Raw genomic sequence first — 56,789 nt, forward strand, 5'->3', positions numbered from 1 at the left:
CCGCTCGGATGGGCGCACATCCTCCTCACTGGTGAATACCTCTGGCCAAAGGATACCGCCGCTTAGGGTGTCATTTCGCCCTCAGCCGGAACCGACCCCTATCTGACCACGCAGGCAAGGACATTGCTGAGCGCGGCAAGCCCTGCATTCGCCGCCGGATCGCCGTTGTTCCTGTCCAAATATTTCTACGATCTCACGCCTGCCAATGACCAGACGACCAACACCGACACCTACCGAGCCGCCCTGTCGGCCCAGGGCGACTTCGATATCGCCAGCCGCAATTTCTACTGGTCGATCGGCGGCAGCTATGCCCGCGTCGAGGGGCAGCAGCGAAGCTGGCAGATCGTCAATGCAAAGTTCCAGAACGCGATCAACGCCGTGTCGAGCGGTGGGCAGATCGTCTGCGGCATCAACGCCGATGCGATCACCACCAACAACGATCCCGCCTGCGCGCCGATCAATCCGTTCGGTAACGGCAATGTCAGCGCAGCCGCCCGCGATTATGTGAGCACGCGCGCCGGGCTGGACTGGGTAAACGAGCAGGTCGATCTGCTGGCGACGCTTGGCGGTACGCTGGTCACGCTGCCGACCGGCAAGCTCGACTTCAGCCTCGCCTATGAGCACCGCGACGAGCAGGCCCGCTTCGATCCGCTCGCTGCCAACCGCCTGGGCCTGTTCGGAACCGGCGTACAGCAGGTCGCGCAATCCGGCGGCTACGACACCGATGAATTTTCGGCCGAAGTCATCATGCCGCTGATCGGCAGGGACTTCCAGCTGCCTCTGGTCAAGCTGCTGGAGGCCAAGGGCGCGTTCCGCTATGTCGACAATAGCTATGCCGGGCATCAGAACGTGTGGGATCTCGGCCTGCGCTGGGAGGTCCTGGACGGCATCACGCTGCGCGGCTCGCGCAGCCGCAACTTCCGCGCACCGACGCTTACCCAGTTGCTTGCCCCCTCGTCGAGCGGACTGGATTCGACGGGGTTCGACCCGTGCGACGCCGATCGCATCAACGGTGGCCCGAACCCCGCGACGCGCCGCGCCAATTGCCTGGCCGTGTTCACCGCCAATCCCGGCTACGGCGTGGACGCGGATGGAACCGGCGCGTCGTTGAGCGCGGCGGGCCGCCTCGCCCGCTTCCAGGATCCATCCGAGAATTTTGCCCGGGCGACCGTCACCAGCGGGGGCAACCCGGCATTGCGGAACGAAATCTCGAACACCTGGACCTACGGCATCCTGCTCCAGCCGCGCTTCGTGCCCGGCCTGACGATCAGTGCCGACCGGATCGAGATCGACCTGAAGAACGGTCTGTCGGCGTTCACCACCGCGGATTTCGCCGCCGCCTGCTACGATAACACGGCACCGGATCCGGCGGTATGCAATGCCTTTACCCGCCTTGCCGCCAGCGACGGGATCAGTCCGGGTGGCACGATCGCAACGGGCACGTCCACCACCTTCAACGCCGGCGTGGTCCGCTATCACGGCGAGAACTACATGGTGGATTACCAGTTCCGGGTTGGTGACCTGGTCAACGGCGGGGACCTTGGCCGGTTGCAGCTGACCGCGACCGCGACGCACAATACGCTGCTGACCACCTCCGTCACGGGGGCGACCTTCGTCCGCACCGACGACACCTATCTGTCGCCGGAATGGGTCGGCCGGTTCAATGTCGCGTATGCCAGGGGGCCGCTACGGTTGACCTACCAGCTGCAATATTACGGGCAGACCGATGCCGGGCCGAACGTCTCGATCGAAACCACCCCGAACCCGACCCTGGCGAAGAACATAGTTCACGACGTGTCCGCGCAGGTCGAACTGGCCAGGATTGCGCTGCGCTTCGGGATCGACAACCTGACCGACAAGAGCCCGTCCTATCCACAGATCGCCTATGGCGACATTCTTGGCCGGCGCTTCTACGTCGGCGCGAAGATCAAGTTCAGGTAATGGCCATGCCCGACGCTTTGCCGCCGGGCGGCCTCTCCCCATCGCCCCATGCGCCCCTGCAGGAAAAGACACCACCGATGAACCGGCCGGAGCTCTCCGACCTCGCCCTTTCGGTCGCTGAGGTCGAACGCGTCGACGATGCTCGACCGTTCTCGACGGCTTCGTATTCGCAATGGGTGCGAAAGGTGATCCGTACCGTGCGGTCGGAGCGAAACCTGCTGGTGAGCCTGTTCGACAGCTCGGTGCCGGAACCGATCGAACTGCTGCGGCAATTCGTGGTCGAAGGCTTTTCGGAAACGATCACCTCGCGCTACACCAGCGCCTTCGAGAACGGAAATCCGTACGTCGTCGAACAGCTCGCGCGGCGCTACGCCGTACCGCGCGATCAGGTGGTGTGCACGACCGGTGCCACCGGTGCGCTGTCGCTGATCTACCGCGCGCTGCTGAAACCCGGTGACCGGGTGCTCGTCGAAAAGCCCGGCTTCGACCTGTTTCACAAGATCGCCGAGACCTATGGTTTCGGGGTCGATCGTTTCGAACGGCGCGGCAATGATTTCGCGATTGATCCGGATGAGGTGGCGGCGGCAATGACCAGCGACACCCGACTGATCGTGCTCGCCAACCTGCACAATCCGTCCGGTATGGCGCTTCCGCCCGAAACGCTCGCGGCGATCGGCCGGATCGCGGAGGCCCGCGGCGTGCATGTCATCGTCGACGAGGTGTATGGCGACTATATCGATCCCGCACATCGTCCGCTGCCCGCGATGCAGGTGTCGCCGGCGCTCATCAGCGTGAACAGCCTCACCAAATCGCATGGGCTGAGCACCTTGCGGTGCGGATGGATCGTCGGCGCGCCCGAGCCGATCCGCCATATCCGCGCGCTGGCGCAGGAAATCGACTTCGGCATCTCCAACCTGTCGCACGCGATCGCCGCACTGGTGCTGGAGCGTCCGCAGCCGTTCGACGACTTTCGCAGCGATATCATGCGGCGCGCACGGCCCATCGTGGAATCCTATCATGCATATTGGCGCGAGGAAGGCCTGGTTTCGGGCGACCTGCCGCCGTTCGGCTGCATCGCCTTTCCCCGGCTGATCGGCATCGACGACACCGTGCGCTTTTCCGAATGGCTGGCGGACCGCTGTGGCGTGATCGTGGCGCCGGGCGAGTATTTCGGCGGCCCCGGTCATATCCGCATCGGGTTCGCGCGCGCGCCCGCCGACGTCGATTACGGCTTGCAGGCGCTGACCGACGGGCTGATCCGATATCGCGACCAGCAAGCGGGGGATCGCAGATGACCATGACACGAGGCCTGATCGCGGCGCTGCTGGCGATGTCGAGCTGGATGACCCCGGCGGATGCTCAGGACCGGCGGACCGCCGTCGAGGTCAGGGCGACGCGCGATCTGGTCACGACGATCCATGGGCGCACGCTTGCCTACACCGCCGAAGTCGGCCTGGTGCCGGTGTCGAGCCGGCCTGGCACCACCGACGCGACCGCCGGCTACATCTCGTACAGCGTCGCGGGCCCGACCGTGCGCCCGGTGATGTTCATCTTCAACGGCGGCCCCGGCGCTGCGTCCGCGTATCTGCAGATGGGAGCGCTCGGCCCCGCGCGCGCGCGCGTCCCCCAGGATCCGGCCGCCATGCTGCCGATGGCGGCTCCGGTCGATGCCAATCCGCAGGCCCCGCTGGACCTCGTCGATCTCGTCTTCCTCGATCCGCCGGGTACCGGCTTTTCGACGATAGATGCCAAGGCGGACCGCACCTTCTATCAATCGGTGACGGGCGATGCCGATGCCGTGTCGCAACTCGCACGCGCATGGCTCGCCGCTCATGGTCGCACCAACGCGCCGATCTACATCCTTGGCGAAAGCTATGGCACGATCCGCGCTGCGGCGATGGTCGATGCGTTGCGGGCGCAGGATCCGGCACTGAAACTGCGTGGTGTGGTGCTGCTCGGTCAGGCGCTCAACATGATCGAGACATCGCAGCGCCCCGACAATATTGTCACCTACCCGGTATCGCTGCCCACCCTTGCCGCGATCGCCTGCTACCACCGCAAGCGATCCACCCCTTGCGATCCGGCGGCGAGCGCACGCGAAGCCGCGGCCTACGGGCCGATCTATCTCGACGCCCTCTATCGGGGGCAAGCCCTGGACACCGCGATGCGCGATGCGGTGGCGACGAAACTGGAAACCCTCAGCGGCATCCCGAAGACCTATTACATCGCACATGACCTGCGCATCTCGAAGGAACAGTTCCGCGTCGAACTCCTGCGCGCCGAGGGCAAGGTGCTCGGCCGCTACGACGCGCGCTACACCGCACCGCGTGCTGCCGGCGCTGGCGACAGCGTCGGCCCGGATGCCTTCTCGCCCGTATCCGAACTCTACGGGAAAGCCATCATCGACCATCTGGCGACGATCGGCGTCAGCGATGCCGCCGCCTACAAGGTGATCGTCCGTGGGGAAGGCGATTGGCGATACGGCGCGGGCGACTCGCCGTTCAACGACTGGCCGTTCATGGCTCGCCTTGAAAAGGCGATGGCGGCAACGCCTGGACTTCGTCTTTTCGTCGGCACGGGATTGTTCGACCTTACCACGACCGTTGGAGCCGCCGACTATCTGTTCGCGCAATCGTCGCTCGCCCCCGCGCGATATCGCAACGAACGCTATCCCGCCGGGCACGTCTTTTATTCAGACGACGTCAGCTGGCGCAAACTGATGCGCGACCTCCGCGCGTTCGTTGCCGATGGAGCACCGCGTTGAGCGACGCCAACCTCGCCAAGGGCATTGACCTCTGGGGCGTCGTGGCACTCGGCCTGGGGACCGCGGTTGGCGTATCGATCTTCTCGGCGATCGCGCCCGCAGCGAAGATGGCCGGACCGGCGATGCTTTTGTCCGCGTTGCTCGCGGCGCTGCCGATGTACCTCATCGCGATCAGCTACGCGTTTCTCGGCTCGGCCTGCCCCGTATCGGGGGCGTCGTTCGTATGGCCGGCGCGGTTCCTGCACCCCGCCTGGGGCTTTTATATCGGCTGGGCGCGGATAGTCGCCAATGTCGGCGCGATCGTCGTGCTGGCGCTGGTGCTGGTCAGGTACGCAGCGATGCTGGTTCCTTTGCCGACGAAGCCGACCATGCTCGTGGTGCTGCTGCTCGCGCTGCTGGCCAACCTTTTCGGCATCGGCATTGCCGCGCGCGTACAGAAAATCCTTCTTGCGGGCATGCTGATACTGTTCGCGATCTTCGTCGTCTGGGGTGGGTCGACCGCAGTTGACGTGACCCGCTTGCAACCGTTGTTCCCCAACGGACTGCACGGGATGATCGCCGCGACGCCGCTGCTGATGGGGCTGTTTTTCGGAATTGAGGCCGCGACCGAGGCCGGCGCGGAGGTGACCGACAGCCGCCGCACCATCCCGCTGGGGATCGCGCTGTCGATCGGCTCGGCGACGCTGCTGTATCTGGCGGTCGGCTTCGTCGCGCTGGGCGTGCTTGGCGGCGATGCGCTCGGTGCCAGCGATGCGCCGATCCTAGACGCCGCCAGGCGCTTCATGGGCCCCGCCGCAACGCCGATCGTCGTGCTGGCCGCAGTCCTGTCGATCGGCAAGTCGCTCAACGCGCTGTTCGCGATGTTCAGCCGCAGCCTCTATGCGATGGGCCTCGCGGGTTCGCTGCCCGCCGCGCTTGGCAAGGTTCATCCGCGCTGGCAGACCCCGTATGTGGCGCTGATCGCGGTATTCGTGCTGGGCTGCATCGGACTGCTGCTGCCAATGGAACTCACCTTCCTGTTCCTAGCGGTAAACATCCCCAACCTCCTCAAATATGGCAGCATCTGCCTTGCCGCCGCGCGCGTCACGGAACGGCATCCCGAGTTGTACGAGGCGGCCGCGTTCAAGTTCGCCAAGCCCCGTATGCGCGCGCTTGGATATGCGGGTGCGTTTTGCGCCCTTGCGCTGATTTTCGTCGGGCTGGAGGCCGATTGGCGTCCCTACGCACTACTGGCGACGTGGATGATTGCCGGCATGCTGTATCGCAATTTCCCGCCCCAACGCCTGAGGGCGTGGCGATCGCGCTGATACGGCCACGCGGGCCGGCGCTACGACGACGCGGCCGGCGCGTTGCGGTTGACCGTCAGACCCGTGGCCTGGTCACCCGAGGAATGGCGGCCCGCCGGTTCGTCGTCAAAGGCAGAGGCGGTCGAGGGCTTCCCAATCCCGCGCCCCCGGACGCGCAGCGAAGCCTGCCCGGCATCCGCCGCACAGGCTGCTCCGCCTGAGGCCAGCGCGGCAAGGGTGGTGACGTCCACCTTTCCCTCAGGCCGCCGCGCGGCGGTTCCACGGCATCCTCCGCAACAGGCTTGCCATGCCACACGAGCCGGTCGTGCCCGAGAACACCAGCCCGGCACCGACGAACGCGGACAATCCGAAAAAGCCCGGTGCGACAAACACGCCCAGCACCACACCGGCCAGCACCAGCGACCCCGCGGTGATCTGGACCTGCCGCATGATCTCCAGCGGCTGCGAGCGATCCGCGATGGTGCCAAGCCCGGCGCTGCGCCATGCGTCGATCCCGCCGTCTAGGATAAAGGCCGGGGCACCGCCGGCGGCGGCCAGTTGCGCGGCATTGGCCCTGGTCCGCATGCCCGAACGGCAATGGAACACCACCGGCCGACCGTCGCGCGGCAGGTCGCCGATCCGCGCCAGCGGCAGGTTTGCCGCCCCGGCGATCCGCTCGCGCGCATGTTCGTCGGCGTCCCGGATGTCGACCAGCCGGGCACCCGCGGCGATCGCGGCGCGCGCATCGGTCGGCGTCATCGTTTCGATCGTCATCGTCTCAGTCCTTGCAATACAGGGTGTAGAGGGTGCCGAGGAGCGTCTCGACGCGGGAATCGGCGATGCGATACCAGAGTGTCTGGCTTTCGCGGCGGAAGGCGACGAGTCCCTCGTCGCGCATCCGGGCAAGATGCTGCGAGCACGCCGAGGGCGACAAGCCGACATCGCGCGCCAGATCGCCGACAGTCTGCTCGCCGTGTTCGACCAGCTTGCACAGCAGCATCAGCCGGCGGGCATTGCCGATCGCCTTGAGTATTTCGGCGACCTCGCCCGCCTTCGTCTCGAATGTCGCCAGATCCAGCGGCTTCATCATGGCCTTGCTCCATTAGGTATTGCTAATGTAGTTAGCGCTAATATATTGTCAATCCGAACGGAGGACGATCATGACGCAGCCATATTTCCAGGGCTTCTTCGACACCCCGACCAACACGATCAGCTATATCGTCGGCGATCCCGCGACGCGCATCGCGGCCGTGATCGACCCGGTCCTCGATTTCGATCTGGCGAGCGGCGTCGCCGATACCCGGTCGGCCGAACGGATCCTTGCCTTCGCCCGCGAGAATGACTGGCGCATCGCGATGGTGCTGGAAACGCATGCCCATGCCGACCATCTGTCGGCAGCCCCCTTCGTCAAGGCGCATACCGGGGCCTGGATCGGCATCGGCGAGCACATCCGCGACGTGCAGCGCATCTTTCGCCCGGTGTTCGCGATGACCGATCTGAAGACCGACGGCTCCGACTTCGACCGGCTGTTCGTCGATGGCGACCGGTTTGCGATCGGCACGCTCGACGTCGAGGTACTCCACGTCCCCGGACACACGCCGGCCGACGTCACCTACCGGATCGGCGACGCCGCGTTTGTCGGGGATACTCTGTTCATGCCCGACTATGGCACCGCCCGCGCCGACTTTCCCGGTGGCGATGCGCGCACGCTGTATCGCTCGATCCGCCGGCTGCTGGAGCTGCCGGCCGCGACGCGGCTGTTCCTGTGCCACGACTACAAGGCACCGGGACGCGACGACTATCGCTGGGAGACGAGCGTCGGCGAACAGCGCCGGTCCAGCGTCCACGTCCACGACGGCGTCACCGAGGATGATTTCGTCGCGATGCGCGAGGCGCGTGACGCCGGCTTGTCGGTGCCACGACTGCTGCTGCCGTCGATCCAGGTCAATATTCGCGCCGGGCACTTCCCGGAGGCCGAGGCCAATGGCGTCCGCTATCTGAAAATACCCGTAAAGACAGGAAACCCGACCCAAGGCTGACGCCGGCCCGTGAAAGGCCGGCCGCGATGGGTCGGTGGCGTTCCCCTACCGTATCCGCAATTCGAACGGCACGGCGGGCAGGTCGTCTGCGCTATACAGGTTCACATAAGGAGAATCGGCCCAGGCATAGCGAACGCGCGTGACGCCGGGCCGGTTCGCACCGCGCAGGATGACCCGCGTCCCGTCCGGCGTCCCGTCGACGAAACGGCAGGCCTGATCGTCGCATGCCTCGAATCCGATCGCCGTGGCGCTGCTGTAAGTGCGAAGGCCGCCCGTGGCATCGCGGAAATCGACGATCAGGTCCTCGCCCTGCCGTGTTGCCGCCACCGCCTCGGGGCCACCCGGTGCGATCGGTTCGCCATAGGCCACCGCCCGGGCCGCACGGGCCAGCCGCTCGCCGACGACGGTCTTCTGGGTCGGATGAATGTCGGTCCGGTCACCCACGTCGATCGACACGGCCAGTCCCGCATGGCCATCGGCCCGCGCGACCTTGGCCTGCACGTCGCGCAACGCCGCGGATGCCGAGTTTGCCGGCTGGGTCGCGACCGCACCGTAATTGGCCAGCTGGACGACCAGCATCGGCAGTGTCGGCTGGCCAAGGGTCCGCCGCCAGTCGGCCATCATCAGCGGCAGCAGCGTGGCATATTCATCCGCCGCACCGACATTCGATTCGCCCTGATACCAGGCCGCCAGCTTGAAGCCGTAACCCGCCAACGGTGCGATCATGCCGTTGTATAATGTGGTCAAGCTGACCGGCACGTCCCAGGGGGCTGCGGGGATCGACAGGCCCCTGGCCGCCATCCCGACCTGATACCGCCACGCCGCCGTCAGCGGAATGAAGGCACCCGACGCGGTCTTTATGCCGCGATTGGCCGGCTGCCCCGTCAGGCCGCCGCCTGCGCCGCCGCTCAGCACACGGACCGCAATCACGTTGCGCCCCGCACGAAACACGCCCGCCGGTACCGTATAGTCGCGCCAGACCCACGCCGTGCTGCCCCCACCGACGCGCACGCCATTGACCCAGGTCGTGTCGAAGGTGTCGACCGGCCCGAGTTGCAGCAGGTTGGCGTCCCTGGCCTGCGCCTCGGTCAGATCGACCGTGGTGCGGAACCAGCCGACGCCGTCGAACGCGGCAAAAGCCGGAATGCCGGCGTCCTTCCACGATCCGGTCGGCGTCATCACCGGCCAGCGCGAGTCGTCGAAATCGGGCCTGGCCCACGCGCGCTGCGTCGCCGCCGCCGGGTCATGCGCGTCCCACCATGCCTCCTGCCGGCGCTCCTCGGTGGCGCGGGCCGCGGCCGGGTCGGTCGCGAGCTGCTGGACCGCCGCCACGCCGGCCGCATAGGCGGGCACGGTCCTGAGCGACGGGGCACCGATCCAGCCCTGAATCGTGGTGCCGCCCCATGCCGCCGTCACGAAACCGACCGGCACCTTCAGATGCTGCTTCAGCGATCGGGCCATGTAATAGCAGACGGCAGACGCCTCGCCGACCGTGTCCGGCCCGATCGCCCGCCACATCGCCGGCTTGGCCAGATCGTCGAGCGGCGCAGGCTGCGTCTCCTTGGGAATGGTCACGAAGCGCAGGTCGGGGTCGATTGCCGACGCGACCCCGCCCCAGGCATTGGTCGACAACCGGGCGGGGAACTCCATGTTGGACTGGCCGCCGCACAGATACACGTCGCCCACCGCAATGTCGGCGAACGAGGTGGCGGCCGTTCCCGCCCTGACGGTGAGCGTATGGCCCGTGCCCGCCGGCATCGCCGGGAACGTGACGCGCCAGCGCCCCTGTCCACTGGTCCGCGCGGTCACCGACCGACCAGCGAGCGTCACCGTGACGGCGGTCCGAGGCGCCGCCCTGCCCCAGACCGCGATCGGCCGGTCGCGCTGCAGCACGGCATGGTCGGCAAAGATATGCGCGAAGGTCGGCGGGGCGGCCTGCGCCATCGCCGGCGCTGCGCCCGCCACCGTCAGCGTCGCCGCCGCGATTGCCACCATCGTCCCATATGCCATCGTCTTCTTCCCGTCCTGTCGTCGTGTCATTGAAAGTTCGTTGCTCACGCCCGGGCGACGGTGCGCAATCCGCCGATTCCCGCATCCGCCACCGGTGCGATCCGGTTACGTCCGTCCGCCTTGGCGACATAGGCCCAGCGGTCGGCGCGATCGAGCAGGGTCTCGACCGTATCACCTGGCTGGAGATCGGCGATGCCCCCGCTGACCGTGACCGCCGGCAGGGCGCCGCCCAGGTCGGGCAAGGTGCGGCGGATCGCCTGCGCCACCTGCCACGCACCGCGCAGCGTCGTGCGGTCGAGCATCACGACAAACTCCTCCCCGCCGATCCGGGCGATGACGGCCGATGGTGACACCGTCCGGCGCAGGGTGTCGGCAAAGGCGCGCAGCACCGCGTCACCGACCGCGTGGCCGAAGGTGTCGTTGATCCGTTTGAAATGATCGAGATCGAAAAAGATCAGCGCAAGCGGCATGTCCGTCCGGCGCATCTCGGCGATCATCCGCGCGGCCTGCCGCGCTAAACCGCGCCGGTTGGCGACCACCGTCAGCGGATCCGTTTCCGATTCGCTGATCGTCTGGCCCATCGCCGCCTGCACCACGACAAGCAGGACGAACAGTCCGGCCATCACGATCAGCACGCCGCCGGTCGCCTGCGAGAACAGCGCGTAGGCGCTGGTGCTGTAGGCCATGGCGGTCGTGCCGGACCCGAAGGCGTGCGCGAAGAACGGCTTGGTGACGAAATGGGCCAGCATGAAGCCAAAGGTGATCGCGACGGCCAGCCACAGCCGTTGCCCCGTCCGGCGCGCGGCACCGATGGCGATCGACATCGACAGGGCCGCGGTCGCCATGAACGGTGCCTGATACGCCAGTTCGTACCCCAGGTCGTTGCGCGGTCCGCCCCAGATCACGATCCGCGCCAGGATGCCGCCGGCCAGGATCGCGCCAACCAACCGCCAGGGCGCGGGTCGCCCAGCGGTCGCCGCCAGCCCGATCGACATGGCAAGACCGGACACCAGGAACGTGCCGTAGCTCGACGCGACGAAACTACTGTCCCAGGCCGTGAACCGCACGCCCAGTTCGCTCAGCGGCGTCAGCATGCCGATGAGATAGGCCGTGCCGTACCAGATGACCTGCCGCTGCCCGGGGTACGACAGGCGAATGACCGCAAAGGCGACGGCGAACAGCAGCGCCACCGACGCATTGACGATCAGAGCATACACCGCACCATCCACCTGGGGTCACCGTTCCTGTCGCATTGCCCTGTCCGACACCGCCATAAAACCGGCAGGCAACCATTGCGTTAATGCGCCGGCCTGTTTTCCACGGCGTACGCCATGATGTACTGCGGTCCTGTCTGACCGGATAAATACTTTACGCCGCATGGCCTTGTGCATATCCAGCAGCGACCGGCCGAATACCGCTACCATGGCCGGTCACTGGAGAGGTTGCAGCGCATGGATCATGTTACCCGCCGTTCGATGATGGTCGCCGGCGCTGCCCTGTTGGGGGCCTGCGCCGCCGGAAACCGGCCCGGCACCCGCCCGGTGCCGCCGGCCGGCAGCGACTTCGTCACTGTCGATGGCCTTGGCTTTCGTCGTCGTGGCGAACCCTATCGCTATGCCGGCGCGAACATCTGGTATGGCGCGTGGCTTGGTGCCGACACCGCCTATGGCGATCGCGCGCGACTGGGTCGCGAACTGGACCGGTTGAAGGCGCTTGGCATCCGCAACCTGCGGATCCTGGGTTCGGCCGAACTGTCCCCGCTGAAAAACTCGATCACGCCGGGCTTTCGCGACAAGAGCAGCACCTACAACGAGGATCTGCTGAAGGGGCTGGACTGGATGCTGGCCGAGATGGCCAAGCGTGACATGACTGCGGTGATTTATCTGACCAACTTCTGGGAATGGTCGGGCGGAATGATGACCTATCTGTCGTGGGTCAATGGCGGCCGCTTCATCAACATGAACGACCCCGCGCATCCCTGGCCCGAGTTTCCGAACTGGAACGCCGCCTTCTACGCCAACGGACAGGCGCAGGCGATGTACCGCGACTATATCCGCAGCGTCGTCACCCGGACCAATTCGGTCACCGGCGTCGTCTATGCCAGCGACCCGACGATCATGGCATGGCAGCTCGCCAACGAACCACGGCCCGGCGGATCGGATGCGATCGCCGCCGCCAACCTGCCCAATTTCTATCGCTGGATCGACGGGACCGCCCGCTACATCAAGACGCTGGATCGCAATCACCTCGTCTCGACGGGATCGGAGGGGTTGAAGGGGTCGATCGAGCGGGAGGATATCGTCCTCAACGCGCATCGCTCGCCGGCGATCGACTATCTGACCACGCATATCTGGCCGAACAACTGGAGCTGGATGGACGCCGGGCGGCTGGCGCAGACCTATGATGCCGGCGCGGCCAAGGTCGCGGACTACATCGCGGCCCATGTCCGCATGGCCAAGGCGCTCGGCAAGCCGCTGGTGATCGAGGAGTTTGGCTATCCGCGCGACGGTGCCGACGCCTATGATCCGTCGATCCCGACGACATTCAAGGACCGGTTCTACCGCCAGATCTATACCGCGATCGAGGCAAGCGCGAAGTCCGGCGGGCCGCTGGCCGGCTCGAACTTCTGGGCGTGGAATGGCGAGGCGCGGACCCCGCATGCCGACCACCGGTTCGTGCGCGGCGACCTTGGCTATATGGGCGATCCCCCGCACGAGCCACAGGGGTGGTACGGCGTATTCGACAGCGATGCGTCGACGCTGGACGTGATCCGTGCCCACGCCGATGCGCTGGCGAAGGTGTGACGATGCTGACCCGGCGCGATACGCTGGCGGCGACCGCCGCGCTCGGCCTGTCGACGGCGGCCCCGGCCTTCGCGGCGGCCCCGGCCTTCGCGGCGGGCGAGCCGGCGGCGGGCGTCCTCAGCAACCCGCGCGCGACCGCCGACGCACGGCGGCTCTACGCTTATCTCTGGAGCCAGTACGGCAAGGCGACGCTGACCGGCCAGCAGGAGCAGGGATCGGGTCCGCCAAACCCGAATGCGGAACTCGACTATCTTCGGCGTGAAACCGGCCGTCTGCCGGCCCTGCTTGGCCTCGATTACATCGACCCCCGGGACAATGACGCGGTCAACGACCGTGCCACGGCCTGGGCACGCTCCGGCGGGATCGTCACCCTGTGCTGGCACTGGGGCGCGCCGGACATCGGCACGGGGTATGAAAACTCGAAAAGGGATTTCGATGTCGCCGCCGCGCTGAAGACGGGCACGCCGCAGAACGTCGCCATGCTGCGCGACATGGATCATGTCGCCGGTCTTCTGGCCACCCTGCGCGACCGGGGCGTGACCGTGCTGTGGCGGCCATTCCACGAATTCAGCGGCGACTGGTTCTGGTGGGGCAAGCATGGCCCGGATGCGTTCAAGGCGCTCTGGCGACTGATGTACGACCGTTGCACCCGGATGCACCGGCTCGACCACCTGATCTGGGTGTGCGGCTGGGCCGGGCAGAATGTCGATCCCGCCTGGTATCCCGGCCGGGCGCAGGTCGATGTGGCGGGCGCGGACATCTATGCCGACGACCACGGCAATCTCGCGCCGATGTTCGCGCAGGTGAAACGAATCGTCGGCGATACCGTGCCGATCTGCCTTCACGAAAATGGTCCGGTCCCCGATTCCCGGCTTCTGGGACGCGATTCGGACTGGCTCTGGTTCATGACATGGCACTCCCGCTGGCTGACGGGCGCGGACCAGAACACGCCCGACCAGCTTCGCCGCGACTTCGCCTCGAAACGCTACATCACCAAGGATGAACTTCCCAAATGGCTGAAGGCACGCGCATGATCCTCGCCCGATACCTCCTGCTGGCGGCCGCCGCCTTTTCGGTGGCCGCCGCCGATGCGCCGGTCGGCGTCAGTCCGGCGCCTGCCGGCCGGGAACAGGGCCGTCCCCTGCCGCTGACGATCGGCGGGCGGGTGGACCGGCAGCCGGACGGGTATCACCGCCAGTGGCCGGGCACGTATTTCGATACCGCGTTCGACGGCGAATCGGTGCAGTTCGCGGTCGGGCCGGGCGACGTGGCGTTGAACGTCACCATCGACGGACAACAGGTCGCGCACCTCGTGAAGCCGCGCCCCGGACGCTATGCCGTAACGGGCCTGACGCCGGCCCGTCATACCATGCGGGTACAGGTCGCCAGCGAGAGCCAGGCCGGCCCGACCGTCTTCGGCGGCATCTATGCGACGGGCACCACCCGCCCCCTGCCCGCCCCGGCCCCGGTGCGACAGATCGAGTTCATCGGCGATTCGCATACCGTCGGCTATGGCAACACCTCGCCGACCCGCGACTGCACCGAAGCCGAGGTCTGGCAGACGACGGACACGTCGCGGGGCGTCGCGGTACAACTGTCTCAGCGTTACCGCGCGGCCTATCAGGTCAACGCGATTTCCGGGCGCGGGATCGTGCGCAACTATGACAACGCGCCCGGCGACACCGTGCCGACCGCCTACCCGTTCACGCTGTTCGACAAGGCGCGGGCCTACACCGATCCGGCATGGCACCCGCGCCTGATCGTCATCGCACTGGGCACCAACGATTTTTCCACGCCGTTGAAGCCCGGCGAGCCGTGGAAGACACGCGCCGACCTGCACGCCGATTACGAAACACGCTACGTCGATTTCGTCCGTCGCCTGCGCGCGCGCGACCCGCAGGCCCATGTTCTGCTCTGGGCGACCGATCTGGCGGACGGCGAGATCGCGTCCGAAGTCGGCAAGGTCAAGGCAAGGCTGGATGCGGCCGGCGTCCGCAATGTCGGCTTCGTCCCGGTCAAGGGACTGGCCTTTTCGGGATGCCATTTCCATCCCTCGGCCGCCGACGATCGCCGGATCGCCGACCAGCTGGCGACCTATGTCGATTCGCATCCGGAACTGTGGTCGAAACGGTAACCATCGACCACCGTTTGCGGTCGGCTTCACGCCATTCGTCGCGTCCGATGTCATGATCCCGTCACAACGCTTGTCAGCCGATATGCAGCAGCGCTATGTGACGACGCCATGACAATTCCCTCACCGGATGGATCGCGCGACCGCCGGATCGAGGATCCTACAAACCTCTGGCTCATTCACCCGACGGCGCGGGCGCTGTTGCCGCGCGCGCTCGCCATGGGGCTGTCCGCCAACATGGTGTCGGTCGTCGGCCTGCTGGTCGGGACGGCCGCCGCCTTTTCCTTTGCCCAGTGGCGCGACTGGCGGTTTGCCGTTCTCGGCCTGGTCCTGGCGTTCTGCTGGCTGGTGGCCGACGGGCTGGACGGAATGGTCGCGCGCGCGCGCGGCACGTCCAGCGCGTTCGGGCGGATGATGGATGGCCTGTGCGATCACGGTGTCTTCTTCCTGCTCTATGTCTGCCTTGCGATGTCGCTCGGCACGCTGGAGGCATGGATGCTGGCCGTCGCCGCCGGGGTTGCCCATGCCGTACAATCGAGCCTGTACGAGGCGGAACGCGCACGCTTCCACCGCCGGCTGAAGGGCGCGCCATGGGCTCCCGCCCCAAGCACCGGTGCGGCACTGGTGCGGCTGTACGATTACGTGGCCGGCAGCATGGAGCGTATCGCCGGCCGATTCGACGCGCGCATGGACGGCAGCAGCGCCGCCGCCGGACTTGTCGCCGCCTATTCGGCGCGGGCGATCGCGCCGATGCGTCTTTTGTCGCTGGAAACCGCAAACGTTCGCGTTATGGCGATCTTCGTCGCATCCGTCGTCGGCGATCCACGTATCTTCTGGTGGTTCGAACTGACGGTGCTGACCGTCGTGGCCGCCATCGGCATCACCTGGCACCGCCAGGTCGAGGCCAGCCTTCTCCGTCGGCGCGCTGGCGCGTTCGACGATGCGAACCTGTCTAATTATTCGAAGGATCACTCTAGCTAATGTCTAACATTCGTATCGCGATCGTTGGGGTCGGCAATTGCGCGAGCTCGCTGGTGCAGGGTCTGACCCATTATCGCGAGGGCACGAACGATACCGTCGGCCTGATGCATTGGGAAATGGGCGGCTACAAGCCAAGCGACATCCAGGTCGTGGCCGCATGGGACGTCGACCGGCGCAAGGTTGGCGTCGACGTCGCCGAGGCCATTTTCGCCAAGCCCAACTGCACCGCGATCTTCGCGCCCAAGGTCGAATCGACCGGCACGATCGTGAAGATGGGCGCGGTGATGGACGGCGTCGCCGACCACATGGCCGACTACAAGGATGACCGGACGTTCTTGGTCGCCAACGACACCCAGCCGACCAAGGCCGAAGTGGTCGCCGAGCTGAAGGCGTCGGGCACCGACGTCCTGATGAACTATCTGCCGGTCGGCAGCCAGCAGGCGACCGAGTTCTACGCCGAATGTGCGCTGGAAGCGGGTGTCGCCTTCGTCAACAACATCCCCGTGTTCATCGCGTCGAACCCGATCTGGGCCAAGAAGTTCGAGGATGCCGGCGTGCCGATCATCGGCGACGACATCAAGGCGCAGCTGGGCGCGACCATCGTCCACCGCGTGCTGACCGACCTGTTCGCCAAGCGTGGCGTCAAGCTGGAGCGGACGTATCAGCTCAACACCGGCGGCAACACCGACTTCCTGAACATGTCGAACCACCGTCGCCTGGAATCGAAGAAGATTTCCAAGACCGAAGCCGTGCAGTCGGTCGCGGCCGAGCGGCTTGACGACGACAACGTCCATATCGGCCCGTCCGATTATGTGCCGTGGCAGAACGACAACAAGGTCTGCTTCCTGCGTATGGAAGGCCAGATGTTCGGCGGCGTGCCGATGAACCTCGAACTGCGCCTGTCGGTCGAGGATTCGCCCAATTCGGCCGGCGTTGCGATCGACATGATCCGTTGCGCCAAGATCGCCAGCGACCGCGGCCTGAAGGGCGTGATCGACCCGGCATCGGCCTATTTCTGCAAGCATCCGCGCACGCAGATGACCGACGATCTCGCCCAGCTGGCGGTCGAGGAGTTCATCGCGGCTTGAACGCGATCACGACCGCGGTCCTGCTGGCAGCAGGCGAAGGCAGTCGACTGCGGGGCATGGCGGCGTCGAAGCCGTTGTGCCCCGTTGGCGGTCGGCCGCTCATCGAACATGCGCTGACCGGCCTTGCCGCCGCCGGGATCACCCGCGCGATCATCGTGCTGGGCTATCTCGGCGACGAGATCGCGGCGTTTCTCGCCTCGCGCGACTGGCCGCTCGCGGTCGAGACGGTGTGGACCGACGATTATCGCCAGCCCAACGGCGTATCGGTGCTCGCGGCGCAGGATGCGCTCGCCGGTGACGATACGCTGCTGGCGATGTGTGACCATCTCGTCACGCCGGCGCTGTACCGGCGCATGGCGGAGGCCGGCACCGGTGGTGGCCTGCGGCTCGGCATCGACCGGCGGCTGGGGCATGACTGGGTCGACCCCCTCGACGTGACCTGTGTTGCGACCGAAGGCGACGCCATTGTCGCGATCGGCAAGGAAATGACCCCGCACGACTGCTACGACACAGGCGTCTTCGCGATCGGCCCGGCGCTCATGGCAGCGCTGTCAGGCCTCCAGTCCCCCTCCCTCACCGAAGGCGTCCGCATGCTCGCCGCCGAAGGCCGCGCACGCGTGGTCGATTGCAGCGACCTCGACTGGATCGACGTCGACGACGCGCCTGCACTCGCGAAGGCGGAGGATTGGTTGCGGGTGCTGGCTTAGGGGATTGGGCGGCTTACGGGACCGTCCAAAAGTGGCGGTAAGTGGACAAGGAGGATCAGCAGGGGCCGTGCCAATAGATGTTTTGGCCCAACTCCGACCAGCACTTTGCAAACATGGTAAGGTTTCGCTTATCCGCAGCAAAACCATATCCCCAGCCGCCATCAAAATATGGCCTCGTGGTCATGTCTACCATGTAGTGCCTAACGATCACCGAATATGGTTTGAGGCTGGCGATCGTCGGAGGCCATTTTTCTTTGGGAAGATAGACGGACGGCATGCCTACACCTACTGCATTATTCACGATAAGACGCTGAGATTCCACCGCTACGGCTGTCAATATCACCTGATTGGACGTCGGGTGCGGGAAGGCACTGTAGGTGGCCAGAGCGATTAGAATCACGACTGGGATGGCCATGCCTAGGCAGCTTCGCACTTTAGTTTCTCCCACTTCGTAGGCTTTGCCGGTACTTTCTCGCCATTGAACTTAACGTGGCTGGCTTTGCGTGCCTGCACGGGGTGTTAGTAGACGTCACGACCCAATCTGCGACGAACGACTGTTATCGGGCGTCAGGCTTCGAAACGGCGGCATCCTTGACAGTACGTGGTACCCAGATCGTACACGATAATCCGCCACTTGCGGGCGAACCGTCGGGAAGCTGGATCCGCTTGAAACAGCCGCCGAGGGGAAAATCGCGGCTGAGCCAGCGACCTTCTGGCGTGTCCTGCTGATAGGGGCGTATCTTTGCCTGTTCGAGAAATTTCCAGAGGCTCGCGGCCGTATCTCCAGCACAGATGTATTTGTGGCTGTCTTCCGTGTCAGTTACATCCCCAGCGGCGACTGCGGCTGCCAAGCACGCTTCCATTAGGCTTGGCACCTGTTCAGGGAACGGGGTTTTAGCACCATCAGCAAGGATAAGGGCGGCGGCAATAATCAGCATCAGTCATTGCCTATGCCACGACTAGTCTGCAGGCAATCTTCAACGTTCTAATCTGAGCGAAAGCCACCACCCATCCTCTATCTTGAATAATGTGGCGGGGAGCGCAACACGCCCCCCGCCCCTGCCATCATTTACCAACCCAGGCCGCAGCCCCGCTGCGCAACTGGTCCGCCACCGCCTTGCGGGTGGCGATGCCGGCGATGGTGCGCTTGGCCCCGCCGCGTGACGCTTCGGGCAGGTTTTTGTCCGCAAATGCGGTGATCTTGCCCGGCATCGCGGGGTCGTTCGAGCCGCCGCCGAGGCCGACGATGTAGCCCGAGCGGGTGCTCTCCTCCAGGAAAGCATCGACCAGCGGCTTGTTGGCGACGGCCCAGTCGAACGCCATGTCGGGGTGACCGCCGGCGATCGAGCGGAGCAGCCCCGCCTTTTGCGGCGCGGTGAAGGTGTCGGTCTTCAGCAGCGCCAGCGCCCGCTGCGCAATCGAATCGTCGCGGGCGGCCCCCAGCAGCGCCACGAACCGGTTCTTGGCGACCGGGTTCGTCTCCGTCTTGGCCAGCGCCAGCAGCGAGTCCCATTCGGCCGGGGTCGCGTTGACCGCATAGGTCGACAGGATCGGCTGGCGGATCGCCGGCGGAATCGCGGTCGGATCCTTGGCCAATGCCGCGACATAGCGCCGCGCCTGTGCCGCGGTGGCCGCGTCACCGTCCGCGCCGAGGCGACCGATCAGCGTCTCGCGCAGGTTGGTCACCAGCGGCGACTCGCCCGCCTTCGCCTCGAACCCGATCCGCGCCAGCACCGGCGACAGGATCGCCAGCGACTTGGCGCGCAACGGCTTCTCCAGCGGCGTGCCCTGATACAGCCGGCTCAGCGTGCCGAAATGCCCGGCCGCGACCGACCATTCGAGCGGGTCGGCGTTCGCGCCCACCTGCCCCATGACGGCCGCCCAGCGCGACAAGTCCTGATAGCCGCCCGCCGCCAGCGCGAAATCGTCGCCCAGCGTCCCCAGCCGGTCGTTCAGGTCAAGCCGGGTGTAATCGCGCACCAGCGCCGCGTGGCCGGCGTCGTCGTACAGCGTCCGGGTGTAGCTGCCCTTGCCGGTGTTCAGCACGACGGTGCCGCAACCGGGCACCGAAACCGGCGTCGCCGCCGCGCCGCTGACGATCGCGCTCGTCTTGCCGCCACCCACGGTCGAGACGACCAATGGCACATGCCACGTCTGTGGTGCCTTGGACGCGGCATCCAGCCCGAAGCGCCCCTGCGTCAGCGTGACGCTGGTCCTGCCGGCCACGCACTTCGCGCCGGTCATCGTCACCAGCGGCACGCCGCCCTGCAGCGTGAAGTCGTGCGCGATCTCGGCGACCGGCTTGCCCGCCGCCGCAGACAGTTCGGCCCAGAGCTGCTCGGTGACGGTGTTGCCGTATTTGTACTTCGCCATGTAGCTGCGGATGCCCATGCGGAACACATCCGGCCCCAGCGTCGATTCGAGCATGCCGATCACCGCTTCGCCCTTGGCATAAGTGATGCCGTCGAACGCCTCGCCGATCTGTTCGACCGTCTGCACCGGGCGGATGATCGGGTGGGTCGCGGCGGTCGCGTCGATGCCCATCGCGCCCTCGCGGCTGAACGCGACGGCCTGCGCCTCGGCCTTCCACGTCGGGTTCAGGTCACCCGCCGACTTGCTCTCCATCCACGACGCAAAGCCCTCGTTCAGCCAGAGATCGTCCCACCACGCCATGGTGACGAGGTCGCCGAACCACTGGTGCGCCATCTCATGCGCGACGACGGTGTAGATGCGCTGGCGGCCGCTTTCGGTCGTCCGCTTGGGATCGAACAGCAATTCGCTCTCGAAATAGAAGATGGCACCCCAGTTTTCCATCGCGCCGAAGAACTGGCTCGACCCCGGCCCGGCGATCATGTCCATCTTGGGCAGCGGATAGGGCTGGCCGAAATAGTCGTTGTAATAGGTCAGCAGCGTCTTGGCCGATGCCAGCGCGTAATCGCCCTGATCGACCACGCCCTTGCGGGTGATGATGCCGATCTCGACATTGCCGACCTTCTCCGCCTTGCGATCGACATCGCCCATGCCGAGGTACAGCAGATAGCTCGACATCAGCGGCGAATCGCCGAAGCGGTAGAGGTTGGTGCCATCGGCCTGCTTCGTCACGCTTTGCGCGGGCATGTTCGAAAACGCGGTCTGACCACCGGGCGCGACGGCCGACAGGCGGAACTTCGCCTTGAACGCGGGCTCGTCCCACATCGGCGCGAACCGCCGTGCGTCGGGGGCCTCGAACTGGGTCGCCAGCATCCGCGCCTTGCTGCCGTCTGCATTGGTATAGTCAATCGCGAACAGGCCCGACGCCGACTGGTTGATCTTGCCGGTCCAGGCCAGCGCCACCGTGTGACGCCCGACCGTCGCGTCACGCGGCAGCGTCAGGGTGATCTGCTGAAGGCCTGCGTCGGTCTTCACCGGCACGGCCGCCCCGTCGAACATCGCCTTCGACACAGCAAGGTCGGCGGCGTTCAGCACGATGGTCCGGGTCGCGGTCTTCACGTCGACGGTGACCGTCTCGCTACCCGAAAACGTCATCGCGGTCGCATCGGGCTTCACGGTGATGTCGTACAGGATCGGCACGACCGACTTGGGCAACTGCCCGGCGGCGAGTGCGGGCGCCGAGACGGACAGGGACAGGATCAGGGGCAAGGCAAGTTTCATGTGGCGCGACTTTCGGTCTGGCAAATCCCGGAATGCCACTGTCTTAGCCGCATGCAACAGGAACGCAATCGCGCCCCGCGCCTGCCGTTGCAACCGTGGCGGAACCGGGGCGGCGGGCTGGACACCCGTTTCGGTTGCGCTATGAAACGGACATGACCGTTCCAGCCCTGCTCAGCCGCCTGCGCCTTCCCGTCATCGGGTCGCCGCTGTTCATCATTTCCGGCCCCGAACTGGTCATCGCCCAGTGCAAGGCCGGGATCGTCGGATCGTTTCCGGCGCTGAACGCGCGACCGCAGGCGCTGCTGGACGAATGGCTGCACCGCATCACCGAGGAACTGGCCGCGCACAACCGCGCGAATCCGGACCAGCCCGCCGCGCCGTTCGCGGTCAACCAGATCGTCCATCGCTCGAACGACCGGCTGGAGCAGGATCTTGAGACCTGCGCCAAATGGCAGGTGCCGATCGTCATCACCTCGCTTGGCGCGCGTGAGGATCTGAACACCGCGGTCCACGGCTGGGGCGGTATAACCTTTCACGACGTGATCGACGACCGGTTCGCACGCAAGGCGATCGAAAAGGGCGCGGACGGGCTGATCGCGGTGGCCGCCGGGGCCGGTGGCCATGCCGGACGGTTGTCACCCTTCGCGCTGGTGCAGGAAATCCGCCAGTGGTTTGACGGGCCGCTGGCGCTGTCCGGGTCGATCGCGACCGGGGATGCCGTGCTGGCGGCGCGGGCGATGGGGGCCGATTTCGGCTATATCGGCTCGCCGTTCATCGCCACCACCGAAGCCAATGCCGACGCGGCGTACAAGGACTCGATCGTCGCCAGCAAGGCGGCGGATATCGTCTATTCCAACCTGTTCACCGGCGTGCACGGCAATTACCTGCGCTCCTCGATCGCGGCGGCTGGCCTTGATCCCGACAATCTGCCCGATGGCGACCTGAAAACGATGAACTTCGGTGGGGGCACGGACAATGGCGGCAGCAGCAAGCCCAAGGCGTGGCGCGATATCTGGGGATCGGGTCAGGGTATCGGCGCCGTCGATCGCATCGAACCGGTCGCCGACCGCGTCGACCGGATGACGCGCGAATATCGCGCGGCGCTCGCGCGGATCGGCGCGGCGTAAACGCGGCCGATCGGGCGGGCTGCTGGCGGACAGCCCTCAGAACGCGCTGGAGAGGCGCATCTGCATGGAGCGTGCGGGGCTGAACACCGGCTCAGGCAGGGCCTGCGCCTGATCGAGCCGCAGAACCCGGCGATGCAGATCCATGCTGGCCGCGACCAGCCCCTGCGCGCGCTCCGGCAGGACGCCGATGACATCGCCCGCCGTCGCCGGCGCATCGCCCATCCGTCGCGACGGATCCAGTGCATCGCGCGGCCGCAATTCACCCGCCTCTACCGCCCGCTGCGTCAGCAACCAGGCAATGACATGCATCAGCCGGGTCGTGATCTTCAACGACTCACACGAAAACGTCACCCGCACGAATGGGTCGAGCGAGTCCCGATCGCCCCGGCCGGATTCGTCGAAATAGCTGCGCGCTTCATCGGCCAACACCATCGCCTCGACATACAAGGCGTCGATCAGGCGGCGTTGGATCGCGGTGTCGGTTGTAAGGATCATATGACGGACCATGGCGAATGCCGACCGCTTGATAAAGCCCGATGTGGCACCAAAATCCGGGCGTTCGTCCCAAACCGGTCCTACCCCCGGACCGGTTTTCCGCATCACGCGATGATGTCGGGAACCAGTTCATCCTCCAGCATCGAGATTTCGTCACGCAGCCGCAGTTTGCGCTTCTTGAGCCGCGCCAGTTGCAACTGGTCGCTGCCGCCCCCCGCGATCAGTGCCACGATGGCCGTATCCAGGTCGCGATGTTCGGTCCGCAGCGCATCGAGCCGCACCGCAATCTGCGTCTCGTCCATATCCGCGTGCCTCCGGCTCGTTGCTTGACGCGCACCCTGTAGCAAAATGCGGACCGGCCGCGAGGGACAAAACGTATCGTCGCGCAAAACTGGTCGCACGGTCGATTTGCCATCCGGGCGATAGCGACTTTTCAAGCCGTGCGTGGTTTACTGATGTCCCAACCAACACCCTTCAGGAGGTAGGACCATGCAGACATCGCATCAGGTGGCACTGGAAACCAAGCACGCCGGACTGGAACGCCAGATCGTGCAGGAAAGCCAGCGACCGATTCCTGACCCGGTAACGCTTGCAAGCCTGAAGAAGCAGAAGCTGCGCCTGAAAGAAGAAATCGCCAGCATCTGACGACATCCCGGTTCCGCTGATTCTTATGGAATGTCGCCTTCAGGATCAGCGGACCGTTTCCCTACGGTCCCGCCCGTTTCAGCGAACGCGCGACACAATTGGCTTGGCGTGCGCTGGAGTATGGTTACCCTTGCCGACCGGTTTGCGCACCTTTTGCGGGTCGATCGGCTTGTCGAGTGCGATGCCGGCCCGCCCCTCCGCATACCACGCCACCCGGCCGCGCATCAGGCCAAGGCCGCGCATCTCCAGTTCGACGCGCGTGTTCATGTCGGTGGGGTCGGGCAATTCCACCATCATTCCGCCGGCCGACAGGTTGCGGACGCGCACCTCCGTATAATCGGTCTGGGTATCGACCAGCCGCAGCCGCGCCATCAAAAACAGGCTGTTGCGTATCTGCGCGCGCTTGCTCTCGGCATCGGACGTGTCGCTGGCGGATGGCCGGTGGAAAATGTTCATGCGCGATCCCGCACCGAATCTGGCAGATGGTTCTGGTTCGGAGACACTAGCACCAAACCGTGGACAGAAGCTTAACCGACGGCGCTCGGCCTATTCCTCGCGCGATACTTTTTCGTTGCGTTCGTGCCGCTCCTGCGCCTCGACCGTCATGGTGGCGATCGGCCGCGCCTCCAGTCGACCAAGGCTGATCGGCTCGCCCGATACCTCGCAATAGCCATATTCGCCGTCATCAATCCGGCGGAGCGCGGCGTCGATCTTGGAAATCAGCTTGCGCTGCCGGTCACGGGTGCGCAGCTCGATCGACCAGTCGGTCTCGCTCGACGCACGGTCCGTCAGGTCCGCCTCGCGCAGTGAATCCTCCTGAAGCAGCGACAGCGTACCCTGGGCCTCGCGCAGGATCGCCTCTTTCCATTGCAGCAGCTTGGTACGAAAATAGGCCTGCTGCCGGGTATTCATGAACGGCTCGTCGGCGGATGGCCGATACCCCTCGTCCCCATCGCTAGGGGCGTCAGAACCGGACCCGGCCGGTTGGTCGGAACGCGTATACGCCGTCGCCATCATCTTCTCCCAGTGGTCCGTCGGTGTATTTGACATCATACGGGCCACCCCTGTTCGCAGGCCCTATAGGCGGCGGCGGCGGGCGCGACAAGCGATTGAGACGACGCAATATAGGGCCGATCTCGACCGATTCTCTTTCGCGATTCCCGTTCGATCGGTAACCCCGATGCCGATGCGATCCATCCAGCCCGGGATTCCGCTCCCCCTCGATGCGATGGGGCCGGCATTTGATCTGCCGATGGACAAATCCTGTATCATTGCGGAACATTAACGAAGAACGGGGCCGATCCAGCCGATGAAAAGGGTTGGGAATGTCGATTTTGAGAGTTAACGAGATTGCACTTAAGCGATTGTTCGGCACTTTGGGGCAAGAACGGCGCAGGAAGTCGTATCGGGTAATCGGGAACCGGTATGATTAGCACGCGGCGGTAACGGGAAAGAAAAAAGACCATGTCGGTACGGATGGCTTTGGCAAAATTGTCGGCATGTGCCGCAGGCGGCGCGCTGATCGGCGGCGGTGCCGTCCATGTCGCGGAAAGCCCGCGCCGTCAGACGGTCATGACCAAATCGGTCAAGCAGAAGCCCGTGCAGGTCGCCCGTCGCAAGGTCGTGACCCGGACCGCGTCGGTTCGCCCGCGCGTCCGAAAGGTGGTGACGACGACGACCACCGCCTGTGCGCCGACCGTCGTCACGGTCGCCAATCAGGCCGCACCGGTGCCGGTGCCCGCCGCCTTCGGTGACGGCTTCGTCGGGGGTGGCGGCGGTGCCTTTCCGGTCGTGGTCGGTGGCAGCGGCGGGTTCTTTCCCGGTGGTGGCGGTTTCGGCGGCGGCTTCGGCTTTGGCGGCGGGGCCGGATCGAGCGGCAGCATCGTGATCTCCTCGACCTCCAGCGGCGGCAGCGTTTCCAGTTCGGGGATCGTCTCCAGCTCAAGCTCGGGTGCCGTGTCGAGTTCGTCCGGGAACGTGTCCAGCTCATCGGGCAATGTATCGAGCTCCGGCACTGTCTCCAGCTCGGGCAATGTTTCAAGCTCCAGCTCGGGCGACGTTTCCAGTTCCAGTTCGGCATCGAGCGCCAGTTCGAGCGCAAGCTCAAGCTCCAGCGCGAGTTCGGCATCCAGCTCTGGCTATGGCTCCAGCAGCAAGGGGTGGTCGTCGGGCGGCTGGTCCTCCGGCGGATGGTCGTCGAACGGATCGAGCGGCAGCACGGGGTCAAGCACCAGCACGGGATCGTCGACCAGCACCGGCTCGTCCGGTTCGGGCAGCACGTCGAGCGCCAGTTCTGGCAGTTCGTCGACCAGCAGCGCCTCGTCGGGCAGCACCGGATCCAGCGGCGGGCCGCCGGCACCCGTCCCCGCGCCACCGATGGTGCTGCTGTTTGGGGCAGCGGCCATGGCGCTGTTCGCTCGCGGCAAGCTTGCCAAGGGTCGCGTCGCGGCCTGAATCCACCACGGCGAGAGCAATCGGGAAAATGGCCCGCGGTGAGAGCCGCGGGCCATTTTGGTATCAGGCGTTCTGCAGGGCCTTGGCGATGTCGGCGATCGGGTGGCCGGTCAGATCCTTGTCGATCTCGCCCTTCAACCGGTCGCTGACCGTCTTGTGATAATGTTTTCGCAGCTCGCCCAGCGTCTTGGGCGGTGCGACGATGATGAGCGATTCAAAGTCGTTGGTCAGCGCCCGCTTCTTCAGCAGCTCGGCGGCATCGGCGGCGAAGCGGTTTTCTTCCAGCTGGTGGAAATCGGCATCCTCATAGCCGCTGCGGCCCGCTCCGACGCTGGACTGAGTCCGGCCGGGGCGGTCGGTGACATGGTCGCTGTTGCTGGGATTGTCCTGCTCGCGTGCGGTTTCCACCACCAGATTCGGCGTTACGGCATCCCCCTGATTACGCAGGAACAGCATCTTACGGCCGTCCGCGACAAGGACGACGGCGTTGTGGGGAAGCTGCATGATGGTTTCTCCATGTCTGTTATCAATGCGGCGCCAACGCTTCGGGGCTTGGACGGGTTGCGCCATACGGATTACACGGGCTGGATTACACCATCTGGATTATGGGGCCGGGTTGCGAACGCGGTGGCGCGCCGTCATAGGCTATGGCCATGCACGACATCCGCCTGATCCGCGACGATCCCGCCGCCTTTGACGCCGCCCTTGCCCGTCGCGGCCTGCCGCCCCAGGCCGGATCGCTGGTCGCGCTGGACGAACGCCGCCGCCAGACGATCGCCGCCGCGCAAGAGGCGCAGACCCGCCGCAACGACCTGTCGAAGCAGATCGGCCAGGCCAAGGCGCGCAAGGACGAGGCCGTCGCCGCCGCGCTGATGGCCGAGGTCGCCGACCTGAAAGTCCGCCTGCCCCAGCTGGAGGAGGAGGAGCGCGCGATCGCCGCCGAGCTGGACACCGCGCTGGCCGCCATCCCCAACCGGCCCGCCGCCGACGTTCCCGCCGGTAGCGACGAGGATGACAATGTGCTGGTCCACAGCTGGGGCGAACCAAGGGCGTTTGCCTTCGAGCCACGCGAGCATGACGTCATCGCTCCCGCACTGGGCATGGATTTCGACACCGGCGTCCTGCTGGCGGGGGCGCGTTTCACGCTGCTCCGCGGGCAGATGGCCCGGCTCAGCCGCGCGCTGGGGCAGTTCATGCTCGACCGGCTGGTGAACGATCACGGGTTCGAGGAAGTATCCCCCCCGCTGCTGGTCCGAGACGAGGTCGCGTTCGGCACCGGTCAGCTGCCGAAGTTCACCGACGACCTGTTCCGCACCACCGACGGGCGCTGGCTGATTTCCACCGCCGAAATGTCGCTGACCAACATGGTGCGCGAACGCATCCTGACCGAAAAGGAGCTACCCTTGCGCTTCGCCGCGCTGACCCCCTGTTTCCGGTCGGAGGCCGGGTCGGCCGGGCGCGACACGCGCGGGCTGATCCGCCAGCACCAGTTCGAAAAGGTCGAGATGGTGGCGATTACCACGCCCGAAGCCTCCGACGCCGAGAACGAGGCGATGACCCGCATCGCCGAGGGCGTGCTGGAGGCGCTGGACCTGCCCTATCGCCGGATGCTGCTGTGTACCGGCGATCTCGGTTTTTCGATGGCGCGGACCTATGACCTTGAGGTCTGGCTGCCAGGTCAGGCGCGCTACCGCGAGATTTCCAGCTGCTCGAACGGCACCGACTTCCAGGCGCGGCGCATGGCCGCACGCTATCGGGCCGAAGGCGGCAAGCCGCAGTTCGTCCACACCCTGAACGGATCCGGGCTGGCCGTGGGCCGGACGCTGGTCGCGGTGATCGAGAATTATCAGCAGGCCGACGGATCGGTCGCCATTCCCGCCGTGCTGCAACCCTATATGGGCGGCAAGACCCTGCTGGAGCCGACCCGCTGATGCGTATCCTGCTGACCAACGACGATGGCTATCATGCGCCGGGCCTGAAGGTGCTGGAGCGGATCGCCGCCTGTTTTTCCGACGACATCTGGGTCGTCGCCCCGGCGGAGGAACAGTCGGGTGCCGGCCATTCGCTGACGCTCAGCAAGCCGATCCGCGTCCGCCGGCATGGCGACAAACGGTTCGCGGTGGCCGGCACGCCGACCGACGCGGTGATGATGGCGCTGGCCAGGATCATGGCGGATTCGCCGCCCGACCTGATCCTGTCAGGCGTCAATCGCGGGGCGAATCTGGCGGAGGACGTGACCTATTCGGGCACCGTATCCGCCGCGATGGAGGGCGCGCTGGCCGGCGTCCGCTCGATCGCGCTCAGCCAGGTCTACAGCCGCGAGGGGATGGGCGATTCGGTCCCGTTCGAGGCGGCCGCCGCATGGGGTGAGCGGGTGTTGCGTCCGCTGATCGACGCGCCGCTTGCCCCCCGAACCCTGGTCAACGTCAATTTCCCGCCGCTGCCCGCCGATCAGGTACAGGGCATCCGCGTCGTCGGTCAGGGCCTGCGCGACTATGGCCGGTTGCAGATCGACACGCGCACCGATCCGCGCGGCTATGACTATCACTGGTTCGCGCTCGGCCCCGTCGTCCACACGCCCGGGCACACGACCGACCTGGAGACGATCGCCGATGGCCATGTATCGGTCACGCCGCTGCACCTCGACATGACGCATTCAGCTTCGCTGGCGCTTCTGTCGCAGGCATATGGGTAGGGGCGGATCATGCGGGTGAAAACGGCGATACTGGCCATGTTGGCGGCAACGACCGCCGGATGCATCCCCAGCGTCGACGCACCCGCGCCGACCTATGACAGCCCGCCGCCCGCTCGCGCGACGTCGCCCGAGCGCCCGCCGCAGCGCGGGCGATTGCCGCAGCAGGATCGCCTGCCCCGCGATCAGGTCGACCGGTCGCCGCCGACCCGCGTGCCGGCCCCCGTCTATCCCGCCCGGCCTGCCGATACCGACGTCACCACCCTGCCCGCCCCGCGCCCGGCATGGGAAGCACGGCCGGTCGTGGCCGATGCCCGCGTCGTCGCCGAAACCGTATACGTCGTGCAGCCCGGCGATTCGCTGCGCCGGATCAGCGAGCGGACGAACGCGCCCTCCGAACTGATTGCCCGCGCCAACGCCATTCCGCCACCCTTCACCGTCCGCGTCAGCCAGCGGCTGACCATTCCCGGCGGCCGCTATCATCTGGTCCGGTCGGGTGAGACGGGCATCGCGATCGCCCGCGCATATGGCGTGGAATGGTCGCGGATCGTCGCCGAAAACCAGTTGGCCGACCCCTATATCCTGCGCACCGGCCAGCGCGTTGCGATTCCCGGAACCCGCACGACCGGCAGCACTGCCGCCGAACGCGCCGCCGCCTTTCGCCTGGACGTCGACGACATCCTGACCGGCAGCCAGCCCGCGCTCGCGGTCAACGAGGCCCCGGCAAAATCGGTGGCGACGCCCAGGCGTGTCCTGCCCGCCACGGTAGCGATCGCGACTCCGGCACGCCTGCGTACCGGGTTCCTGTGGCCGGTCGACGGGTCGCTCATCCGCCGCTTCGGACGGGGCGACAGCGGGGTCCGCAACGACGGCATCAAGATCGCCGCCCCGCTCGACACGCCGATCAAGGCGGCGGCGGACGGCGTCGTCGCCTATGTCGGTGACGGCGTCGCCTCGCTGGGCGGACTGGTCATCGTCAAGCATGGCGACGGCTGGACCAGTGTCTACGGTCACGCCAGCAAGCTGATGGTGCAACGCGGGCAGAGCGTGAAGCGCGGCCAGACCATCGCCCTGTCCGGTGACAGCGGCTTCGCCGATCAGCCGGAGGTGCATTTCGAGCTGCGCCGCGGCCGCACGCCGGTCGACCCGCTGGGGCAGTTGCCACGGCGCTAGGCTCTATTGGCCGCTCGCCCGACACCATGCTAAGCGCGCGGGCATCATGACGACCTATGCCTCAGATCTTCTCACCACGCTGACCACGCGCGGCTATGTCCACCAGATGACCGATGCCGCCGGCCTTGACGCACTCGCGGCCAGGCAGGTCGTCCCCGGCTATATCGGCTTCGATCCGACCGCGCCGTCGCTGCACGTCGGCAGTCTGGTGCAGATCATGCTGCTGCGCCGCCTGCAACAGACGGGGCACAAGCCGATCGTCCTGATGGGTGGCGGCACCGGCAAGATCGGCGACCCCAGTTTCAAGGACGAGGCGCGCAAGCTCGCCACGGACGATACGATCCGTAGCAACATCGCGTCGATCAAGCGGATCTTCGAACGCTTCCTGACCTTTGGTGACGGGCCGACCGATGCCGTCATGCTGGACAATGCCGAGTGGCTCGACCGGCTGGAATATATCCCCTTCCTGCGCGAAATCGGCCAGCATTTCTCGGTCAACCGGATGCTCGGGTTCGATTCGGTCAAGCTGCGCCTCGACCGCGAACAGTCGCTCAGTTTCCTCGAATTCAACTACATGATCCTGCAGGGCTACGACTTTCGCGAGCTGTCGCGGCGGGCGGGATGCCGGTTGCAGATGGGCGGCAGCGACCAGTGGGGCAACATCGTCAACGGCATCGACCTGACGCGCCGGATGGACGGCACCGACATCTTCGGCCTGACCACGCCGCTCATCACTACGGCGGATGGCGGAAAGATGGGCAAGACGATGTCGGGCGCGGTCTGGCTGCACGAGGACCAGCTACCGCATTTCGATTACTGGCAGTTCTGGCGCAACACCGATGACCGCGACGTCGGGCGTTTCCTGCGCCTGTTCACCGATCTGCCGCTCGACGAGATCGCCCGGCTGGAGGCGCTGCAAGGGGCCGAGATCAACGCCGCCAAGATCGTGCTGGCCAACGAAGCCACCGCGATGTGCCGGGGTCGGGCCGCCGCGGAGGATGCCGCCGAAACCGCGCGGCGGACGTTCCAGGAGGGAGCCGCCGGTGCATCCCTGCCGCGGTTCGTCGTGACCGGCTCGACGATTGGCGTGGTCGATGCCCTGATCGGCCTTGGTTTCTGCGCATCGAAGGGCGAGGCCCGGCGATTGATCGGCGGTGGCGGCGCGCGTGTCGATGGCGAAAAGGTCGGCGACGAGACCTTTGTCATCACGCTTGGCGACGCGCCGGCCAAATTGTCCGCCGGCAAGAAGAATCATGGGCTGATTGTCCGCGAACAACATCCATAACGGCGCGTATACCGGATCTTTGTCCTTTCCCTTCATGGTGATGCCCTATCGCCACGGGGGTGGGACAACACGGGGGTGCGCAATGGCGACGAGATTCGCTGATCTGACGCACGAAGGGCGCAACGATCAGCGTCATGCGGTGCATCATCGGCTGCGGCTCAGGCGCGGCCACACCGACTATTTCACGGCGACGATCGTCAACCTGTCCGTTCAGGGCTTCATGGCGCGGTGCGATCATGACGTTGCGGTCGGCGATCGGTTGAGCGTGACCCTGCCGGGCAACGGCGTCTTCGATGCCGAGGTGCGCTGGGCGCTGGGTGGGCGAATCGGGTGCCGCCTCGACCGGCCGGTGCCGATCGCCGGCTTCTATGCGATGCTGGCGACGATGAGCGATCGGATCTGACGGCTCAGCCGGACCGCAGCAGCGCGACGCCGGCATCGCGGTCGAACAGATACAGCACGGTTCGTGCCGCCTGTCCGCGCGGCGCATCCAGCCCGCCGTCACGGTCGATCAGCAGCCGGGCGTCGTCCTGCGCGCACTGGATCAGGTCGTTCAGCGCCTCGGGCGCGACCAGCCGGAATGCCGCCTCCCCCGACTGACGCGTGCCCAGCATCTCGCCCGCCCCGCGCAAACGCAGATCCTCCTCGGCGATGCGGAACCCGTCATTTGTCTCGCGCATCAGCGCGAGGCGCGCGCGCGACGTCTCGCTGAGCGACGTCCCCCGCAGCAGGAAGCACCGCGACAGCCCACCGCCACGCCCGACCCGCCCGCGCAACTGATGCAGTTGTGCCAGCCCGAAGCGGTCGGCATGTTCGATGACGATCAGCGTCGCATTGGGCACGTCGACCCCGACCTCGATGACCGTCGTCGCGACCAGCACGCCGGTTTGCGCGGCGGAAAACGCGGCCATCACCGCATCCTTCTCCGCCGGCTTCATCCGTCCATGCACCAGCCCGACCCGGTCGCCGAACCGCGCGCGCAATGTTTCGGCGCGCATTTCGGCGGCGGCCAGATCGCTTTTCTCGCTTTCCTCGACCAGCGGGCAAACCCAGTACGCCTGCCCGCCATCGGCCAGATGCCGGCCAAGCGCATTGACGATCTCGTCCAGCCGGTCCTCGCTCATGACCCGCGTTTCGATTGGCTCGCGACCCGGCGGCATTTCATCGAGCCGGCTGACGTCCATCTCGCCATATTGCGCCAGCGTCAGCGTGCGCGGGATCGGTGTCGCGGTCATCGCCAGCAGGTGCGGCGGAACCTTGCCCTTGGCCTGCAACATCATCCGTTCGGCCACCCCGAACCGGTGCTGCTCGTCGACCACCACCAGCGCGAGGTCGCGGTAGCCCACCGCCTCCTGGAAGATCGCATGGGTGCCGACCAGTATGTCGATCTCCCCGGACGCGAGTCCCATCAGCGTCGCCTCCCGCGCGCGCCCCTTGTCGCGTCCGGTCAGCACCGCGATATTCAGCGGCAGGCCGGCGAGCAGTTTGCGTAATGTCTCGTAATGCTGGCGCGCGAGGATTTCGGTCGGAGCCAGCATCGCGCCCTGCGCGCCCGCCTCGACCGCGATCAGGAGCGCCATCGCCGCGACCAGCGTCTTGCCCGACCCGACATCGCCTTGCAGCAAACGCAGCATCGGCGCGCTCTGTGCCAGATCGCCCTCGATCTCCGCGATCGTCCGGCTCTGCGCACCGGTGGGCGTATAGGGCAGGTCCAAAGCATCCCGCAGCCGCCGGTCGCCGACCAGCGCCCGGCCTTTGCGCGCGCGGGTGGAAGCGCGGACCAATGTCATCGCGAGCTGGTTGGCGAATACCTCGTCATAGCCCAGCCGTTCGCGCGCCTTCGTATCGGTCGGGTCGGCATGGATCCGTTGCAGCGCATCCAGCCAGTCCGGCCATTCGCGCTTGGCCTTTAGCCCCGGCTCGATCCATTCGGGCAGATCGGGCGCGCGCGCGATGGCTTGCGCCGCCAGCGCGGCCAGCCGGCGCGAGGTCAGTCCTTCGGACAACGGATAGATCGCCTCGCGCAGGGCGAATGCCTCGCCCGGCTCGCCAAGCTCGGGGTGGACCATCTGCAATTCCTGGCCATAGGTTTCCAGCCGCCCCGACACGCGCTTGGCCTCGCCGATCGGCAGCAGCTTCTTCACCCAGCCCGAATTGCCCCCGAAATAGGTCAGGCTGACATAATTGCCGAGCGCATCGGTCGCCTGTACCCGCGTCGGTCCGCGCCCGCTGCTGGTTCGGTAACTTTGCGGGGTCAGCGTGATCGCGATGATCCGCCCGGCATCGGCCATGTCCAGTTCGTCGCGCGGGATCCGGTCGACATGGCCGGTCGGCAGGTGGAACGCGACGTCGATGACCCGGGCCAGCCCCAGCCGGTCGAGCGGCTTGGCCAGCGCGGGGCCGACGCCCTTCAGCGCGGTAACTTCGGCGAACAGCGGATTGAGGATTTCGGGTCGCATGACTATCTGTCCCCTACCCCCAGCCGACGGCCGCCGCCAGCGTCCGCCGGCCTATTCGTGTCTGGAGCGCTTTCGATGGATCACGCCACCCGCCTGAAACGCCTCCGCTTCCGCGCATGGCACCGCGGCACCAAGGAAGCCGACCTGATGATCGGCGGGTTCTGCAACACCAACTGCGACAGCTGGACCGAGGAACAGATCGTCTGGTTCGAGGCGCTGATGGAGGAACAGGACGTCGACATCATGGCCTGGGCGATCGGCACGCAGCCCATTCCGCCGCGCTGGGACACCCCGCTGATGCAGGCGATGCGGTCAATCGACTACGTCCCGATCGCGAAATAGCGCTCGCGTCGCGCACCGCCCCGGCGAAGGCCGGCACCAGCGGCGAGACGCTCGTGACGGCTGACGGTCCGTTGTTACCACTGCTTTTTCAACTGGACCCCGGCCTTCGCCGGGGAGGTACCCTATGCCCGACCTGAAGACGATCCTCGCCGCCAAGACCCCGCTGACGCTGTCCGGTGTCGCGACCGGATTCCAGCCGTCGCTGCTGGCCGACCTGGCGCGCGCAGCGAAGACCCGTGCGGTGTTCATCGCGCCGGACGATGCGGCGATGCGCGCGATCGCGTCGACCGCGCCGTTCTTCGCGCCCGATATCGAGATCGTCCAGTTCCCGGCCTGGGACTGCCTGCCCTATGACCGCGCCTCGCCCACGCTGCGTGTCATGGCCGAGCGGGTGTCGGCGCTGCACAAGCTGCAGGCCCGCCCCAAGGGGCCACAACTGGTCCTGACCACCGCCAATGCCGCGACCCAGCGCGTGCTGACGCCGTTCCGCATCCGCCAGCTCGTTGCCCGCCTCGCGCCCGGCGAGCGCATCGACCGCGAAAAACTGGCCGTGCTGCTCCAGGCCAACGGCTATGTCCGCACCGAAACGGTTCACGATCAGGGGGAGTATGCAGTGCGCGGCGGCATCGTCGACCTGTTCCCCAGCGGCGAGGACCACGCGCTGCGCCTCGACTTTTTCGGCGACGAGATCGAGACGGTCCGCACCTTCGACCCCGCCGACCAGCGCACCACCGGCCGCGTCGACGGCTTCGTCCTGCTGCCCGCGTCCGAGGCGCTGCTCGACGAGGAGTCGGTCAAGCGGTTCCGCAGCCGCTACCGCGAGAAGTTCGGCGCGACCGCGACCGGCGACCCGCTGTATCAGGCGGTGTCGGACGGACGGCGGCTGGCCGGCATGGAACACTGGCTGCCGATGTTCGAGGATAAGCTGGCCACCTTGTTCGAGCATCTGGGCGACGATGCGGTCGTCGTCCGCGACTCCGGCGTCACCGCAGCGGCGGAGGGACGGCTGGAGGCGATCGCCGACTATCACGCCAACCGGCTGCGCGCGGCGGGGGCCGAACCGGGCAGCTATCGCCCGCTGCCGGCCAAGGCGCTGTACCTCGATGCCAGGGAATGGACCGCCTCGCTCGACGCCGCGACCGCGCATCTGACCACGCCGTTCCACGAACCCGAAAGCCCGACCATCCTCGATTTCGACGTCGACGGCCCGCGCGATTTCGGACCCGAGCGCAGCGGCGGCGGCAACGTCTATGAGGCGGTGGTCGCCCATCTCGAAAAGCTGCGAAAGGACGGCCGCAAGCCGATCCTCGCCAGCTATTCGGGGGGTGCGCGCGAGCGGTTGATGGGCCTGCTGACCGATCACGGGCTGAAAGGCGCCAAGATCGCCGAAACATGGCAGGAGGCGCTGGGCGTCGCCGATACGAGCAAGAGCTTCGGCACCGCGCTGATCGTCCTGCCGCTCGACCACGGCTTCACCGCGCCGGGCGTGGCGGTGCTCACCGAACAGGACATGCTCGGCGACCGGCTGATCCGCCGGTCCAAGCGTCGCAAGTCGACCGATGCGTTCCTGGCCGAACTCGCGACACTGTCGCCCGGCGATCTCGTCGTCCACGCCGACCACGGTATCGGCCGCTATGAGGGGCTGACCTCGATCCCCGTCGGCAAAAGCCCGCATGACTGCGTCGCGCTCAGCTATGCCGGCGGCGACAAACTATACGTCCCGGTCGAGAATATCGACGTCCTGTCGCGCTATGGCTCGGGCGAGGATGGCGCGTCGCTTGACCGGCTGGGCGGCGAGGCGTGGCAGCGCCGCAAGGCGACGATGAAGGAGCGGATCCGCGAGATCGCCGGCGAACTGATCGCGGTCGCCGCCGAACGCGCGCTCCATCCCGGCGACCTGCTCGAACCCGACGCCAGCGGCTATCCCGCCTTTGTCGACCGGTTCCCGTACGAGGAAACCGAGGATCAGGACCGGGCGATCAACGACGTGCTCGATGATCTGGCGGCGGGCAAGCCGATGGACCGGCTGGTCGTCGGCGATGTCGGGTTCGGCAAGACCGAGGTCGCGCTGCGCGCCGCCTTCGTCGCGGCGATGGGCGGCAAGCAGGTCGCGATCGTCTGCCCGACCACCCTGCTCGCGCGCCAGCACTACAATAACTTCTCCGCGCGGTTCGAGGGCTTCCCGATGAACATGGGCCGCCTGTCGCGGCTGGTGACCGCCAAGGAGGCCAAGGCGGTGCGCGAGGGGCTGGCCGACGGAACGATCGACGTGGTCATCGGCACCCACGCGCTGCTGGCGAAAAGCATCGACTTCAAGCGCCTCGGCCTCGTCATCGTCGATGAGGAGCAGCGGTTCGGCGTGACACACAAGGAACGGCTGAAGACATTGCGCGCCGACGTCCACATGCTGACGCTGACCGCGACGCCGATCCCGCGCACCCTGCAGATGGCGATGAGCGGCATCCGCGAACTGTCGGTCATCCAGACCCCGCCGGTCGACCGGCTCGCGGTCCGCACCTACATCATGCCCTGGGACCCGGTGGTGCTGCGCGAGGCGTTGCTGCGCGAACATTATCGCGGCGGGCAGAGCTTCATCGTCACGCCGCGCGTCGCCGACCTGCCTGACATCGAGGAGTATCTGCGCGAGAACGTGCCCGAAATCCGCTACGTCATCGCCCACGGCCAGATGTCGCCGACCGAGGTCGAGGAGCGCATGTCCGCCTTCTACGACAAGAAGTTCGAGGTGCTGGTGTCAACCACCATCATCGAAAGCGGCATCGACATTCCGTCCGCCAATACGATGATCGTCAACCGCGCCGATCGCTTCGGCCTGGGCCAGCTCTATCAGCTGCGCGGGCGCGTCGGCCGGTCGAAGACGCGGGCCTATGCCTATATGGTTACGCCGCCCGAACGGATGATGTCGGACGCGGCGGAAAAGCGGCTGAAGGTGCTGTCCGACCTCGATTCGCTCGGGGCCGGGTTCCAGCTGGCCAGCCACGACCTCGACATTCGCGGGGCGGGCAACCTGCTCGGCGACGAACAGTCGGGGCATATCAAGGAAGTCGGCTACGAACTCTACCAGTCGATGCTGGAGGAAGCGATCATGGACGCCAAGGCCGGCGGCATGGCCAGCCGCCCACGCGATTTCAGCCCCCAGATCACCGTCGATGCGCCGATCCTGATCCCCGACGACTATGTTCCTGACCTCGACCTGCGGATGGGCCTGTATCGCCGCCTGAACGAGCTGGAGGGCCGTCACGAGATCGAGGCGTTCGCCGCCGAGATGATCGACCGGTTCGGCCCCCTGCCCGATGCGACCGAAAATCTGATCCGCGTCATCGAGATCAAGGGCAATGCGAAAAAGGCCTGCGTGTCCAAGATCGACGTCGGGCCGAAGGGCGTGCTGATCGCGTTCCACGACAATACGCCGCCCAATGTCGATGGGCTGCTCGCCTATGTCACCCGGCTGAACGGCCTCGCCAAGCTGCGCCCGGACAACAAGATCGTGGTCGGTCGCGCGTGGGAGGATCCGAAGGCGCGGTTGAACGGCGCGTTGCAAATTTCGCGCGGGCTGGCCCAGGCGGCGGGATAGGCCTTCCCGCCGCGCCCCGGTCCGTCATTGCGAGCGCAGCGAACCAACCCAGAGCATGGCGCGCGACCCTGGATTGCTTCGCTGCGCTCGCGGGTGACGGGAGGGTTACGAACTATGATCCGCGATGATCTTCCACCCCTCGCGCCGCCGCTCGAACACCAGCGTTGTCAAGCCGGTCTGCGGCGTCCCCGCGGCGGGCGTCAGCGTCCAGCGGGCGAACAGCAGCCGGTGGGTCGCGCTGATCGTGCGATAGGCGACCGCCTGAAAACGCAGCGTGCCGCGAACATTGCCGCCCTTGGTGAAACTGGGGCGATACCGATCGGCAATGGCGGGCCGCCCGTTGAGGACACCGTCTTTGGTCACGAACCCGGCGTCCGGCGCATAGATCGCAACGAACCGGTCGAGATCGCCGGCATTCCACCCGGCCGCGCTGGCGGTCATCGCCGCCATCACCTCCGCCTGCGGATCGGCTTTTTGGGCTGCGCCGGCACTGGCGACCAGCGCCAGTCCAAGGATCAGGCGTCGCATCGTTCCTTGTCCTCCACCAACCGTGCCAGCGCCGCGTCGCCCAGCGGTTCGGCACACAGATAGCCCTGATAGAAATCGCACCCCTGCGCCGACAACAGGCCAAGCTGCGCCTGCGTCTCCACCCCCTCGGCGATCACCGCCAGCCCCAGCGAACGGGCCATGTCGATCACGCCGCGCACCACCACCCGGTCGCGCGCGCTGCCGGTGATGTCCTGTGCCAGCGCCTTGTCGATCTTCAGGTAATCGAGCGGCAGCGCCTTCAGATAGGCGAGGCTGGAATAGCCGGTGCCGAAATCGTCGATCGCGATCCGGCATCCCGCCGCCCGCAATTTGCCCAGCAGGCTCGCTGCCGCGTCCAGATCGGCGATCAGGCCGCTTTCGGTGATTTCGATGGTCAACCGCTCGCGCGGGAAGCCGCTGGCATCGACACGGGCCAGGAACATGCTCGCAAAACCCGCGCGCGCCACATCGGCGGCCGTGACGTTCAACGACAGCCGGATATGCGCCAGCGACGCCGGCCAGGCCGCCGCCCGTGCCAGCACCAGTCCCTGGATATGATCGGACAGTGCAACGCCAAGATCGGCGCGCTCGGCCGCCGCAAACAGCGTGTCCGCGCCCAGATGCCCCAGCCGGGCATGGTCCCAGCGGGCCAGCGCCTCGACCCCGGTGATCCGGTTGCTGGCAATCTCCACCTGCGGCTGGAATACGATGTCGATCTCGTCGCGGTCCATCGCGTGATGCAGGTCGACCGCCAGCGCGTCGATCGGTGCCGGGCCGGAACGCAGGGTCATGCGCAGGGTGGCCCCGTCACTGGCCTTCGCGCTCGCCAGCGCCTGACTCGTCCGCCGTAGCAGGGCGGCGGCATCGTCGCCCGGCCGGGTTTCCGCCACGCCGATGCGACTGCCGAGCGCGGCCAGCGCGCCATCGACCGGAAATGGCTGGGCCAGCGTTTCCTCCAGCTGCCCGGCCGCCAGCGCGGTCCGTTCGCTGTCCGCGTCGACGATCAGCAGGAACTCCGACCCCGCCACCCGTGCGACGAATGCCGCCTGCCCGAACAGGCCGGTGCCGACGTCGCGGATCCGCCGCGCGACGGCGCGCAGCAACAGGTCGCCGGCGGCCCGCCCGTGCGCGGCGTTGACCAGGTCGAACCGGGTGAGCGCGATCTGCATCGCCGCCAGCGGTCGTCCGGTGGCGAGCCGGCCGGTGATCCAGCGGCGAGCGTCGCCGGCATCGCGCTCGCGCGTGCGCCATTCGCGCTCCGGCTCGGCTTCGCCCGACGGCAGTCGCTCGACCAGTGCCTCGATGCCGCCATCGGCCAGCTGGCGCAGATGTTCGACAAAGCGACCCGCCCCGGGAACGCCGTGCGCCACCGCGCTGGTTCCCGTCGCGCGCATCCGCCGTATCGCCGCAACGACCGCGGGCCGATCGGCGATCGCCACCCGCCGGAACAGCGCGCGGGCGCCCAGACGCTCGGGCAGGTCCAGCGCGGATGCGAGATCGTCGGTCAGGACGGCCCCGGCATCCCGGCCGATCCGCCATCCCAATGTCGTTGCGGGACGCATCACGTTCCAGTCACCCGCGACCCGTTCGGCGTGGCGGGCGGCGAACCGCAAGGTCTGAACGAACTCGCCCTCGCCCGCCGGGCTGGCCAGGAAATGCGTCGCGCCAGCGTCATAGACCCGGCCGATCGCGCCGACATCGCCGCGCGATACCAACGCCAGCAGCGCGCCGCCATTGGCCGCTACGATCCCGCTGATCGCCACGATCGCGGCTAGCCCCTCGTCCAGGGCACCGCGCGCATCGACCACCGCGACACGCGCGCCACTGGCCAGCAACCGCCGGGCAATGCCGTCGGCCCGGCGCGCGGCGACAACGTGCCAGCCGGCTCCACTGGCCAGTTGTGCCAGTTCATCACGCTGGCGAAATGACAACAGGAATAAAGGTGCCGCCGCATCGCTCATTGCCGCTTCATGTCCACCCCAAACCCTGTGCTGACCAAGCCTAGACCGGGATGTCCCGCCCGCCAATGGCCGAAATGGTCCTGTTCCTGGCCAGTCCGGCCGGATCACGCCCGATCCACCTGCGGCAGCATGATTGCCCCTTGTCCGCGCGCGCCGCAGACCCTAACTTTTGCCGGATGACCACTGCCCCTCCCGCTACCCGGTCGCTGGTCGATGCGCATGGTCGCACCATTCGGTATCTTCGTATCTCGGTGACGGATCGTTGCGATCTGCGCTGCCGTTACTGCATGGCGGAAACCATGACGTTCCTGCCGCGCTCGCAGGTGCTGAGCCTTGAAGAAATCGCGGTGATCGCCGAGCGGTTCATCGAACGCGGCGTCGACAAGATCCGGCTGTCGGGTGGTGAGCCGCTGGTCCGGCGTGACGTGACGGAACTGGTCCGTCGCCTGGGGTCGCATGTCGGCCGCGGTCTGCAGGAACTGACGATGACGACCAACGGCACGCGGCTGCGCGATCACGCGCCCGCTCTGGTCGATGCGGGCATGCGCCGGATCAACGTCAGCATGGACACGCTGGACCCCGACACCTTCCGCTTCATCACACGACACGGCGATGTCGCCACGGTCATCGACGGCATCCTTGCGGCGCGCGATGCGGGCCTGGCGGTGAAGATCAACATGGTCGCGCTGAAGGGGCTGAACGAGGATCACATCGCGCCGATGCTGGCGTGGTGCGTCGACAACGGCCTCGACCTCTCGCTGATCGAAACGATGCCACTGGGGGCGATCGACGAGGATCGCACCGACCGTTTCCTGCCGCTGACCGGCGTGTTCGACCGGTTGTCGACCCGGTTCGAGCTGGTCCGCGACGGGCACCGCTCCGGCGGGCCGGCGCGTTACTGGCGCGTCGGATCGTCCGTGACCCGGCTCGGCCTTATCTCGCCGCTCACCGCCAATTTCTGTGACGGCTGCAACCGCGTCCGCCTGACGACCGAGGGCAAACTGTACATGTGCCTTGGTCACGACGATCAGGTCGACCTGAAGGCGGCACTGCGCGAGGGCGGACTTGCCGCGGTCGATGCCGCCATCGACATCGGGCTGGCCGAAAAGCCGGCGGCGCATGATTTTCGTATCGGTGCGGGCGAGGGCCCGGCGGTCGCCCGGCACATGAGTGTCACCGGCGGATGAACCGGTACGAACGGCGCGCGCTGGTCGCATCGCCCACGCCGCCGGCACAGGCGGCCGCCGCCGAACTGGCCGACCTGTTCGACTGGGTGCCGATCGAACAGGCCGATGTCGTGATCGCGCTGGGTGGCGACGGATTCATGCTTCAGACGCTGCACGGGCAGCTTGCCGGCCGGGCATCGGGCGTGCCGGTTTTCGGCATGAACCTTGGCACCGTCGGCTTCCTGATGAACGAATGGCGGCATCACGGCCTTGATGAGCGACTGGCCCGGGCCAAGCCGTTCAAGGTGACGCCGCTGGAAGTGTCGGTCACCGGCGTCGACGGGCGCGTCCGCACCATGCCGGCGATTAACGAAGTATCGCTGCTGCGTGAAACCCGCCAGACCGCCAAGCTGGAAGTGACGGTGAACGATCGTATCGTCCTGCCCGAACTGGCCTGCGACGGCATTCTGGTCGCGACCCCTGCCGGGTCGACCGCCTATAATTTGTCGGCGCAGGGGCCGATCCTGCCGCTTGGGTCCGCCCTGCTGGCGCTGACGCCGATCAGTCCGTTTCGCCCGCGGCGCTGGCGCGGCGCTATTCTGCCCGACAAGGCACGGATCCGTATCCGGGTACTTGATCCCGCCAAGCGGCCGGTGTCGGCGGTGGCGGACCAGCGCGAGATCCGTGACATCGCCAATGTCGATATCGCGATGGACCGCGCGCGCGAGCTTACCCTGTTGTTCGACCCCGAACACGCGCTCGACGATCGAATTACGATGGAACAGTTCATCGCCTGAATTTTTCCGTCGACGCGGGGTTGCCAGTTCCGGAAACCCGCTGCTATAGGCGCGCCTCCCGCAGGGCAGTGGCCTTGGGGGAGCGAGTATTCCCCGGTAGCTCAGTGGTAGAGCGTTCGACTGTTAATCGAATGGTCGCTGGTTCGAATCCGGCCCGGGGAGCCACTCCAGACGGTCAGCATGATGACCACTCCGCCCAGCGGCATCAGATCTTTTTCAGCAACGCCCGCATGATGCTCAATCCGCGATCGGACAGGGTCAGGAAGTGGCGACGCCGGTCGAACGGATCGGCAACGCGGCACAGCAAGCCGCGATCGGTCAGCAACGCGATATAGCGCAGGCCGGTGGTCGTCGGCACGCCCGATGCCGCGACGCTGCGGCTGACGTTGATCTCCACCCCGCGTTCGTGGGCGATGTAGAGGTCCAGCAACAGATCCCAGGATGGTTCGCCGAACAGGTCGGCATCCTCGCCGAAGCTGTCGGTCCGGGTGCGCCGTGCCGCATAGATCGCCTCCGCGCGGGCGACCAGCGGGGCAATATCGGCCGACAGGGGGCGCGCGGTCGACCGAGCCGCGTCGGCCTCCTCGCCGTGCGACAACCAGGGTGGCGTGTCGCGGGGAACCGCGCCGTCTGAACTCATTGATGGTACCCCGCCCCGTTCAAACCGGACATGTTCGGCACTCCTGCAGTCTGACACGTCAGAATCACGATATTGCAGTTTTTTGCAATCTGCATGACGCGGGTTAACCAACCGCTTCAAATCACCGGCGCTTGATGCTCGCAATTCCGATACGCGACCAACGGAATTACAACCGAAATGGTTTGTAAACCTTTCCCAAACTTTCCCACGCCCACTCTGCCTCCCGAGAAACAGACCCGGAAAGGCCGACAGGGCAGATCGTGACGCAGGGCCGCGCCGCGACCATGCGCGACCGGTCGTTCCGCCGCGGCAGGATGACACCATGATCTCGGTCTTCACATGTATCGCGACCCAGCATGACTGGCGATTTCTGGCGGCGGCGGTCGTGATCTGCGTCATCGGCTGTGGCACCACCATCTTTCTGCTGGCGCGGATCGAGGAATGTCATCCGGCCCACCGGAACCTCTGGATGGCGGCGGCTGGCGCGGCGGCGGGTCTCGCAATCTGGTCGACCCATTTCCTGTCGATGCTCGCCTATGACGGCGGCCTGCCGATCAGCTATAATCCCGGCATCACGACCCTGTCGGTGATCGTGGCGGTCAGCGCCTCGTGGGCGGCCATCCGTATCGCCCTCCTGCGTCCCAGCATCGTCCTGCTGGCGGCCGGAGGGCTGGCGCTGGGCATCGGCGTGGCGGCGATGCATTTCATGGGGATGCTGGCGATCGAGGCGCAGGCCCGGCTTGCCATCGACGAGGTGGCCGTCGGCGTCGCGATCCTGATCGGGTCGACGCTGGGCGCGCTGGCGTTCGTCGCCTACGGCCTGCTGACCGGTTATGCGCGGCTGATCGTGCCGACCGTCCTGCTGGTGCTGGCGATCGCGTCGCTGCATTTCACCTCGATGAGCGCGATCCGCCTGATCCCGGACCTCAGCATCGCCCCCGTCGTCATCGGCATCGACCGGGCGTTGCTGGCGGGCATGGTGGTCACGACGTCGGCGTTGCTGATCCTGTTCGCCGGCGTGGCGATGGTGCTCGACCGCCTGCTGACCGACCTGCGCGGGCTGGCCGACGCATCGCTCGAAGGGTTGTTGATCGTGCATGGCGACACCATCGTCGACGTGAACGAGCGGCTGGCCCGGCTGGTGGGTGCGTCGGGTTCCAGCTTTCTGGGACGAAACCTGACGACGCTGCTGGCGCTGGACGACGATGATCTGGCCTGTCGTACCGAACGGGGGCCGAGCGAGGCGACGCTTGTCCATGACGACGGACGGCATGTCGCGGTCGAGATCCTGTGCCGGAATATCGAATATCGCGGTCGCGAATGTCACGTCATCGCCATCCGCGACCTGACCGAGAAGAAGGAGGCCGAACGCCGCCTGGCGCATCTGGCATCGCATGACGGGCTGACCGACCTTGCCAACCGCACGCTGTTCGACGAACGGGTGGCACAGGCGCTGGTGCGGGCACGGCGCGATGGATCACAGATCGCCATGTTCGCGCTCGACCTCGACCGGTTCAAGGCGGTGAACGATATCTTCGGTCATGCAGCCGGCGACGCGACGCTTCGCCAGGTCGCCGACCTGCTGCGGGCGGAGACCACACGTGGCGACACCGTCGCGCGGCTGGGCGGGGACGAGTTCGCCATTCTCCAGACCGGACAGGTTCAGCCGCAGGGCGCGCGGGCGCTGGCCGACCGCCTTCTTGCCGCCTTCGCGCGCGAGATGGACACCGGCCGCAACCCGGTCGCGGTCGGCGTCAGCATCGGCATTGCCCTGTCGCCGAACGACGGTACCGACACGGTCGAGCTGCGCGCCAACGCCGACACCGCGTTGTACCGAGCAAAGGCATCGGGACGCGGCGTGGCGTCGTTCTTCGATGCCGACATGGACGATTCCTTCCGCCGCCGACGGATGCTGGAACACGACCTGCGACAGGCGATCCTGCGCCGCCAGTTGAGCGTCGTCTATCAGCCATTGGCCGACGCGCGGACGGGCGCGGTCGCTGGTTACGAGGCATTGTTGCGCTGGGACCATCCGACACTGGGCGCCGTCACGCCGGGCGTCTTCATTCCGATTGCGGAGGACAGCGGCTCAATCATTCAACTGGGGGAATGGGTGCTCGAGCAGGCCTGTGCCGAAGCCGCGACCTGGCCCGATCATCTGACGGTGGCGGTCAATGTCTCGCCGGTCCAGTTCCAGCTGGCCAGCCTCTACGGCCAGATCGTCGGCGCCCTGTCCCGCAGCGGCCTGCCCGGCAACCGGCTGGAACTGGAAATCACCGAAAGCGCGCTGCTGAAGGATCGCGCCAGCGTGTTATCCGTCCTCCACCGTTTGCGCGCGCTTGGCGTACGGATCGTCATGGACGATTTCGGCACCGGCTATTCCTCGCTCAGCAATCTCCAGAGCTTTCCGTTCGACAAGATCAAGATCGACGGCAGCTTCACCGCCGCGCTGGAAACCGACACGGCCGCCCGGTCGATCGTCACCGCGATCATCGGCCTTGGCCACAGCCTCGACCTGCCGGTCGTCACCGAGGGGGTCGAAACCGAATATCAGCGCGCAATCGTCGTCCAGCAGGGATGCGCCCAGGTGCAGGGCTTCCTGACCGGCCGCCCCGGCCCCGGCCCCCGCTTTGCCGCATCAGCGACCATCCTGCGATCCGCCTGACCGCCTGACCGGGTCGCAGCCAGCTGCCCGGGGCTGAATATCCGGGGCCGATTGCTCCGGGGCCGCGTGCCTGCCATGCTTCCGATCGGACGAACGCGTCGGCCCCGGCCCCGTGCGCTCGCCGCCGGAGAAGGATGCCGATGTTTCTCGACTTTCTGGACGAACTGCGCGGTGCCGGAATCCCGGCCAGCCTGAAGGAGCACCTCCTGTTTCTGGAGGCGCTTGACCTCGACGTGGCCGATCGGACGCCGGAGGGGTTCTACTATCTCGCCCGCGCGACCTATGTGAAGGACGAGGGGCTGCTCGACCGCTTCGACGCGGTATTCTCGAAGGTGTTCCGCGGGGTCGCGACGACCTTTGGCCCCGCCCCGGCCGACATTCCCGCCGACTGGCTGCGCGCGGTCCCCGCGAAATATCTGTCGCCCGAGGAGATGGCGAAGATCACGGCGCTCGGCTCGTGGGACAAGATCATGGAGACGCTGAAAAAGCGGCTGGAGGAACAGCATGCACGCCATCAGGGCGGCAACACATGGATCGGCACCGGCGGCACCAGCCCCTATGGCAACGCCGGCTACAATCCGGAGGGCGTACGGATCGGCGGCGAAAGCACGCATGGCCGCGCGGTGAAAGTCTGGGACCAGCGCGCCTTCCGCAACCTCGACAGCACGCGCGAACTCGGTACCCGCAACATCAAGGTTGCGCTGCGCCGCCTGCGCCGGTTCGCGCGCGAAGGCGCGGCCGACGAGCTGGATATCGACGCAACGATCGACGGCACCGCGCGCCAGGGCTGGCTCGACGTGCGGATGCGCGCCGAACGCCGCAACGCGGTCAAGCTGCTGCTGTTTCTCGACGTCGGCGGGTCGATGGATCCGTTCGTGACCCTGTGCGAGGAGCTGTTTTCCGCCGCGACGACCGAGTTCAAGAATCTGGAGTTCTTCTACTTCCACAATTGCCCGTACGAGGGCGTATGGAAGGACAACACCCGTCGCTTTTCCGAACGCACGCCGTTGTGGGACGTGCTGCACAAGTTCGGCCACGACTATAAACTGGTGCTGGTCGGCGACGCGTCGATGAGCCCGTATGAAATCACCCACCCCGGCGGATCGGTCGAACATTTCAACGAAGAATCCGGCGCGACCTGGCTGCGCCGGCTGACGACGACCTATCCGGCCGCGATCTGGCTGAACCCCGCACCCGAGGCGCACTGGAGCTATGCCCAGAGCATCCGCATCATCCGCGACCTGATGGCCGACCGCATGTATCCGCTGACGCTTGCCGGTCTCGACGCCGGAATGCGCGAACTGACCCGGAAGCGGTGACGGCGGTTGGCAGACCGGCGGCGCAGGGATAGCCTGCGATTATCCACCGGGAGAATCGTTCATGCGCCTGCTCGCCCTTGCCCTTCTCGTGCTTCCGCATGGTGCGGTATCCGCCCAGTCCCTGCGAAGCGCGGAAAAGCCCGGCGGCTCCCTGTGCAGGACCGGACCATCGGTTGCCGCGTCGAGGCGGGCGGCACCGGTCGGGATGCACAAGCTGGGCGACCTTCCCCCCGCCGCCCAGATCCAGACCGTCTGGCGGCAGGTCGATGGATGCCCGACCCCGGTCGTGCTTCGCGACGGTATCGGGGCCAATCCCGGATCGGGCGGCCCGGTGTCGGGCGACGGACAAGTCTTGCGCGTCCAATAGCTTGGCGGAACATTCGCGGGCGATTGCCGGTTAAGGGATCGTCATTCCGACCGGAGTACCGCGTTCATGTCCCACATTCCCTCGTCCGTCATGCCCCATGCCCGCATCCATCACGATCCGGCACCCGCAACGACCAGCGCGAAGTCGATCGGCATCGGTCCGATCGTTGCGTTTGCCGCCGGCAGCATCCTGATCGGCGGCGCGCTGGCCGCGATCATTCCAGGCCTGTCACGCCCGACCAGCGCGTAAAGACCGTCAGTCGGCGGGGTGGATCACCCCGCCGACCTGCGGTTGCGCGACACCGGTTGTCCCCGGAAAGCTGATCGGCAGGTCGCGCAGCGTTCGCACTGCCATGTAGGCGAATCCTTCCGCCTCCATCGCGTCGCCGTTCCAGCCAAGCGTATCGCTCGGCTCCGGCGTCAGGCCGGTCCGACCGGCGATCATCGCCAGCATGGTCGGGTTGTGCCGCCCACCACCCGCAACGATCAGCCGCTTCGGGCGCTCCGGTAGCTGGTTCAGCGCATCGGCCACCGTCGCGGCGGTAAACGCTGTCAGTGTCGCCGCGCCGTCTGCTGCGGAAAGCCCGCGCGCCGGCTGGATCGTGAAATCATGCCGATCGAGCGACTTCGGCGGCGGCGCATCGAAGAACGGGTGGTCGAGCATTGCGGTCAACACCGTCTCGTCGACGCGGCCGGCGGCGCCCAACGCGCCGCCAAGATCGTAACGCGCGCCCGTTTCCGTCTCCACCCACTGGTCGATAAGCCCGTTGGCCGGACCGGTATCGAATGCGATCATGGCACCGCCTGCGCCGATCCAGGTGATGTTGGCCACCCCGCCAAGGTTCAGCACCGCGAACGGACCATCAAGCCCGGCCACCAGCGCCGCGTGATAGACCGGCATCAGCGGCGCACCCTGACCACCGGCCGCCACATCGGCCGAGCGGAAATCGGCGACGGTCGTGATCCCGGTGGTCCTGGCGAGTGCTGCGCCGTCACCGATCTGCCACGTCCATCCACGGTCGGGACGGTGGGCGATCGTCTGGCCGTGAAAGCCGATGACACCGACGTCGGCAGGGCTGACGCCCGCCTCTTTCATCAGCTTGTGGACGACCAGCGCGTGGGTGCGGGTGATGAGGTCGCCGGCCGCGACGATCGGCGGGCTGGCGCGCGGCCGGTCGAAGGTCAGCGCCATCCGCGTCGCCTCCGCCAGCTGGCCGCGCGCGACGTCGGAATACGGCTCGCCGCGAAACGCGATCGGCCGGACCTGGTCTGCGCCATCGGTTTCGATCAGTGCCGAGTCGATCCCGTCGAGCGAGGTTCCGGACATCAGGCCGATTGCAAGCATGGTCATGTCTTCCTTCTGGTCGTGACCCATGCCGTCACGGGCCTGCGAAGTCGACCATGGCCGCGTCGAAAAGCCACCGGGCGTGGCATTGCGGCCACGGCGCGATGTGGGGTGAAGGCCCGCCACGTCCGCATCTGGCAAAGTGCCCAAGATGCCGCTATGGAGACGCATCCCATGGCAACGATACTCCCCTCCCCGCCCCGCGTGGGCATGGTCTCGCTCGGCTGTCCCAAGAACCTTGTGGACAGCGAACGCATCCTGACCAAGCTGCGCGCCGATGGTTACCAGATGTCCCCCGACTATGCCGGGGCGGACGTGGTGCTCGTCAACACCTGCGGCTTTCTGGACAGCGCCAAGGAGGAAAGCCTTGAGGCGATCGGCGAGGCTATCTCCGAAAACGGCCGCGTGATCGTCACCGGCTGCATGGGCAAGGAGGCGGAGATGATCCGCGCCCGCTTCCCGCAGGTGCTGGCCGTCACCGGCGCACACCAGTACGAACAGGTGGTCGACGCGGTGCATGAGGCGGCACCGCCGATCCCGTCGCCGTTTATCGACCTGGTGCCGGAATCGGGCCTGAAACTGACGCCGCGCCATTACAGCTACCTGAAGATTTCGGAAGGCTGCAACCATCGCTGCTCCTTCTGCATCATTCCCTCCCTGCGCGGCGATCTGGTCAGCCGTCGTCCCGATGCGATCCTGCGCGAGGCGGAGAAACTGGTCGCGGCGGGCACGAAGGAACTGCTGGTCATCAGCCAGGACACCTCGGCCTACGGCGTCGACCTGCGCCACGCATCGTGGCCGCTGAAGTCGGGTGGCGAGGTACGCGCGCACATGACCGACCTGGCGCGCGAGCTGGGCCGGATCGCGCCGTGGGTGCGGCTGCATTACGTCTACCCCTATCCGCATGTCGACCACGTCATCCCGCTGATGGCCGAGGGACTGGTCGTGCCCTATCTCGACATCCCGTTCCAGCATGCCGCCCCGTCGGTACTAAAGCGGATGAAGCGCCCCGCCAACGACGCCAAGGTGCTGGGCCGCATCCATAAATGGCGCGAGATCTGCCCCGACATCGCGATCCGCTCGACCTTCGTCGTCGGCTTCCCCGGCGAGACCGAGGCCGATTTCCAGTATCTGCTCGACTGGCTGGACGAGGCCCAACTCGACCGGGTCGGCGCATTCCGGTTCGAGCCGGTCGAGGGTGCCGCCGCCAACGCCCTGCCCGATCAGGTGCCCGATTCCGTGAAGGAGGAGCGCTACACGCGGATCATGGAAAAGACCGCGGCCATCTCCGCCGCCAAGCTCGCCGCCAAGGTCGGGCGCATCCTGCCCGTCATCATCGACGAGATTGGGGAGGAAGGCGCGACGGGCCGGTCGCAGGCGGATGCACCGGAAATCGACGGGTCGGTATTCCTGCGCGACGCCGCACATCTGGCGGTCGGCGATATCGTTTCGGTTGAAATCGAGGATGCCGACGAGCACGACCTGTACGGTGTTCCTATCTCGCCCGCGGCCTGACAGAACGCATCGCGATTGCGGCATGGGGCGGCAGATGCTTTGATGCACACCCGCCCTGTTCCCGGAGTGTCCATGTCCTTCCGTTCCGTCCTGCTGGCCGCCGCGCTGTCCGTTTCACCGGCGGCGGCTATCGCACAGACGCTGACGCCGGCAGAGTCAGCCGCAATCGATTCGCTGGTCACGACCACGCTGGCAAAGACCGGCACGCCATCCGCCTCGATTGCGGTGGTGCGCGGTGGGCGGATCGTGCTGGCCAAGGCCTATGGCAAGCAGTCGGAGACCGGCGGCAGCCCCCGCGCCGACGCGCCTTACCAGATCGCTTCGGTATCGAAGCAGTTCACCGCCGCCGCGCTGTTGCTGCTGGAGGATGACGGCAAGCTCAGCCTCGATGACACGGTGGCCAAATACCTGCCCGGCATTTCCGGCGGCGACACCATCACCCTGCGCCAGTTGCTCAGCCATACCGCCGGCCTCCAGGATTACTGGCCGCAGGACTATAGCTTCAAGGCGATGGCGACACCGGTCGAACCGCAGGCCATCGTCGATCGCTGGGCGAAGAAACCGCTCGATTTCGCGCCCGGTACGCAGTGGCAATATTCCAACACCGGCTATGTCGTCGCCGGCATGATTGTCGAGAAGGTCGCGGGCCAGCCGCTGCTCAGCTTCCTGCAACGCCGGATCTTCGCGCCGCTGGGCATGACGGCGGTGGATCAGGATATCGCGATCGGCGGGCGTTACCCCACAGGTTACGGCCGCGCCGCACTCGGCCCGATGCGGCCTGTGGTGCCGGCCGCGCATGGCTGGCTGTTCGCGGCCGGTGAACTGGCGATGAGCGCGACCGATCTGGCCAGATGGGATATCGCCCGCATGAACCGGACCATATTGCCTGCCGATGACTGGGCGGCGCAGGAAACGCCGGTCACGCTCAAGGACGGAACCTCGACCGGCTACGGCCTTGGCGTTTCGGTCGGCGGCACCGGGGACCGGCGTGTCGTGGCCCATAGCGGCGAGGCGGTCGGGTTCCTGACGCAGAATGTGGTCTATCCCGATGCCAAGGTTGCGGTGGTCGTACTGACCAATACCTGGTCCAGCGACGCGTATCGCACCATCGCCAGCGGGATCGCAAAGACGGCGCTGCCGGAGACGCCCGCGACCGCCGCCGATACCGCCGCGCTGGCCGGCGCTCGGACCCTGCTAGACCAGCTGATCGCGGGCCGCCCGGATCGCGCCCGCCTGACCGACAACGCGGCCTATTATTTCACAAACCAGGTGATCGCCGATTACCGGACCAGCCTCGGCCCGCTCGGGCGACCGACCGCGTTCGTCCAGACCGGGCCAGGCGCGCTGCGCGGCGGCTTCGTCGGGCGCAGCTACCGCGTCAGCTTCGGCGACCGCGCGGTCGCGGTCAGCACCTTCACCGAACCCGGCGCGAACGGCCGATTCGAACAATTCCTCATCAGCCCGGCGGATTGACCCTATGGACCTGCTTCAAGCCGATCGCGGCCAGCCCGCGCGCGACATCCACGTCCTGCATCCCAATGCCTATCCCGGCTGGATCGACCGGCAGTCAGCGCGGATCCGGGCGATCGTCGCCGCGCACGGCCTGACCGGCAAGGCGGGCGACCGTGCAATCCTGCCGGGGGAGGGCGACGACGACTGGTCGATGCTGCTCGTCTGCAACGATCCGCCTGGCGCGCCGTGGCGGATCGCGTCGCTCGGCGGCAGCCTGCCGGCGGGCACCTATCGTCTGATCGATACAATGGTCGGCGAATCCGGTCTCGGCTGGATCCTCGGCCAGCATCGGTTCGACCGCTACGTCACACAGCCAGCCGCCGCTCCGCGTATCCTGCTGACCGATACGCCCGCCAACATCGTCGAGACGATCCGTCTGGCGGAGGCGACCGCGCTGGTCCGCGATCTGGTCAACACGCCGGCCGCCGACATGGGACCGGCCGACTTGGAGGCGCAGGCCGAACGGCTGGCGCAGGATCACGGCGGCACGCTTGGCGTGACACGCGGCGACGCGTTGGCGACGGGGTATCCGATGATCCACACCGTCGGCATGGCCGCCGCCGTCGATCGTGCCCCCCGGCTGATCGAGCTGGAATGGGGCGACCCCGCGCATCCGCGCATCGCGATCGTCGGCAAGGGCGTGTGCTTCGACACCGGCGGGCTGGACCTAAAGCCGTCGGCCGGCATGCGGCTGATGAAGAAGGACATGGGCGGCGCAGCCCATGCGCTGGCGCTTGCCGGGCTGGTAATGGCAGCGGGGCTGAAGGTGCGGCTGCACCTGTTGATTCCGGCGGTGGAAAATGCGGTGGCCGGCAACGCCTTCCGTCCCGGCGACGTCCTGCATTCCCGAAAAGGCCTGACCGTCGAAAATACCAATACCGATGCGGAAGGTCGGCTGATCCTCGGCGATGCGCTGACCCGGGCGGGTGAAGCGAACCCCGAACTGATCCTCGATTTCGCAACGCTGACCGGGGCCGCGCGGGTCGCAGTCGGCCCCGACCTGCCCGCCACCTTCTGCAACGACGAGGGGATATCCGCCGACCTGCTGGCGGCGGCGGCGCTGGTCGACGATCCGCTGTGCCGCCTGCCGCTGTGGGACGGCTATGACGACATGCTGAAGTCGGACATCGCCGACATGGTCAACGCCCCCGACGGCGGCTTTGCCGGCGCGATCACCGCCGCGCTGTTCCTGCGCCGGTTCGTGCCCGCCGACACGCCCTGGGTGCATCTCGATACCTTCGCCTGGCGACCGGTGGCCAAACCGGGACGACCCAAGGGCGGCGAAGCCCTTGGCCTGCGCGCGGCGTATCGTCTGTTGCAGGATCGGTATGGGTAAGGGCTGAACCGCATCCGTCATTCCGGCGCACGCCGGGATCCAGGGTTACGCGGCACATCCCCGGCACCTCGGGATCCCGGCCTGCGCCGGAATGACGCGGTAAGGCAACTGCCAAAACTCCTACATCGCTCCCGCCGCCTCGATGATCGGCACGAACTTCTCGGCCGTCAAACTCGCACCACCAATCAGCGCGCCGTCGACATTGTCGATAGCCAGAATGGCCGCCGCGTTCGCGCCCGTCACCGACCCGCCATACAGAATGCGGATGCCCGCCGCCGCGTCGCCGACCAGCATCCGCAGCTTGGCCCGGGCGATGGCATGGATCGCGCCGATTTCATCGTGCGTCGGGGTACGGCCAGTGCCGATCGCCCAGCGCGGTTCATAAGCGAGGGTGAACCACGCGCCATCGGCGTTGTCGGGCACCGACTTCTCGATCTGCGCCTGCACCACCCGCTCGGCCCGGCCGGCATCGCGCTCCGCCTCGGTCTCGCCACAGCACAGGATGACCGACAGACCCTCCTTGTGCGCCGCCGCTGCCTTGCCCCAGGCGTCCTGGCTGGTTTCATGCTGGTCGGACCGGCGTTCGGAATGTCCGACGATCGTGAACCGTGCGCCCGCTTCGCGCACCATCGCCGCCGACAGGCAACCGGTGTGCGCGCCGGACGCATTCGCGTGCACATCCTCCGCGCCGATCGCGAGGCCCGGCACCCGCGCCGACGCCGGTTCGATCAGCGTGGCGGGAATGGCCACCGCGACGTCGATCCCCGGGTTGGCCGCCGCCGCCCGCGCGATGGCATCCAGTTCGTGCAGGGTTGCGCGCGACCCGTTCATCTTCCAGTTGCCCGCAACCAGCTTTCGCCGCGTCATCGCCATCCCCTGTTTCGTTATCATTGATAGTGGGAATAACGCCGCCGCCCCCACGCACAAGCGCCAACGGACGGCTGCCGACATGCGAAAGGCCGCCCCCACACCTGGCGGGGACGGCCTTTCCACCGGCTACGACGCGGCTGCGTCGATCAGTAGCGGTAGTGATCCGGCTTGAACGGCCCCTCGACCGGCACGCCTATATAACCCGCCTGCTTCGGCGTCAGCTGCGACAGCTTCACGCCCAGCTTCTCCAGATGCAGCGCCGCGACCTTCTCGTCGAGGTGCTTGGGCAGGACATAGACTTCGTTCTTGTAGTTCTCGGACCTGGTCCACAACTCGATCTGCGCCAGCGTCTGGTTGGTGAAGCTGGCCGACATCACGAACGACGGATGGCCCGTCGCACAACCAAGGTTCACCAGGCGGCCCTTGGCAAGGATGATGATCTGCTTGCCGTCCGGGAACTTCACCAGGTCGGTGCCCGGCTTCACTTCGTCCCACTCATAATTGCTGAGCGCGGCGATCTGGATTTCCGAATCGAAGTGACCGATGTTGCAGACGATCGACATCGGCTTCATCGCCTTCATGTGATCGGCGGTGATGACGTCGGCGTTGCCGGTCGCGGTGCAGAAGATGTCCGCGCGCTGCACGGCCTCTTCCATCGTCACGACCTCGAAGCCCTCCATCGCCGCCTGCAATGCGCAGATCGGATCGACCTCGGTCACCATCACGCGCGCACCACCGTTGCGCAGCGACTGGGCCGACCCCTTGCCGACGTCACCGAAACCGGCGACGCAGGCGACCTTGCCGGCGAGCATCACGTCGGTCGCGCGACGGATCGCGTCGACCAGCGATTCCTTGCAGCCGTACAGGTTGTCGAACTTCGACTTGGTGACGCTGTCGTTGACGTTGATCGCCGGGAACGGCAGCTCGCCCTTCTTTGCGATCTCGTACAGGCGGTGAACGCCGGTGGTGGTTTCCTCGGACACGCCCTTCAGGTTCTTGACCGTCTCGGTCAGATAGCCCGGATATTTCGCGACGAACGCCTTCAACGCGCGCTGGAACTCGACTTCCTCGTCATTTTCCGGCTCGCCGAACGAATGACCGGCCTCCAGCTTGGCACCCCACAGCGCGAACATCGTCGCATCGCCGCCATCGTCCAGGATGATGTTGGCGGTGGTGCCATCGGTGTCGGCACCCCAGTTGAAGATGTCGCCGACATAGTCCCAGTAATCGGCCAGGCTCTCGCCCTTGATCGCAAACACCGGCACACCCGTCGCGGCGATCGCGGCGGCGGCGTGATCCTGCGTCGAGAAGATGTTGCACGTCGCCCAGCGCACCTCAGCCCCAAGCGCGGTCAGCGTCTCGATCAGCACCGCGGTCTGGATCGTCATGTGCAGCGAGCCAGTGATGCGCGCGCCCTTCAGCGGCTGCGACGCGCCAAACTCCTCGCGCAGGGCCATCAGGCCCGGCATTTCCGTCTCGGCAATGTCGATTTCCTTGCGGCCGAATGCGGCAAGGCTGATGTCGGCAATGACGTAATCGGTCTTCTCAGGCGCAAGTGCGGTGGCCATGAGGTATCTCCTGAAGCGCAGCCCTAAGGCGGGGTCGGCGGGCCGTGTGCCCGTGCCGGATGATCCATGCCTTACCGGTTCGGCGCGCGCGGATCAAACGGAAAGCAGTCGTGATATAAAGATATCTTTATATCTGCATCAGGCCGTGCCCGTGTCCGCCACCAGCAGGCGCGGATCGACGCCGGCGGACGCAAGCCCGGCCGACCAGCGACGTGGTGCCTCGGTCGCGAACAGCATGTCCGTCGTCCCGGTGACGTTCAGCCAGCCGGGGCCAGCCAGTTCCTGCTCCAGCTGTCCGGCGGACCAGCCGGCATAGCCAAGCGCCACCACCCATTGCCCCGGACCGCGCCCGTCGGCGATCGCCCGCAGCACGTCGAGCGTGCCGGACAAGGCCCAGCGACCAGCGACATCGGTGGTGTCCTGCCCGGCCCAGTCGCGCGAATGGATCACGAACCCGCGCCGCGTCGACACAGGCCCGCCGGCATGAACCGGTGCGTTGGGCGCGGTGCCACGCGGAATCTCGAACTGGTCGAGCAGGTCGTGGAACGACAGCCCCTCCACCACCGCGCCGATACCGATGCCGATCGCGCCGTCCGCGTCATGCGCGCACATCGCGATGACGGCATGGTCGAAGCGGGGGTCGCCGATGCCGGGCATCGCCATCAGGAACTGGCCGGTGAGGAATTGGGTCTGGATCATCACGCGCAGGCATACCCTGTCGCCGTGCCGGTGCCACGCCCCAAATCGACGGGCCAAATCGGCGGGCCACATCGACGGGTTGAAAAACCGGGCGGTGCGACCGACCTTTACGCCAGCCCCGTGCACCGCCGCGCGGCGACCACAGCAAAGGACCATAGTTCATGACGATCCGTGTCGGTGACCGCCTTCCCCCAGTCACGCTGGTCAAGGCCACGAGCGACGGCCCAGAGCAGGTCGAATCGACCAGCTTCTTCGATGGCCGCAAGGTTGCGCTGTTCGCGGTCCCCGGTGCCTTTACCCCGACCTGTTCCGCCCGCCACCTGCCCGGCTATATCGAGCAGGCCGAGGCGTTGAAAGCCAAGGGTGTCGACGAAATCGCCTGCACCTCGGTCAACGACGCCTTCGTCATGGGCGCTTGGAGCAAGGCGAACGAGGCCGCCGGCATCACCATGCTGGCCGATGGCAATGGCGAGTTCGCGCGCAGCGTCGGCCTGACGATGGACGGGTCGAAGTTCGGCATGGGCGAGCGTAGCCAGCGTTACTCGATGATCGTCGACAACGGTGTCGTCACCCAATTGAATGTCGAGGAACCCGGTGCGTTCGAGGTCAGTTCGGCCGAACATCTGGTCGACACGCTCTGAAATCGCACCCCGGCGGGGGCACAGGGCGGGTTGTCGACATGGCCGATCGGTTCGCAGGCGGAACAGGTTGTTCCGCGCTGCGTTGAGCGCATGAACCCGCAAGGGCCAACCATGGAGGAGTGCGTACCATGACCGACACCGGCATCGACAACCTGATCGACAAGAGCCTCGCTGACAAGGCGAAGGACGCAGCAG

Annotated in this window: 53 protein-coding genes and 1 tRNA gene (1 of these 54 running past the window's edge); 32 read left to right on the forward strand and 22 right to left on the reverse strand. The window is 66.5% G+C overall.

Translation table 11 applies throughout. From position 1 onward, the window contains the following. Positions 1-123: 123 nt before the first annotated feature. The 4 genes from ASE75_RS06995 (at position 124) to ASE75_RS07010 (ending at position 6,012) form a co-directional block, all read left to right on the forward strand. Complete coding sequence (locus ASE75_RS06995) at positions 124-1,941, forward strand: TonB-dependent receptor domain-containing protein (RefSeq protein ID WP_235512544.1); 1,818 nt, start codon at positions 124-126, stop codon at positions 1,939-1,941. 185 nt (positions 1,942-2,126) lie between these two features. Next, positions 2,127-3,236 (forward strand): pyridoxal phosphate-dependent aminotransferase, encoded by a 1,110-nt coding sequence (locus ASE75_RS07000; protein ID WP_235512545.1) that lies wholly within the window; start codon positions 2,127-2,129, stop codon positions 3,234-3,236. After that, positions 3,233-4,705 (forward strand): S10 family serine carboxypeptidase-like protein, encoded by a 1,473-nt coding sequence (locus ASE75_RS07005; protein WP_055931125.1) that lies wholly within the window; start codon positions 3,233-3,235, stop codon positions 4,703-4,705. The genes ASE75_RS07000 and ASE75_RS07005 overlap by 4 nt, the downstream gene beginning before the upstream one ends. Beyond that, the gene (locus ASE75_RS07010) at positions 4,702-6,012 is read left to right on the forward strand and encodes an APC family permease (protein WP_055931128.1); all 1,311 of its coding nucleotides are present in this window, start codon (positions 4,702-4,704) and stop codon (positions 6,010-6,012) included. The genes ASE75_RS07005 and ASE75_RS07010 overlap by 4 nt, the downstream gene beginning before the upstream one ends. Before the next feature lie 237 nt (positions 6,013-6,249). Here ASE75_RS07010 and ASE75_RS07020 read toward each other — a convergent pair whose 3' ends face one another. Both ASE75_RS07020 and ASE75_RS07025 read right to left on the reverse strand, forming a co-directional pair. Further along, positions 6,250-6,765 (reverse strand): rhodanese family protein, encoded by a 516-nt coding sequence (locus ASE75_RS07020; protein WP_055931135.1) that lies wholly within the window; start codon positions 6,763-6,765, stop codon positions 6,250-6,252. A 4-nt stretch (positions 6,766-6,769) separates the two neighbouring features. Continuing rightward, the gene (locus ASE75_RS07025; protein WP_055931137.1) at positions 6,770-7,081 is read right to left on the reverse strand and encodes an ArsR/SmtB family transcription factor; all 312 of its coding nucleotides are present in this window, start codon (positions 7,079-7,081) and stop codon (positions 6,770-6,772) included. A 70-nt stretch (positions 7,082-7,151) separates the two neighbouring features. Here ASE75_RS07025 and ASE75_RS07030 point away from each other — a divergent pair, with 70 nt between their 5' ends. Continuing rightward, positions 7,152-8,030 carry an MBL fold metallo-hydrolase gene (locus ASE75_RS07030; protein WP_055931140.1) on the forward strand — a complete coding sequence of 293 codons (879 nt, stop codon included), beginning with the start codon at positions 7,152-7,154 and terminating at the stop codon, positions 8,028-8,030. Positions 8,031-8,075: 45 nt separating this feature from the next. Here ASE75_RS07030 and ASE75_RS07035 read toward each other — a convergent pair whose 3' ends face one another. Continuing rightward, on the reverse strand, positions 8,076-10,040 hold the full coding sequence (locus ASE75_RS07035) for a sialate O-acetylesterase (protein ID WP_200922325.1): 1,965 nt from the start codon (positions 10,038-10,040) through the stop codon (positions 8,076-8,078). A gap of 44 nt (positions 10,041-10,084) precedes the next feature. Next, on the reverse strand, positions 10,085-11,257 hold the full coding sequence (locus ASE75_RS07040; RefSeq protein ID WP_055931143.1) for a GGDEF domain-containing protein: 1,173 nt from the start codon (positions 11,255-11,257) through the stop codon (positions 10,085-10,087). A gap of 234 nt (positions 11,258-11,491) precedes the next feature. Between ASE75_RS07040 and ASE75_RS07045 the strand changes: the two genes are divergently transcribed. The 6 genes from ASE75_RS07045 (at position 11,492) to ASE75_RS07070 (ending at position 17,751) form a co-directional block, all read left to right on the forward strand. Then, entirely contained in the window at positions 11,492-12,844 is a 1,353-nt protein-coding gene (locus ASE75_RS07045) for a glycoside hydrolase 5 family protein (RefSeq protein ID WP_055931145.1), read from the forward strand. 2 nt (positions 12,845-12,846) lie between these two features. Then, complete coding sequence (locus tag ASE75_RS07050) at positions 12,847-13,878, forward strand: glycosyl hydrolase (RefSeq protein ID WP_055931148.1); 1,032 nt, start codon at positions 12,847-12,849, stop codon at positions 13,876-13,878. Next, positions 13,857-14,978: an SGNH/GDSL hydrolase family protein gene (locus ASE75_RS07055; protein ID WP_055931152.1), complete on the forward strand. Its 1,122-nt coding sequence runs from the start codon at positions 13,857-13,859 to the stop codon at positions 14,976-14,978. Before ASE75_RS07050 ends, ASE75_RS07055 begins: the two co-directional genes overlap by 22 nt. A gap of 108 nt (positions 14,979-15,086) precedes the next feature. Next, positions 15,087-15,956 (forward strand): CDP-alcohol phosphatidyltransferase family protein, encoded by an 870-nt coding sequence (locus ASE75_RS07060; protein WP_055931155.1) that lies wholly within the window; start codon positions 15,087-15,089, stop codon positions 15,954-15,956. Then, positions 15,956-17,044 (forward strand): inositol-3-phosphate synthase, encoded by a 1,089-nt coding sequence (locus tag ASE75_RS07065; RefSeq protein ID WP_055931158.1) that lies wholly within the window; start codon positions 15,956-15,958, stop codon positions 17,042-17,044. Before ASE75_RS07060 ends, ASE75_RS07065 begins: the two co-directional genes overlap by 1 nt. Then, positions 17,041-17,751, forward strand: a complete 711-nt coding sequence (locus ASE75_RS07070) for a phosphocholine cytidylyltransferase family protein (protein ID WP_235512546.1) — start codon at positions 17,041-17,043, stop codon at positions 17,749-17,751. The genes ASE75_RS07065 and ASE75_RS07070 overlap by 4 nt, the downstream gene beginning before the upstream one ends. A gap of 55 nt (positions 17,752-17,806) precedes the next feature. Here the strand turns inward: ASE75_RS07070 and ASE75_RS15410 are convergent, their stop codons facing one another. The 3 genes from ASE75_RS15410 to ASE75_RS07075 form a co-directional block, all read right to left on the reverse strand. Continuing rightward, complete coding sequence (locus ASE75_RS15410; RefSeq protein ID WP_156340277.1) at positions 17,807-18,166, reverse strand: hypothetical protein; 360 nt, start codon at positions 18,164-18,166, stop codon at positions 17,807-17,809. Between the two features lie 142 nt (positions 18,167-18,308). After that, the gene (locus ASE75_RS15415) at positions 18,309-18,689 is read right to left on the reverse strand and encodes a hypothetical protein (protein ID WP_156340280.1); all 381 of its coding nucleotides are present in this window, start codon (positions 18,687-18,689) and stop codon (positions 18,309-18,311) included. A gap of 127 nt (positions 18,690-18,816) precedes the next feature. Then, a complete protein-coding gene (locus ASE75_RS07075) occupies positions 18,817-21,402 on the reverse strand; it encodes a M1 family metallopeptidase (RefSeq protein ID WP_055931161.1) in 2,586 nt (861 codons plus the stop codon). A gap of 152 nt (positions 21,403-21,554) precedes the next feature. On the opposite strand from ASE75_RS07075, the gene ASE75_RS07080 reads away from it, so the two are divergent. Further along, positions 21,555-22,529 carry an NAD(P)H-dependent flavin oxidoreductase gene (locus tag ASE75_RS07080; RefSeq protein WP_055932087.1) on the forward strand — a complete coding sequence of 325 codons (975 nt, stop codon included), beginning with the start codon at positions 21,555-21,557 and terminating at the stop codon, positions 22,527-22,529. Positions 22,530-22,565: 36 nt separating this feature from the next. On the opposite strand, the gene ASE75_RS07085 is transcribed toward ASE75_RS07080, so the two are convergent. Both ASE75_RS07085 and ASE75_RS07090 read right to left on the reverse strand, forming a co-directional pair. Next, positions 22,566-23,024: a DUF1465 family protein gene (locus tag ASE75_RS07085; protein ID WP_082463875.1), complete on the reverse strand. Its 459-nt coding sequence runs from the start codon at positions 23,022-23,024 to the stop codon at positions 22,566-22,568. Positions 23,025-23,128: 104 nt separating this feature from the next. Then, entirely contained in the window at positions 23,129-23,326 is a 198-nt protein-coding gene (locus tag ASE75_RS07090) for a YdcH family protein (RefSeq protein ID WP_055931164.1), read from the reverse strand. A gap of 187 nt (positions 23,327-23,513) precedes the next feature. Here ASE75_RS07090 and ASE75_RS15080 point away from each other — a divergent pair, with 187 nt between their 5' ends. After that, complete coding sequence (locus ASE75_RS15080) at positions 23,514-23,669, forward strand: YdcH family protein (protein WP_082463849.1); 156 nt, start codon at positions 23,514-23,516, stop codon at positions 23,667-23,669. 78 nt (positions 23,670-23,747) lie between these two features. Here the strand turns inward: ASE75_RS15080 and ASE75_RS07095 are convergent, their stop codons facing one another. The 5 genes from ASE75_RS07095 to ASE75_RS07115 form a co-directional block, all read right to left on the reverse strand. Then, on the reverse strand, positions 23,748-24,125 hold the full coding sequence (locus tag ASE75_RS07095) for a PilZ domain-containing protein (protein WP_055931167.1): 378 nt from the start codon (positions 24,123-24,125) through the stop codon (positions 23,748-23,750). 90 nt (positions 24,126-24,215) lie between these two features. Further along, positions 24,216-24,581 (reverse strand): RNA polymerase-binding protein DksA, encoded by a 366-nt coding sequence (dksA, locus tag ASE75_RS07100; RefSeq protein ID WP_235512547.1) that lies wholly within the window; start codon positions 24,579-24,581, stop codon positions 24,216-24,218. 803 nt (positions 24,582-25,384) lie between these two features. Further along, entirely contained in the window at positions 25,385-25,666 is a 282-nt protein-coding gene (locus ASE75_RS15420; RefSeq protein ID WP_156340283.1) for a hypothetical protein, read from the reverse strand. A gap of 141 nt (positions 25,667-25,807) precedes the next feature. Continuing rightward, positions 25,808-26,074, reverse strand: coding sequence for a hypothetical protein (locus ASE75_RS15425; RefSeq protein WP_055931172.1), 267 nt, complete (start codon positions 26,072-26,074; stop codon positions 25,808-25,810). A 112-nt stretch (positions 26,075-26,186) separates the two neighbouring features. Then, a complete protein-coding gene (locus ASE75_RS07115) occupies positions 26,187-26,627 on the reverse strand; it encodes a host attachment family protein (protein WP_055931174.1) in 441 nt (146 codons plus the stop codon). Between the two features lie 149 nt (positions 26,628-26,776). Here ASE75_RS07115 and serS point away from each other — a divergent pair, with 149 nt between their 5' ends. The 5 genes from serS to ASE75_RS07140 all read left to right on the forward strand — a co-directional run bounded on the left by serS (position 26,777) and on the right by ASE75_RS07140 (position 31,676). Next, a complete protein-coding gene (serS, locus tag ASE75_RS07120; protein ID WP_055932096.1) occupies positions 26,777-28,054 on the forward strand; it encodes a serine--tRNA ligase in 1,278 nt (425 codons plus the stop codon). Further along, entirely contained in the window at positions 28,054-28,818 is a 765-nt protein-coding gene (gene surE / locus ASE75_RS07125) for a 5'/3'-nucleotidase SurE (RefSeq protein WP_055931176.1), read from the forward strand. The genes serS and surE overlap by 1 nt, the downstream gene beginning before the upstream one ends. A 9-nt stretch (positions 28,819-28,827) precedes the next feature. Further along, the gene (locus ASE75_RS07130) at positions 28,828-29,988 is read left to right on the forward strand and encodes a M23 family metallopeptidase (protein WP_235512548.1); all 1,161 of its coding nucleotides are present in this window, start codon (positions 28,828-28,830) and stop codon (positions 29,986-29,988) included. A 46-nt stretch (positions 29,989-30,034) separates the two neighbouring features. Continuing rightward, complete coding sequence (gene tyrS / locus ASE75_RS07135; RefSeq protein WP_055931182.1) at positions 30,035-31,273, forward strand: tyrosine--tRNA ligase; 1,239 nt, start codon at positions 30,035-30,037, stop codon at positions 31,271-31,273. An 82-nt stretch (positions 31,274-31,355) separates the two neighbouring features. Continuing rightward, positions 31,356-31,676 carry a PilZ domain-containing protein gene (locus ASE75_RS07140; protein ID WP_055931185.1) on the forward strand — a complete coding sequence of 107 codons (321 nt, stop codon included), beginning with the start codon at positions 31,356-31,358 and terminating at the stop codon, positions 31,674-31,676. A gap of 4 nt (positions 31,677-31,680) precedes the next feature. Here the strand turns inward: ASE75_RS07140 and recG are convergent, their stop codons facing one another. Then, on the reverse strand, positions 31,681-33,732 hold the full coding sequence (recG, locus tag ASE75_RS07145; RefSeq protein WP_055931189.1) for an ATP-dependent DNA helicase RecG: 2,052 nt from the start codon (positions 33,730-33,732) through the stop codon (positions 31,681-31,683). Positions 33,733-33,807: 75 nt separating this feature from the next. Between recG and ASE75_RS07150 the strand changes: the two genes are divergently transcribed. Together ASE75_RS07150 and mfd are read left to right on the forward strand one after the other, a co-directional pair. Further along, on the forward strand, positions 33,808-34,074 hold the full coding sequence (locus ASE75_RS07150) for an FAD assembly factor SdhE (RefSeq protein ID WP_055931192.1): 267 nt from the start codon (positions 33,808-33,810) through the stop codon (positions 34,072-34,074). A 124-nt stretch (positions 34,075-34,198) separates the two neighbouring features. Continuing rightward, entirely contained in the window at positions 34,199-37,666 is a 3,468-nt protein-coding gene (gene mfd / locus ASE75_RS07155) for a transcription-repair coupling factor (protein ID WP_055931195.1), read from the forward strand. 105 nt (positions 37,667-37,771) lie between these two features. On the opposite strand, the gene ASE75_RS07160 is transcribed toward mfd, so the two are convergent. Beyond that, positions 37,772-38,194, reverse strand: a complete 423-nt coding sequence (locus ASE75_RS07160) for a YybH family protein (protein ID WP_055931198.1) — start codon at positions 38,192-38,194, stop codon at positions 37,772-37,774. Further along, the gene (locus tag ASE75_RS07165; protein WP_055931201.1) at positions 38,182-40,155 is read right to left on the reverse strand and encodes a putative bifunctional diguanylate cyclase/phosphodiesterase; all 1,974 of its coding nucleotides are present in this window, start codon (positions 40,153-40,155) and stop codon (positions 38,182-38,184) included. Before ASE75_RS07165 ends, ASE75_RS07160 begins: the two co-directional genes overlap by 13 nt. Positions 40,156-40,331: 176 nt before the next feature. On the opposite strand from ASE75_RS07165, the gene moaA reads away from it, so the two are divergent. The 3 genes from moaA to ASE75_RS07180 all read left to right on the forward strand — a co-directional run bounded on the left by moaA (position 40,332) and on the right by ASE75_RS07180 (position 42,283). Further along, positions 40,332-41,342, forward strand: a complete 1,011-nt coding sequence (gene moaA / locus ASE75_RS07170; RefSeq protein ID WP_055931204.1) for a GTP 3',8-cyclase MoaA — start codon at positions 40,332-40,334, stop codon at positions 41,340-41,342. Beyond that, a complete protein-coding gene (locus tag ASE75_RS07175) occupies positions 41,339-42,118 on the forward strand; it encodes an NAD kinase (protein ID WP_055931206.1) in 780 nt (259 codons plus the stop codon). Before moaA ends, ASE75_RS07175 begins: the two co-directional genes overlap by 4 nt. Before the next feature lie 90 nt (positions 42,119-42,208). Continuing rightward, positions 42,209-42,283, forward strand: a tRNA-Asn gene (locus tag ASE75_RS07180). 40 nt (positions 42,284-42,323) lie between these two features. On the opposite strand, the gene ASE75_RS07185 is transcribed toward ASE75_RS07180, so the two are convergent. Continuing rightward, positions 42,324-42,758 carry a hypothetical protein gene (locus ASE75_RS07185; RefSeq protein WP_156340286.1) on the reverse strand — a complete coding sequence of 145 codons (435 nt, stop codon included), beginning with the start codon at positions 42,756-42,758 and terminating at the stop codon, positions 42,324-42,326. Positions 42,759-43,080: 322 nt separating this feature from the next. Between ASE75_RS07185 and ASE75_RS07190 the strand changes: the two genes are divergently transcribed. From ASE75_RS07190 to ASE75_RS15435, 4 genes are all read left to right on the forward strand, one after another. After that, a complete protein-coding gene (locus ASE75_RS07190) occupies positions 43,081-45,423 on the forward strand; it encodes a bifunctional diguanylate cyclase/phosphodiesterase (protein ID WP_055931212.1) in 2,343 nt (780 codons plus the stop codon). Between the two features lie 140 nt (positions 45,424-45,563). Next, positions 45,564-46,742, forward strand: coding sequence for a vWA domain-containing protein (locus ASE75_RS07195; RefSeq protein WP_055931215.1), 1,179 nt, complete (start codon positions 45,564-45,566; stop codon positions 46,740-46,742). A gap of 61 nt (positions 46,743-46,803) precedes the next feature. Further along, complete coding sequence (locus ASE75_RS15430) at positions 46,804-47,109, forward strand: hypothetical protein (protein ID WP_156340289.1); 306 nt, start codon at positions 46,804-46,806, stop codon at positions 47,107-47,109. A 66-nt stretch (positions 47,110-47,175) separates the two neighbouring features. Then, positions 47,176-47,358, forward strand: coding sequence for a hypothetical protein (locus ASE75_RS15435; protein WP_156340292.1), 183 nt, complete (start codon positions 47,176-47,178; stop codon positions 47,356-47,358). A 6-nt stretch (positions 47,359-47,364) separates the two neighbouring features. Here the strand turns inward: ASE75_RS15435 and ASE75_RS07200 are convergent, their stop codons facing one another. Then, positions 47,365-48,453: an anhydro-N-acetylmuramic acid kinase gene (locus ASE75_RS07200; RefSeq protein WP_055932101.1), complete on the reverse strand. Its 1,089-nt coding sequence runs from the start codon at positions 48,451-48,453 to the stop codon at positions 47,365-47,367. 174 nt (positions 48,454-48,627) lie between these two features. Here ASE75_RS07200 and rimO point away from each other — a divergent pair, with 174 nt between their 5' ends. From rimO to ASE75_RS07215, 3 genes are all read left to right on the forward strand, one after another. After that, on the forward strand, positions 48,628-49,968 hold the full coding sequence (rimO, locus tag ASE75_RS07205) for a 30S ribosomal protein S12 methylthiotransferase RimO (RefSeq protein WP_055932104.1): 1,341 nt from the start codon (positions 48,628-48,630) through the stop codon (positions 49,966-49,968). A 72-nt stretch (positions 49,969-50,040) separates the two neighbouring features. Next, positions 50,041-51,441, forward strand: a complete 1,401-nt coding sequence (locus ASE75_RS07210; RefSeq protein WP_055931218.1) for a serine hydrolase domain-containing protein — start codon at positions 50,041-50,043, stop codon at positions 51,439-51,441. A 4-nt stretch (positions 51,442-51,445) separates the two neighbouring features. Next, positions 51,446-52,816, forward strand: coding sequence for a leucyl aminopeptidase family protein (locus tag ASE75_RS07215; RefSeq protein ID WP_055931221.1), 1,371 nt, complete (start codon positions 51,446-51,448; stop codon positions 52,814-52,816). Positions 52,817-52,936: 120 nt separating this feature from the next. Here the strand turns inward: ASE75_RS07215 and tpiA are convergent, their stop codons facing one another. From tpiA to ASE75_RS07230, 3 genes are all read right to left on the reverse strand, one after another. Next, on the reverse strand, positions 52,937-53,683 hold the full coding sequence (tpiA, locus tag ASE75_RS07220) for a triose-phosphate isomerase (RefSeq protein ID WP_055932107.1): 747 nt from the start codon (positions 53,681-53,683) through the stop codon (positions 52,937-52,939). A gap of 149 nt (positions 53,684-53,832) precedes the next feature. Further along, complete coding sequence (ahcY, locus tag ASE75_RS07225; protein ID WP_055931225.1) at positions 53,833-55,254, reverse strand: adenosylhomocysteinase; 1,422 nt, start codon at positions 55,252-55,254, stop codon at positions 53,833-53,835. 138 nt (positions 55,255-55,392) lie between these two features. Beyond that, positions 55,393-55,953, reverse strand: a complete 561-nt coding sequence (locus ASE75_RS07230) for a YqgE/AlgH family protein (protein WP_055931228.1) — start codon at positions 55,951-55,953, stop codon at positions 55,393-55,395. Positions 55,954-56,114: 161 nt separating this feature from the next. Between ASE75_RS07230 and ASE75_RS07235 the strand changes: the two genes are divergently transcribed. Continuing rightward, positions 56,115-56,594 (forward strand): peroxiredoxin, encoded by a 480-nt coding sequence (locus tag ASE75_RS07235; protein ID WP_055931231.1) that lies wholly within the window; start codon positions 56,115-56,117, stop codon positions 56,592-56,594. 128 nt (positions 56,595-56,722) lie between these two features. After that, positions 56,723-56,789 carry the beginning of a hypothetical protein gene (locus ASE75_RS07240; RefSeq protein ID WP_055931233.1) on the forward strand. Its footprint extends 344 nt past the window's final position, so 67 of the gene's 411 nt are visible here — the first part of the coding sequence; it begins with the start codon at positions 56,723-56,725; its stop codon lies beyond the right edge, outside the window.

The organism is Sphingomonas sp. Leaf17 (assembly GCF_001421505.1).
Taxonomy (GTDB): Bacteria; Pseudomonadota; Alphaproteobacteria; order Sphingomonadales; family Sphingomonadaceae; genus Sphingomonas.

Coding starts and splice junctions, on each gene's coding strand:
- ASE75_RS15415 (WP_156340280.1), bottom strand. CDS start 18,689: ATGCTGATTATTGCCGCCGCCCTTATCCTTGCTGATGGTGCTAAAACC.
- ASE75_RS07195 (WP_055931215.1), top strand. CDS start 45,564: ATGTTTCTCGACTTTCTGGACGAACTGCGCGGTGCCGGAATCCCGGCC.
- ASE75_RS07045 (WP_055931145.1), top strand. CDS start 11,492: ATGGATCATGTTACCCGCCGTTCGATGATGGTCGCCGGCGCTGCCCTG.
- ASE75_RS07160 (WP_055931198.1), bottom strand. CDS start 38,194: ATGCGACGCCTGATCCTTGGACTGGCGCTGGTCGCCAGTGCCGGCGCA.
- ASE75_RS07050 (WP_055931148.1), top strand. CDS start 12,847: ATGCTGACCCGGCGCGATACGCTGGCGGCGACCGCCGCGCTCGGCCTG.
- ASE75_RS07075 (WP_055931161.1), bottom strand. CDS start 21,402: ATGAAACTTGCCTTGCCCCTGATCCTGTCCCTGTCCGTCTCGGCGCCC.
- ASE75_RS15435 (WP_156340292.1), top strand. CDS start 47,176: ATGTCCCACATTCCCTCGTCCGTCATGCCCCATGCCCGCATCCATCAC.
- ASE75_RS15430 (WP_156340289.1), top strand. CDS start 46,804: ATGCGCCTGCTCGCCCTTGCCCTTCTCGTGCTTCCGCATGGTGCGGTA.
- tyrS (WP_055931182.1), top strand. CDS start 30,035: ATGACGACCTATGCCTCAGATCTTCTCACCACGCTGACCACGCGCGGC.
- ASE75_RS07115 (WP_055931174.1), bottom strand. CDS start 26,627: ATGCAGCTTCCCCACAACGCCGTCGTCCTTGTCGCGGACGGCCGTAAG.
- ASE75_RS07025 (WP_055931137.1), bottom strand. CDS start 7,081: ATGATGAAGCCGCTGGATCTGGCGACATTCGAGACGAAGGCGGGCGAG.
- ahcY (WP_055931225.1), bottom strand. CDS start 55,254: ATGGCCACCGCACTTGCGCCTGAGAAGACCGATTACGTCATTGCCGAC.
- tpiA (WP_055932107.1), bottom strand. CDS start 53,683: ATGACGCGGCGAAAGCTGGTTGCGGGCAACTGGAAGATGAACGGGTCG.
- ASE75_RS07230 (WP_055931228.1), bottom strand. CDS start 55,953: ATGATCCAGACCCAATTCCTCACCGGCCAGTTCCTGATGGCGATGCCC.
- ASE75_RS07030 (WP_055931140.1), top strand. CDS start 7,152: ATGACGCAGCCATATTTCCAGGGCTTCTTCGACACCCCGACCAACACG.
- ASE75_RS07165 (WP_055931201.1), bottom strand. CDS start 40,155: ATGAGCGATGCGGCGGCACCTTTATTCCTGTTGTCATTTCGCCAGCGT.
- ASE75_RS07055 (WP_055931152.1), top strand. CDS start 13,857: ATGGCTGAAGGCACGCGCATGATCCTCGCCCGATACCTCCTGCTGGCG.
- ASE75_RS07200 (WP_055932101.1), bottom strand. CDS start 48,453: ATGCTTGCAATCGGCCTGATGTCCGGAACCTCGCTCGACGGGATCGAC.
- ASE75_RS07080 (WP_055932087.1), top strand. CDS start 21,555: ATGACCGTTCCAGCCCTGCTCAGCCGCCTGCGCCTTCCCGTCATCGGG.
- ASE75_RS07140 (WP_055931185.1), top strand. CDS start 31,356: ATGGCGACGAGATTCGCTGATCTGACGCACGAAGGGCGCAACGATCAG.
- serS (WP_055932096.1), top strand. CDS start 26,777: ATGCACGACATCCGCCTGATCCGCGACGATCCCGCCGCCTTTGACGCC.
- ASE75_RS07090 (WP_055931164.1), bottom strand. CDS start 23,326: ATGGACGAGACGCAGATTGCGGTGCGGCTCGATGCGCTGCGGACCGAA.
- recG (WP_055931189.1), bottom strand. CDS start 33,732: ATGCGACCCGAAATCCTCAATCCGCTGTTCGCCGAAGTTACCGCGCTG.
- ASE75_RS07190 (WP_055931212.1), top strand. CDS start 43,081: ATGATCTCGGTCTTCACATGTATCGCGACCCAGCATGACTGGCGATTT.
- ASE75_RS07060 (WP_055931155.1), top strand. CDS start 15,087: ATGACAATTCCCTCACCGGATGGATCGCGCGACCGCCGGATCGAGGAT.
- ASE75_RS07185 (WP_156340286.1), bottom strand. CDS start 42,758: ATGAGTTCAGACGGCGCGGTTCCCCGCGACACGCCACCCTGGTTGTCG.
- ASE75_RS07235 (WP_055931231.1), top strand. CDS start 56,115: ATGACGATCCGTGTCGGTGACCGCCTTCCCCCAGTCACGCTGGTCAAG.
- moaA (WP_055931204.1), top strand. CDS start 40,332: ATGACCACTGCCCCTCCCGCTACCCGGTCGCTGGTCGATGCGCATGGT.
- ASE75_RS07085 (WP_082463875.1), bottom strand. CDS start 23,024: ATGATCCTTACAACCGACACCGCGATCCAACGCCGCCTGATCGACGCC.
- surE (WP_055931176.1), top strand. CDS start 28,054: ATGCGTATCCTGCTGACCAACGACGATGGCTATCATGCGCCGGGCCTG.
- ASE75_RS07005 (WP_055931125.1), top strand. CDS start 3,233: ATGACCATGACACGAGGCCTGATCGCGGCGCTGCTGGCGATGTCGAGC.
- ASE75_RS07150 (WP_055931192.1), top strand. CDS start 33,808: ATGGATCACGCCACCCGCCTGAAACGCCTCCGCTTCCGCGCATGGCAC.
- ASE75_RS15410 (WP_156340277.1), bottom strand. CDS start 18,166: ATGGCCATCCCAGTCGTGATTCTAATCGCTCTGGCCACCTACAGTGCC.
- ASE75_RS15425 (WP_055931172.1), bottom strand. CDS start 26,074: ATGGCCGCTGCCCCAAACAGCAGCACCATCGGTGGCGCGGGGACGGGT.
- mfd (WP_055931195.1), top strand. CDS start 34,199: ATGCCCGACCTGAAGACGATCCTCGCCGCCAAGACCCCGCTGACGCTG.
- ASE75_RS07215 (WP_055931221.1), top strand. CDS start 51,446: ATGGACCTGCTTCAAGCCGATCGCGGCCAGCCCGCGCGCGACATCCAC.
- ASE75_RS15080 (WP_082463849.1), top strand. CDS start 23,514: ATGCAGACATCGCATCAGGTGGCACTGGAAACCAAGCACGCCGGACTG.
- ASE75_RS07175 (WP_055931206.1), top strand. CDS start 41,339: ATGAACCGGTACGAACGGCGCGCGCTGGTCGCATCGCCCACGCCGCCG.
- ASE75_RS07130 (WP_235512548.1), top strand. CDS start 28,828: ATGCGGGTGAAAACGGCGATACTGGCCATGTTGGCGGCAACGACCGCC.
- ASE75_RS07020 (WP_055931135.1), bottom strand. CDS start 6,765: ATGACGATCGAAACGATGACGCCGACCGATGCGCGCGCCGCGATCGCC.
- ASE75_RS07035 (WP_200922325.1), bottom strand. CDS start 10,040: ATGGCATATGGGACGATGGTGGCAATCGCGGCGGCGACGCTGACGGTG.
- ASE75_RS07065 (WP_055931158.1), top strand. CDS start 15,956: ATGTCTAACATTCGTATCGCGATCGTTGGGGTCGGCAATTGCGCGAGC.
- ASE75_RS07210 (WP_055931218.1), top strand. CDS start 50,041: ATGTCCTTCCGTTCCGTCCTGCTGGCCGCCGCGCTGTCCGTTTCACCG.
- dksA (WP_235512547.1), bottom strand. CDS start 24,581: ATGAATACCCGGCAGCAGGCCTATTTTCGTACCAAGCTGCTGCAATGG.
- ASE75_RS07095 (WP_055931167.1), bottom strand. CDS start 24,125: ATGAACATTTTCCACCGGCCATCCGCCAGCGACACGTCCGATGCCGAG.
- rimO (WP_055932104.1), top strand. CDS start 48,628: ATGGCAACGATACTCCCCTCCCCGCCCCGCGTGGGCATGGTCTCGCTC.